The 57,671-nt window shown below is 61.3% G+C and carries 30 protein-coding genes and 2 pseudogenes (2 of these 32 only partly in view); 19 read left to right on the top strand and 13 right to left on the bottom strand.

From position 1 onward, the window contains the following. From AC1TQG_RS25995 to AC1TQG_RS25985, 3 genes and pseudogenes are all read left to right on the top strand, one after another. Positions 1-233, top strand: the 3' portion of a protein-coding gene (locus tag AC1TQG_RS25995; RefSeq protein WP_482141935.1) for a Tc toxin subunit A-related protein. It extends 10,471 nt beyond the left edge of the window; only the last 233 of its 10,704 coding nucleotides appear in the window; its start codon lies beyond the left edge, outside the window; it ends in the stop codon at positions 231-233. A gap of 480 nt (positions 234-713) precedes the next feature. Continuing rightward, complete coding sequence (locus tag AC1TQG_RS25990) at positions 714-8,651, top strand: SpvB/TcaC N-terminal domain-containing protein (protein ID WP_482141757.1); 7,938 nt, start codon at positions 714-716, stop codon at positions 8,649-8,651. Between the two features lie 119 nt (positions 8,652-8,770). After that, a pseudogene (locus AC1TQG_RS25985) lies at positions 8,771-9,933 on the top strand (IS3 family transposase). 414 nt (positions 9,934-10,347) lie between these two features. On the opposite strand, the gene AC1TQG_RS25980 reads toward AC1TQG_RS25985, so the two are convergent. From AC1TQG_RS25980 to AC1TQG_RS25955, 6 genes are all read right to left on the bottom strand, one after another. Next, positions 10,348-19,656 (bottom strand): hypothetical protein, encoded by a 9,309-nt coding sequence (locus tag AC1TQG_RS25980; protein WP_482141755.1) that lies wholly within the window; start codon positions 19,654-19,656, stop codon positions 10,348-10,350. Beyond that, positions 19,653-21,743, bottom strand: coding sequence for a S1 family peptidase (locus AC1TQG_RS25975; RefSeq protein ID WP_482141934.1), 2,091 nt, complete (start codon positions 21,741-21,743; stop codon positions 19,653-19,655). Before AC1TQG_RS25975 ends, AC1TQG_RS25980 begins: the two co-directional genes overlap by 4 nt. Positions 21,744-21,810: 67 nt before the next feature. Continuing rightward, positions 21,811-22,128 (bottom strand): trypco2 family protein, encoded by a 318-nt coding sequence (locus tag AC1TQG_RS25970; RefSeq protein ID WP_482141753.1) that lies wholly within the window; start codon positions 22,126-22,128, stop codon positions 21,811-21,813. A 1,225-nt stretch (positions 22,129-23,353) separates the two neighbouring features. Continuing rightward, positions 23,354-24,793, bottom strand: coding sequence for a sugar porter family MFS transporter (locus tag AC1TQG_RS25965; RefSeq protein WP_482141751.1), 1,440 nt, complete (start codon positions 24,791-24,793; stop codon positions 23,354-23,356). Position 24,794: 1 nt separating this feature from the next. Further along, on the bottom strand, positions 24,795-25,175 hold the full coding sequence (locus tag AC1TQG_RS25960) for a hypothetical protein (RefSeq protein WP_482141749.1): 381 nt from the start codon (positions 25,173-25,175) through the stop codon (positions 24,795-24,797). A gap of 599 nt (positions 25,176-25,774) precedes the next feature. Then, positions 25,775-25,924 carry a hypothetical protein gene (locus AC1TQG_RS25955; RefSeq protein ID WP_482141747.1) on the bottom strand — a complete coding sequence of 50 codons (150 nt, stop codon included), beginning with the start codon at positions 25,922-25,924 and terminating at the stop codon, positions 25,775-25,777. 357 nt (positions 25,925-26,281) lie between these two features. On the opposite strand from AC1TQG_RS25955, the gene AC1TQG_RS25950 reads away from it, so the two are divergent. From AC1TQG_RS25950 to AC1TQG_RS25935, 4 genes are all read left to right on the top strand, one after another. Continuing rightward, the gene (locus tag AC1TQG_RS25950; RefSeq protein ID WP_482141745.1) at positions 26,282-27,301 is read left to right on the top strand and encodes an alpha/beta hydrolase; all 1,020 of its coding nucleotides are present in this window, start codon (positions 26,282-26,284) and stop codon (positions 27,299-27,301) included. Between the two features lie 262 nt (positions 27,302-27,563). Further along, positions 27,564-28,334 carry an amino acid hydroxylase gene (locus AC1TQG_RS25945; protein WP_482141743.1) on the top strand — a complete coding sequence of 257 codons (771 nt, stop codon included), beginning with the start codon at positions 27,564-27,566 and terminating at the stop codon, positions 28,332-28,334. A 63-nt stretch (positions 28,335-28,397) separates the two neighbouring features. Continuing rightward, entirely contained in the window at positions 28,398-32,348 is a 3,951-nt protein-coding gene (locus AC1TQG_RS25940; protein ID WP_482141742.1) for an amino acid adenylation domain-containing protein, read from the top strand. A 233-nt stretch (positions 32,349-32,581) separates the two neighbouring features. Next, positions 32,582-33,331 (top strand): O-methyltransferase, encoded by a 750-nt coding sequence (locus AC1TQG_RS25935; RefSeq protein ID WP_482141933.1) that lies wholly within the window; start codon positions 32,582-32,584, stop codon positions 33,329-33,331. Between the two features lie 332 nt (positions 33,332-33,663). On the opposite strand, the gene AC1TQG_RS25930 is transcribed toward AC1TQG_RS25935, so the two are convergent. Continuing rightward, on the bottom strand, positions 33,664-35,079 hold the full coding sequence (locus AC1TQG_RS25930; protein ID WP_482141740.1) for a pyridine nucleotide-disulfide oxidoreductase: 1,416 nt from the start codon (positions 35,077-35,079) through the stop codon (positions 33,664-33,666). A 172-nt stretch (positions 35,080-35,251) separates the two neighbouring features. Between AC1TQG_RS25930 and AC1TQG_RS25925 the strand changes: the two genes are divergently transcribed. Beyond that, positions 35,252-35,764, top strand: coding sequence for a hypothetical protein (locus AC1TQG_RS25925; protein WP_482141738.1), 513 nt, complete (start codon positions 35,252-35,254; stop codon positions 35,762-35,764). Positions 35,765-36,063: 299 nt separating this feature from the next. Here the strand turns inward: AC1TQG_RS25925 and AC1TQG_RS25920 are convergent, their stop codons facing one another. Both AC1TQG_RS25920 and AC1TQG_RS25915 read right to left on the bottom strand, forming a co-directional pair. Then, entirely contained in the window at positions 36,064-37,056 is a 993-nt protein-coding gene (locus AC1TQG_RS25920) for a helix-turn-helix domain-containing protein (protein WP_482141736.1), read from the bottom strand. A 1,072-nt stretch (positions 37,057-38,128) separates the two neighbouring features. Next, the gene (locus tag AC1TQG_RS25915) at positions 38,129-38,545 is read right to left on the bottom strand and encodes a hypothetical protein (RefSeq protein ID WP_482141734.1); all 417 of its coding nucleotides are present in this window, start codon (positions 38,543-38,545) and stop codon (positions 38,129-38,131) included. 309 nt (positions 38,546-38,854) lie between these two features. Between AC1TQG_RS25915 and AC1TQG_RS25910 the strand changes: the two genes are divergently transcribed. Together AC1TQG_RS25910 and AC1TQG_RS25905 are read left to right on the top strand one after the other, a co-directional pair. Then, positions 38,855-39,445, top strand: coding sequence for a hypothetical protein (locus AC1TQG_RS25910; protein WP_482141732.1), 591 nt, complete (start codon positions 38,855-38,857; stop codon positions 39,443-39,445). 183 nt (positions 39,446-39,628) lie between these two features. Next, on the top strand, positions 39,629-39,835 hold the full coding sequence (locus AC1TQG_RS25905; RefSeq protein ID WP_482141730.1) for a hypothetical protein: 207 nt from the start codon (positions 39,629-39,631) through the stop codon (positions 39,833-39,835). 371 nt (positions 39,836-40,206) lie between these two features. On the opposite strand, the gene AC1TQG_RS25900 is transcribed toward AC1TQG_RS25905, so the two are convergent. Together AC1TQG_RS25900 and AC1TQG_RS25895 are read right to left on the bottom strand one after the other, a co-directional pair. Continuing rightward, on the bottom strand, positions 40,207-40,611 hold the full coding sequence (locus AC1TQG_RS25900; RefSeq protein ID WP_482141728.1) for an ABC transporter permease: 405 nt from the start codon (positions 40,609-40,611) through the stop codon (positions 40,207-40,209). Between the two features lie 477 nt (positions 40,612-41,088). Next, the gene (locus AC1TQG_RS25895; protein WP_482141726.1) at positions 41,089-41,469 is read right to left on the bottom strand and encodes an ACT domain-containing protein; all 381 of its coding nucleotides are present in this window, start codon (positions 41,467-41,469) and stop codon (positions 41,089-41,091) included. 279 nt (positions 41,470-41,748) lie between these two features. Between AC1TQG_RS25895 and AC1TQG_RS25890 the strand changes: the two are divergent. Continuing rightward, positions 41,749-41,879 (top strand): annotated as a pseudogene (locus AC1TQG_RS25890) (IS256 family transposase); the annotation flags it as partial. Positions 41,880-42,023: 144 nt separating this feature from the next. Here AC1TQG_RS25890 and AC1TQG_RS25885 read toward each other — a convergent pair. Continuing rightward, positions 42,024-42,626 (bottom strand): TetR/AcrR family transcriptional regulator, encoded by a 603-nt coding sequence (locus tag AC1TQG_RS25885; protein ID WP_482141724.1) that lies wholly within the window; start codon positions 42,624-42,626, stop codon positions 42,024-42,026. A gap of 109 nt (positions 42,627-42,735) precedes the next feature. Here AC1TQG_RS25885 and AC1TQG_RS25880 point away from each other — a divergent pair, with 109 nt between their 5' ends. Next, the gene (locus tag AC1TQG_RS25880; RefSeq protein WP_482141722.1) at positions 42,736-43,449 is read left to right on the top strand and encodes an SDR family NAD(P)-dependent oxidoreductase; all 714 of its coding nucleotides are present in this window, start codon (positions 42,736-42,738) and stop codon (positions 43,447-43,449) included. A gap of 504 nt (positions 43,450-43,953) precedes the next feature. Beyond that, positions 43,954-44,637: a hypothetical protein gene (locus AC1TQG_RS25875; protein WP_482141720.1), complete on the top strand. Its 684-nt coding sequence runs from the start codon at positions 43,954-43,956 to the stop codon at positions 44,635-44,637. Positions 44,638-44,817: 180 nt separating this feature from the next. On the opposite strand, the gene AC1TQG_RS25870 is transcribed toward AC1TQG_RS25875, so the two are convergent. Next, entirely contained in the window at positions 44,818-45,270 is a 453-nt protein-coding gene (locus AC1TQG_RS25870; protein WP_482141718.1) for a MarR family winged helix-turn-helix transcriptional regulator, read from the bottom strand. Positions 45,271-45,333: 63 nt separating this feature from the next. On the opposite strand from AC1TQG_RS25870, the gene AC1TQG_RS25865 reads away from it, so the two are divergent. From AC1TQG_RS25865 to AC1TQG_RS25840, 6 genes are all read left to right on the top strand, one after another. After that, on the top strand, positions 45,334-45,702 hold the full coding sequence (locus AC1TQG_RS25865; RefSeq protein WP_482141716.1) for a VOC family protein: 369 nt from the start codon (positions 45,334-45,336) through the stop codon (positions 45,700-45,702). 606 nt (positions 45,703-46,308) lie between these two features. Beyond that, positions 46,309-46,854, top strand: coding sequence for a hypothetical protein (locus tag AC1TQG_RS25860; protein ID WP_482141714.1), 546 nt, complete (start codon positions 46,309-46,311; stop codon positions 46,852-46,854). A 158-nt stretch (positions 46,855-47,012) separates the two neighbouring features. Then, positions 47,013-48,227, top strand: coding sequence for a M14 family zinc carboxypeptidase (locus tag AC1TQG_RS25855; protein ID WP_482141712.1), 1,215 nt, complete (start codon positions 47,013-47,015; stop codon positions 48,225-48,227). A gap of 10 nt (positions 48,228-48,237) precedes the next feature. After that, positions 48,238-51,318, top strand: a complete 3,081-nt coding sequence (locus AC1TQG_RS25850; RefSeq protein WP_482141710.1) for a DUF6603 domain-containing protein — start codon at positions 48,238-48,240, stop codon at positions 51,316-51,318. Beyond that, positions 51,318-54,533: a hypothetical protein gene (locus AC1TQG_RS25845; RefSeq protein WP_482141708.1), complete on the top strand. Its 3,216-nt coding sequence runs from the start codon at positions 51,318-51,320 to the stop codon at positions 54,531-54,533. Before AC1TQG_RS25850 ends, AC1TQG_RS25845 begins: the two co-directional genes overlap by 1 nt. Further along, a protein-coding gene (locus AC1TQG_RS25840; protein WP_482141706.1) for a hypothetical protein crosses the window boundary here: on the top strand, positions 54,533-57,671 show its 5' portion. Its footprint extends 1,298 nt past the window's final position; 3,139 of the gene's 4,437 nt are visible here — the first part of the coding sequence; the start codon lies at positions 54,533-54,535; its stop codon lies off the right edge, out of view. The genes AC1TQG_RS25845 and AC1TQG_RS25840 overlap by 1 nt, the downstream gene beginning before the upstream one ends.

Below are 57,671 nucleotides of genomic sequence, written 5' to 3'. Positions count from 1 at the left end.
AGAAGTCGCTCGATCTGACCATCCAACCGCCGAACTCGCCGTCGAAGACGCTGAACTTCGCCTATTCACCAAAGCAGCCATACGCGCAGCGAGCGGAAGCAGTCCCCGCTGGTATCGGTGTTTCCTCGAACCCTGCCGAGGCCGGCTGGGTCATCAACGCCAGACCCGCTGCCGACGTCGCAAATGTCAAAGACATCCTCATCGTGACCGGTTACACATATGCCAACCCGTAACCTCGGCGGGTCGGAGGTCAATGTGCAGCTGCGACGCCAGCCATACCGCAACCCTTCGGCCTCACCTCATGACGTGAGGCCGGGCGTCTCCGGCGTGAACCAAAGTGCGCGAGCCCTGGGACATTCCCTACTCGGTCTGTTGGTAGGTGAAGTCGTGCCAAGACCAGCGGAGCCAAACGCAGACAAAGCTGAGGAGAAGCCGTTCGCTGTCGCCGCACGTCAGTTCCACGATTCCGGCGCCGGCAGCGGACCCATCGCGGTCGGCTGCAGAGGCACCTACCCTCGATATGCCACAAGACAGACAAGGGCTGACCCCAATACCCCGACTACACCGAAGCTTTCATCCTGTCCGGTAGTGAAGACATGGCGTGAGAAGTCGACCGTGCGGACCCCGAGTGGAGACAAATCGGATCCAGGCTACGCGAGTGGCGATACCAGACCCACGTTGAAGTGCCCATTGCTTGCCGAAAGTGTTGAATAATGACCAGCCCCGCGACGCCAACGCCAGCGGCTAAGCCCGCTGGAAAATCGTTCACCGTTGTCGCGCCGCAGGTTACGCTGCCCAAAGGCGGTGGGGCGATCCGTGGCATCGGTGAGAAGTTTGCGGCGAATCCTGTAACCGGAACAGGATCCGCTACGGTTCCGATCGCTACAAGCCCGGGCCGGTCGGGCTTCGGCCCTACGTTGAGTCTGTCCTACGACTCGGGATCAGGAAACGGTCCTTTTGGGTTGGGCTGGTCGTTGAATTTGCCGCTGATCACCCGTAAGACCGACAGAGGGCTACCGAGCTACCACGACGATATCGAGTCCGATGTGTTCATCTTGTCCGGTTCGGAGGATCTTGTGCGCGAACTTGGATCCGACGCCAAACCGTCGGAGGACAAGAACACTGCGCCGGGCTACACGATCTATCGGTACCGGCCGCGGGTGGAAGGACTGTTCGCTCGGATCGAACGCTGGACTCGCGACAGCGACGGCGACACGCATTGGCGGTCCTTCTCTCGTGACAATGTCCTGACTATCTACGGCAAAGACACGAAGTCTCGAATTGTCGCGCCGCATAACGACGGTGCGGGCGCGCCGCGGGTGTTCAGCTGGCTGATCAGCGAATCACGGGATGACCGCGGAAATGCGATCGTCTACGAATACAAACAGGAAGACGGCGTGGGCGCAGACCTGAGTGCTGCGCATCAAGGCAACCGCGGCGAGTTGGGGGATCCGCGGCGGCAAACAAACCGCTACCTTAAGCACATCCGCTACGGCAATCGGATACCGCTGCTGGACGAGGTCACTGGATCGCGGCCCCCGCAACTGACGACCGATCAGCTTGGTGACGTAGCGTGGATGTTCGAGCTGATCCTCGACTACGGCGAGCACGAAACCGTAGCGCCAACACCGAAGGAGACGCGTCAATGGGAGCATCGCGGGGACGCGTTCTCGTCGTACCGATCGGGATTCGAAGTCCGGACCGCACGGTTGTGCCAGCGTTTCTTGATGTTCCACCACATTCCCGATCTGCCGCTCGGGGATACGGGATATGACGGTCTTGTCCGTTCAACCGACCTGAAATACACTCTGTCCGACACCGGGTATGCGTTCGTGCAACACGTCACCCAATGCGGATACTCGCGCCGAGTCGACGGCGGCTACGTCCAGCGGGGTATGCCCCCCGTCGAGTACGAGTACAGCCGACCCAGCGTCGATGGCACCGTCCGAGAAGTAGACGGGGAGAGTCTGCAGAATCTGCCGATCGGGTTGGACGGGATAACCTATCAGTTTGTCGATCTGCATGGCGAAGGCATACCCGGAATTCTCACCGCGCAGGCGGGCGCCTGGTTTTACAAACGAAACATCAGCCCGATCAGTACCCGAGCGATCGAGTTCGCACCCCTGGAACGCGTTGGTGTGACACCGAACGCGGCTCAGAGCGCACGGTTTCTGGATTTGGCCGGGGACGGGCGACTCGACCTGGTTGACTTCGACGGACCGGCGCCAGGTATCTACGAACATGACGCCGATGAGGGCTGGGAGCCATTTCGGCCCTTCAGATCCCGACTGAATCGCAATGTGCACGAGGCCAACACGCGGTTCATCGACCTCAACGGTAACGGACACGCCGACGTCCTGGTCGCCGAAGACACAGCAAAGTTCATCTGGTACCCGTCGATGGGTGAAGAAGGGTTCGCCGCGGCTGAGGCCACCGCGCAGGCCCTCGACGAAGAAGACGGCCCCCGGCTGGTCTTCGCAGATGGCACCGACACCATCCATTTGGCGGACATGTCCGGCGACGGACTTGTCGATCTGGTTCGGATACGCAACGGCGAGATCTGTTACTGGCCCAACCAAGGCTACGGGCGGTTCGGCGCGAAAATCACCATGGATTGCAGCGCCGCACCCGAGGATCCGCGATGTTTCGATCACCCAGACCTGTTCGACCCCAAACGGATACGTCTTGCCGACATCGATGGCAGCGGCACGACCGACATCATCTACCTGGGGCACGATGGCGCTAGTGTCTATTTCAACCGGTCCGGCAACAGCTGGAGTGCACCGCTGGTGTTGACGGCGTTCCCGCGCGTCGACAACTTGTCGGCGGTGAGCACTGTGGATCTGCGTGGCAACGGAACCGAGTGCCTGGTCTGGTCCTCACCGCTACCCGGCGACACCGGCTGGCAGATGCGCTATATCGACCTGATGGGGAAGGTAAAACCACACCTGCTGACCCGAATCGTCAACAACCTCGGCGCCGAAACCACCCTGAATTACGCGTCGTCGGTTAAGTTTTACCTCGCCGACAAACAAGCTGGCCGACCGTGGTCCACCAAGCTTCCCTTCCCTGTACACGTCGTTGAACGTGTCGAAACCCATGATGTGATCAGCGGCAACTCGTTTACCACCCGCTACGTCTACCACAGCGGATATTTCGATCCCGACGAGCGGGAGTTCCGTGGCTTCGGGATGGTCGAACAATGGGACACCGAACGATTCGCCGCGTTGAGTTCCGCCGGTGAGGTCCCCAAGAGTGACACCAACCGCGGCGCCACCAATATCGACGCTTCATCGCATGTTCCACCGGTACACACGAAAACCTGGTTTCACACCGGCGCAGACCTCAGCGAAGATGACTCCAGTCGCCTCACAAGTCGCTTTTGGCGTCCACAGAGCCTGGGGCCGCCTGTCCTTCCGGCGGAGCCAATGAGCCCACGGGAGCGGCGGGAGGCGGTGCGCGCCCTCAATGGCGCAATGCTACGCCAAGAAGTGTGGGGCACAGCCGAGATCCCCTACACCGTCGTTGAGCAGACCCACACAGTCGAACGAAGCCAACCCCAGCGCGACAATCGGCACGGCGTCTTCTTCGCCCATCCCCGCGAAGTCCTCACCTTCTACCACGAACAATCCGCTGGCGACCCACGGATCGGGCACTCACTGACTCTTGAAGTAGACCCGTACGGCCTCGCCCTGAAATCTGTTGACATCGGCTACGGCCGACCGACGAATCGCACACTCGCCGGGACCGAAGAAACACACAACTATAAACTGACCGAGTCCGACCGAGCGCGGCAAACCGAGACCCTGCTCACCTACACCGAAATTGCCACAACGAATCCGATCGACAACCTGCCTGGCAGCCGTGCTCCGAAGTACCCGCACGACTATCGCACACCCATTCCGGCGGAAACACGAACATTCGAACTCACCGGTTTTACCCAAGCGGGCCCGCGCTTCACCATCGACCAATTCGAAGGCACCAAAGTTTCAAGGTTTGCGCCGCTAACCGACGCAACCGAACTGCAATATCACCAGACGCCTAGCGTGACACCGCAAAAACGGCTGATCGAGCACGTCCGCACTCTGTACCGAGCAGATAATCTCGCAGCCGGACCATTGGCGCTGACAACGATCGAGCCGCGGGCGATGGTGTTTGAGGCTTACAAGCTTGCGATGACACCCAAACTAGTGCTGAGCGTCTATGGCGGCAGAGTCACCGACGAAATGCTCCACACCCAAGGTGGCTATGTTCACCTCGGCGACACCAACTGGTGGATTCCCTCGGGCCGAATATTCCTCTCACCGAACCGCGCCGACGCTACCCGCGCCGAATTTGACTATGCGCGTAAACATTTCTTCTTGCCATGTCGCTACCGCGACCCGTTCGACAGTCCAGTTGTCCCCACCGAGGGGGTCGTTACCTACGACCAGTACGACCTGCTAGTCCGCGAAACAAGCGACCCCCTAGACAATCGCATCAGTATCGGCGAACGAAAAGCGAATGGCGAACTTGATCCGTTGACAGGGGGCAACGACTATCGAGTCCTGCAACCCGCGCTGGTCACCGACGCCAATGGCAACCGCGCCGCCGTTGCGTTCGACGCGCTCGGTCTGGTTGCCGGTACCGCCGTAATGGGCAAACCGTACCCAAAACCAGCGCTTCTCGAAGGTGACCTACTCGACGGTTTCGAGCCCGACATCGATGACAGCGTCATAATCGATCTTCTCGCCGACCCACTGGCCGATCCAGCTGCGAACCCAAAGGCTAGCCCGGCCGCCCTGTTGAAACAGGCCACCACGCGCCTGGTGTACGACACGCACGCGTACCAACGATCCGGGCAGCCTGCCACGGTGTACACCGTTGTGCGCGAAACCCATGATGCCGACCCGATCACCGACGGCGGGGTAAAACTTCAACACACCCTCAGTTACTCCGACGGATTCGGACGCGAAATACAACGCAAAATCCAGGCCGAACCCGGAACCGTTCCAACACGCGACACGACCGGCAACGTGGCCGTAGACGCCGACGGCCAACCCGTCGTGACCGCTCACGACGTGACTCGACGGTGGGTGGGCAGCGGGTGGGCCGTGTTCAACAACAAGGGCAAACCCGTTCGCCAATACGAGCCGTTCTTCACCGACACACACCGCTTCGAGTTCGACACCCGGATCGGCGTCAGCCCCGTGCTGTTTTACGAACCTGCGGGGCGGGTTGTCGCCATACTGCGCCCCGACCACACATGGGAGAAAGTGACTTTCGACCCTTGGAGGCAGGAAACCTGGGATGCGAGCGACACCGTCGCGACTCCAAATCCGGCCGCCGACCCGGACGTAGGCGAATTTTTTAGCCGGCTATCCAGCGTGGACTATCTGCCCACCTGGCACGGCGCTAGAATCGGTGGAGCGCTCGGCGTTGATGAAAAGACGGCTGCGGAAAAGTCGGCCGTCCACGCGCAAACACCCACGCTCGCTTACGCCGACGCGCTCGGCCGCACCTTCCTGACCGTCGCGCACAACACCTTCCAGTACACGTGGCCGCCGGCAGCGCCCTTTTTTGAAGAGTTCCATGTGGCCCGCGTCGAGATCGACATCGAAGGAAACCAACGGGTCGTCCGCGACGCCCTCGAACAGGGTGGCGCCACACCCGGACGGATGGTGATGCGCTACGACTACGACATGATCGGCAACCGTATCCATCAGGCCAGTATGGAAACCGGTGAACGCTGGGCACTCGCCGACGTAGGCGGAAAACCGCTGTACGCGTGGGACAGCCGCGGCAACCGGATACGCACATCCTACGACCCGCTCCGCAGACCTACCGGCACTCATCTTTTGGAATCTGATGCAGTGCCGGAGTTATTGGTTGGCCTCACTGTCTATGGAGAGTCTCGGCCGGATGCAGTCGTCCACAACCTGCGCGGCAAGCCTGTCGAAGTGTGCGATCAGGCAGGCAAGATCACCAACGATGTGTACGACTTCAAGAGCAACCCCCTCAGGAGCTCGCGGCAACTTGCTACGTCGTACAAGACAATCCTGGACTGGTCGACCCCCGTTCCGCCTGCCCTCGATCCGCTAACCTATACATCGAGCACTCGGTACGACGCGCTGAACCGGCCCACCACGCTAACGCATCCCGACAACAGCGTCGTGCGACCCGGCTACAACGCAGCCAATCTCCTCGAACGCGTGGACGTCAACCTACACAGCAACGTCAACGAACGTGGGGAACGGATATGGACACCGTTCGTCACCAACGTCGATTACGACGCCAAGCGCCAGCGCACACTCATCGACTACGGCAACAACATGAGGTCGACCTACGAATACCACCCGAAAACCCTGCGTCTCAAACACATCCTGACCACACGCAATCCAGCGGCCTTCCCCGCCGACTACGACCCGAAACCACTCTCGGCGCCGGACTGGCCAGGAAAAGCAGTCCAGAACCTCACCTACACCTACGACGCCGTCGGCAATGTCACCCACATCACCGACCTCGCACAACAGAGCCGATTCTTCAACAACAAACGTGTGGAACCCAGCAACCACTACACTTATGATGCCGTCAATCGACTAATCGAAGCCACGGGCCGCGAACATCTCGGCCAAGCCAGCGCTCGATCGACATCGCACTCCTACAACGACCGGCCACGGACTGCCATCCATCCGTCACCCACCGATGGGAATGCAATGGGGCTATACCGTGAACGGTACGAATACGACCCAGTTGGCAACTTCCAACGGATGATACACCGCGGCGCCGACCCCATACAGCCAGACTGGACGCGTGCCTACGCCTACAACGAAACCAACGCCATCACCAATGTCGGAGTAAGCAATCGCCTCACCAGCACCACAATCGCCACCGCAACTAGCGGCACCACCACCGAGCCCTATAGCGAGTACGGGGACGGTTACGACCCGCACGGCAACATGCTAAGTATGCCCCACCTTCAAATCATGCAATGGGACTACCGCAACCAACTACAAATGACACAGCGCCAGGCAATAAACATCGCCGACGAAGACGGCGCAGCGCACCAGGGCGAGCGCACTTGGTATGTGTACGACTCTGCCGGCACGCGAGTCCGGAAAGTCACGGAATTTGCATCACAGCTTGGCGCGGCGATCCGAATTAAGGAGGAGCGACTCTACCTCGGTGGATTCGAGATCCACCGAGGCAACGGCGTGAAGCCTCATGTCCGCGAGACGCTTCACGTCATGGACGACCAGCAGCGCATCGCACTGATCGAAACCAGAACCCAGGGTATTGACCGGGGACCCGAGCAGCTCACCCGGTACCAATTCGGGAACCATCTCGGCTCAGTGAGCCTCGAATTCGACGACAAGGCACAGGTTGTCACGTATGAGGAATACAATCCGTACGGATGTTCTGTTTATCAAGCCGTGCGCAGTCAAACGGAGACACCAAAGAGATTTCGCTACACCGGCAAAGAGCGAGATGACGAAAGCGGATTGAGCTATCATGGCGCCCGCTATTACTCGCCATGGCTAGGCCGCTGGACTAGCACCGACCCTCTAGGCCTGGCCGATGGGATGAATACCTACCGTTTCTGTCAGAGCAATCCGGTCGCTCACACTGACCCTACCGGCACGACAACCAAGGCCAGCGAGCCGTCGGTACTACAGGTCATCGATGAAACGCTGGAGAGGAAGAGCATTCCTTATAACACAGAAACCAAGGTGCGCGTGGAGCTTCCGGACAAGAGCATGGTCGTCAGGAGATACGACCGAATGTACCGCGATCCGACTTCCGGAAACTTTGCGGTTATCGAGGCAAAAGGAGCGCGACCCAATCAGCTCACCCCCGCGGAGCGCCTCGCGGACAAGCTCATACAGGAGCATGGGGGCCGATTCGAGGTACTCGAGAGTGCTGGCAAACCCCCAACTTCACCCAGAGTGGAACGGATCCCGTTCACCAAGGGATACAAAGGTGAGTTCAAACCCGGTCACGTTCATTATGCGCACGGATCGCCAGGGCACGTCGCCAGAGCGGAAGCACCACACGCAATGGACGTTGGGGCCTGGCGTGCGTGGATGAATGAGACGCATGCAGACGCCAAACCACCAACTGGAATGGCGCGGATCACCAGGCCAAATCAATTACCCACCTATATCACACAAGAGAAGGCGCTGCAGAATGCCAGCCCTAAGAAACAAATGCAGTATGTCAGTCCCAAAGAACGAGATCTGGTACGCCAGCAAATGATTGCTCGATCACAGGCAAGGAGCTCCTCGGGCGGAATGATAGGCCTCCAGGGAGGAGGTGGTGGCCTCAGGGCGGCTGTAAGGCCAGCTATCAGGGCGCTGCCGCAAGGAGTGCAATGGCTAGGCCAGGTCTCCACGGCTTTCGGAGCCGCAAGCGAGGCTGATGAGACGGATCGGTTGTTGGCGAACCATGGTGAGGGAACATTCACCCGAGCCACGAACACTGCCGCGGTGGTCATACTCGGTGTTGTGGCAGGCGTCGCCGATGACGGTCTTGCAGGGGTGCAAACTTTTTTGTTCGGTGCACCTGTCGTCACCGCGCAATCTTGGGATGACCACCAATCCGGTCCGATCCAGCACGCGGCCGGGGAGGCCTATCGAGGAATTATCCAGTGGGGTTACCGCCACGGGTACTAGCCACATGAGTCGAGCAAGGTGCCAATGCGCGTACGGCTAGTTCCAGAACTGAGGGACTGCTGCACCAATAGGTGACATCTGATCTGCCTTGCCTGCGGGCGGTCGGGAAGGATGTAGTTGTGCCCAAGCCTTGCCCTCAAGAGTTCCGTGACGACGCTGTACGGGTCGCCCGTGATCGCGGCGATGGAGTGACAATCGAGCAGGTCGCCAAGGATTTCGGCGTGCACCCGATGAGCTTGGCCAAGTGGATGCGACGCGCCGACATCGATGCCGGTCATCGACCGGGTGTCACCTCGACAGAGTCCGCCGAATTGCGCGAGGCCAACAAGCGGATCCTGTTGCTCGAGCCGGAGAACGAAGTCCTACGCCGGGCCACGGCCTACCTGTCACAGGCGAACCTGCCGGGAAAAGGCTCTACCCGCTCGTGAAAGAGCTCGCCGCCTACGGGTTCCCGTGGCGGTGTCGCGGGAGGGTCCTCAAGCTCCCCCGCCAGCCCAACTATCGATGGCTGGCCGATCCAGTCACCATTGCCGAGCTGACCTGGGCCTACCGGGCGAACGTACTGTTCGATGCCCATCGCGGGCGATCCTGAGTTCGGATACCGGTTCCTCGCCGGCGAAGCAGAGCAGGTCGAAGAATCAATGTGTGAGCGGACCGCCTGGCGGATCTGCCGAGACAACCGTTGGTGGTCAGTGTTCGGTAAGAAGCGAGGCCGCAACGGCCGCCGATCAGGCACACCAGTTCACGACGATCTGGCCCAACGAAACTTCACCGCAGATACTCCAAACCAGTTGTGGCTCACGGATATCACTGAGCACCCTACCGCTGAAGGAAAGCTCTATCTGTGCGCGATCAGAGACGTCTATTCGGGGAGGATCGTCGGCTACAGCATCGATTCCCGCATGAAGTCCCGACTAGCAGTGGCAGCACTCAACAGTGCTGTTGCCCGCCGCGGCGAGGTCGCCGGCTGCATCGTCCATAGCGATCGAGGATCGCAGTTCCGATCACGAAAGTTTGTGCACGCCTGAAACATGCACGGCCTGGTCGGCTCGATGGGGAAGGTCGGGGCCTGTGGTGACAATGCGGCGATGGAGAGCTTCTTCGCTCTGGTGCAACGTATGTTCTCGACCGTCGTCGTTGGGACACCCGGGAACAACTGCGGATCGCGATCGTGACGTGGATTGAACGGACCTACCACCGTCGCCGTCGCCAGGCCCGCCTTGGTCAGTTGACGCCGATCGAATACGAAGCCATCATCAACAATGCCGCAGCCGCGGCATGACACCGTGACTGTCACCTATCCGTGCAGCAGTCGCGAGTACGAGTCCAGTTACTACGCTGGACTCATACTCGAGCAAGACTCCACATTGGAGGCGGCACAAAACCTGCGGTGATTCACTCGTCGAATCGAAGACGAATGTCTGCTGATCTGAACGTCAATGGCACGTAGCGATGACCCCACCGACAGCCGCCTCCACCAACGCCAGCCTGCCCACCACACACCGCCATTAGTGCTCAAATCTAAAACCCCGAGGCACCATCACTCCACGTCGCAGCGGCCAATACCGAGCCATCTACGACTCGATGATAGAAGTCCGGATGCAGCTAAAGCTTCTGAACTCCGTGAGACGTTCGCGTGTCAGCCAATGGTAGAACCGTCGAAATTTCGCCGCGCACCAGTCGCGTCCGTAGGCAACTACTTCACATGGTCAAGAACGCGCTTTAACAGCAAGCTTTCATCGCTACTTCCGCCTTGATCTGTTGTGAGCAACGAGACAGGCAGTGCATCCCCCGCAATCCGATCAAGTTGCGATCGAAGCAGTCGCCGTTGGGCTTCCAGCAAGCGACTTTGCGCGAGCGCACTGCCATCAGGGACTGTCAAGACCCGTCCCCAATTCGCCAATGCCGACAAATGCTCTGAATCACTGAGTAAGTCGACAGCACTGTCAAGTTCGCCGATCGAGGCAAGGAGCGATCTCGCCAATCCTGACAGCTCAGACTCGCCAGTCCGTAATGATGGCTTCATGAGCATCGAAAGCGCGAAGGCTCGCAATTGGCGAACCTGCCGCTGCGTCATTTCGCCAGATAGAGATAGCGACCTTAAGCGAGACCATGATCCCCCTAGTACATGACGTTCCGGACGGTCAATCCAAGCCGAGACGAATTGCTCGGTGTGGACACTGGCTATCGCCCTTCTACCAACATTATGCAGGATTGCCACGGCGCCCGCCGCAAGCAGACTGTCATCTCTGCCTACGAAGTCGATTGCAACCGTTGCTGCCAGCAACTCAGCAGCGTCAAACACGCGATCCTCGTCCGTACCCTCGAATACTCCTGCTCTCGATCTCAACCAGAACTCCGCCGCGCGTGCAATTCTGCCGGTGCCCGATTCAGTGTTAGCCTCCAAAATTTCGCCAGCCGCCCTGAGAATCGCCTCCACAGGATTGAGTCGTTCTTCTCCGCGCTGGCCGAAACCTTCGCGCAACCACTGTCGATATTGGGAATATCGACGAGTATCGACTAATTCACCCGCGGCAACTGCGGCGTGGGCATCGATGGCCCAGGCTGGCAGATCAAGCCTCACGGAACGCGTCTTGGCTCCGACAACTTTAATCACCAGTTGCCCTTCCGACGTCACGTCGATCACGTCGACCTCGACCAAACTATTGATGCCCGCGGTCAATTCTGGATCACGCGCTTCATATGCCAACAGGATCGCTTGACCCTCTATCCGCGCCACGTATTGCCAGCGCCCGGCGCCGAGATTGACTGGCCTGCCTCGACCAACCGAGACACTTAAAGGCGCACCGGGACGAAGCAACTTCGCCTGCCGATCGACTAATGGGTGGGAAGTGATTGAGATTCCGCTGCCGGTCCGTCTGGTCGAAAATCGGCCGAGCATTCGCAAATTATCTAACAGGTCAGACGACGATATACCCGGGATCCACGATGCGTGCTCCGCAGGTAGCCAGTGGTAACGGCCGGTGACGACATCACGGCATATGACGCCAACGGGCTCATCAAGGTCGTCATTTACCGAATATTCGGCCACGACCACTGGGTCGGCACCGTCTCGGGAATAGATCCCCGCATGCGGTCTTCCAGTACCGTCCACGCGCCACCACAATATCGGGGTTATTCGTTGTTTACCAACACCAAGAGCACCAGCAACACGCTCCCGGTGTTGGGGTGGGACATCTGCAACGACGTCATCCACGGAAACCGCGAACAACACGGCGCCACAACGTACTACCAACCCATATGCGCCAACGCGCGCCGCCACCTGCGTGCGAATCAGACTATTCACAGGCCACCGACCCGAATCCTGCAAGCGCCGCGAAACAGTGACCACACGACGATCCAGCCCGACGACGTCGATCGTCATTGCGATCGACTGTAGCAACTCGGCGATCAGCGCTTTCGACTCATCGGAACGAGCGAGTATCTGTCGGAGCCAACTGTATCCTGGCCATGAGGTCTCCGATCGCGCCGCAAGCCGGACGTCGACGTCCGGAAACCCGGCGATTCGAAGCGCACCAGCGTCGTCAACAACAAGCAACGCTACATCACCAGGTCGTATGGCGCCGTAGTCCACTGGTCCGAGATCGTTGTTTTGGTCGAGCCAGACTGCGCGAACTTTTTTGTAACTCGCGAGTTCAACAAGCGACATCGGATATGTGAGTGACGTTCCAACCCCTAATCTAAGGCTTCCACGCGCTTCATCCAGTCCAGACACAGGTAAAAGCAGACGCGAATTAGCCTCTCCGACTGGAAGTCCCGAACGATCCGTTGAGGTCCAGCTCTTAAACACGAGGTGATCCGGCCCGACTCCCCAGTCCTGACCGGACACTTTCAGCGATAATTCCAATCCCATTCGATCTCCGGGCCTAAAGAATGACCAGTCCAGATCGGACAGCGAAACGTTTTCGTCTGTCGTCACGAGCGCTCCCCGAACTTCGACCACGCGGCCCGGACTCAATTCGAGCCACACTCCGGCGTTGTCCGCGCTTGGACCAGCAACTGTAAACTGCCGTTGACCATGAGACCATACTTCTCTGTCCGAGGTCAGGGTCGACGCCGGCCATCCATACCGTGACAGTCGGTCCCGGCCGTAACGAAGGGTCGCTCCGCCCTCAAAGTCCACGAAAACGCCTTCATTCGTCGCGCTGGCGAGCCCGAGTGGATATTCGCTGACTGTATTGTTGCGCGACACATAACCAGTCGTCTGATCGTGGTGCTTCCACTTGCTTCGCCGGCAATCGTCCAGAATATCTTCCGCCGCCTTGTCCGCGAACGACACTCGCGCCCAGGGCACTTCAATGAAGGCGGGGACTGCGGCGCCCAATGTCCCCCGCCGGCCTCGAGCTTCAAGTTTCGCCATCGATTCGACCGAACGATTCACTACTCTCGCAAACTGCACAAAGACACCGTCTTGCGGCTCCACAATAAATTCCCGACCGTTTCGTTTCCGAAGTCGTCCTACTTTGGGATGAGGAGTCGCCAAGAAAGCCCGGCCCGTTCCCTTTGCCGGGGTTGCCTCCAGGTCAGGAAGACCAGCAACCGTAAACATTCTTTCCATCACCTCGTCGCCTCGTCCATCGCGGCGAGCGGGTCTCAAAACCGATGTCTTTGGTAGGATTACTGCTGGGCGGCCGGTTTTAGGAACATAGGCGCCGTCTGCCGGAATTGCAGCCGTGATCCGGACCGTCTTGTCTGGCTCCAGTTCGAGACGAACCACCGATCCGGACCCAATTTGCTCTTCCATAAGAGTATCCACCGCGCTAAACATAATACCGGGCGCAATTTCCATTCGCCCGGCACCCATAATTGCGTAACACTGCCCTTCCATACTAAGCAAATAGCTCACTAAGGTAGAAGACGCGCGACTCGGCGCACTCAGCACTGAACCGTTTCGAGGACGATTAGCGGACCCTAGATCCGGCTCATTTCCTGCAGGATTCCACGGCGCAAATATCCTTACTAGCATCACAACTTCGGTTCGTTCAATATCCAGGCCGTTGGAAAGTAGCCTTTCGAGAGTGCTCTCCCGTAAGGAAAACTGCCGACGATTCACTTTGACTTCGAGATCACTAGGCGTGACCGTTTCCGGAAGACCGAAAACAATTTTAATGTCGTTGTCTAACTGTTCAATACGGCGAGCCGTCATGAATACAAGGTCGCCATCCATCAGACCGTTTGCAGCGACCACGCCAAGTTGACGCACCTCGCCAGCCGAGCGCATGGCCTCTTCACAGTCAAGCCGCGCAAGCACCTGTTGTTTAATCACTCCGGTGTGTCCAGATGATCGTAGATGCTCCAAGAGGACACTTTGACTTGACGAATCTAGAATGGCAGTTGTCGGAACCCATTGAGGACCGCGAAACGGTTCCACAGGATCGGTCAACGAGCGACTAGCTTGAATACGCAGGACTCGAACTATACCTGCGTCGATGTGGATCTCTAACTCGAGAAAATGTAAATACCGCTGGGCCGCCTCGACAACTAAACGCCTTACATAACTCGGCGAGATGTCACGTCGGTCGATCACGAGGACGAGGCGTTTGCTCACTTTGTCGACTGTAAAACTCACCGCGCGAACCCGGTCACCGTGAAAGAGATCCGAAAGTCGGCTTTCTCGAGAAACGTCCTTCTCGTCCGCGCTCGAGATTCGAAGTGAATCCGCTGACACTAAGAGAACCCATCCTAGACCCCACTCAAAGGCATGGCCGGTTCTCGTGTCCGTCGGCGGGCCGATATAGTGCAATTGCTCATGCTCGGTAAGTTCGATCCGCGAACTGTCCAACGACCAGGCTCGCCGACGGCGATACTCTGCCAACGTTTTTGGCACACTCATCATATAGGACGCCCTATACCCGTCCTCATGCGGAATAAGCCGGGCACGTACGTTGCCCTTCGGGTAAAGGACACCCGCGACCGCTGGTAGCTGGCCAGGAACCAGGCACAGTCGAGCAGAGTGCACCCCGTCTGAGTTGGGCGGCTCTAGGCCGCCGAAAATGTCGATGTGATGGCCGTCTAGAGACAACGACCCGATCACATGCTCTTCTCCTGACTGCTGGAATTGCCTCCATCGACTGCCTGGATCTATCGGATGGCTGTCCGCCCTGATGGATCCACGCCGAAACTGCAAGTTCCTTCGCACGCTAAAGAGGACGCCCCCCCTTCTCACGGCGACCACAGTCTCGCTTAAGGTCAACGTAATCGACGATAGCGTGAGGTTAGAGTTAAGGGATGGCTGCCGTGCTGCGGTTCCAAGAATCATTCTTCGTGTCTTGCGGCTCCTCACGACCACCGTTTGGACTTCTTTGTTAGAATTACGGCGGAGAAGCTGGAAGTCGGCCCTATCCATCGCCAGCTCACGGACGCCGGCAGTACCCGCAAGCCGCTGTTCGGATCGCACCAGCACCGGAGCGTTGACTAACTGCCTGTAATCAAAGTCGTCGTCCGATCCTACGTATTCGCTCAGTTCAAAGTCAGCATCCCGGGAATCGCGTACCTCGAACAGTGCGCGCACGGTCACACTACGGTCCAGGAAGCGCAACGACCACTCATCGCCACTACGAACACCAGCAATGGTCTGTCCAACCAGTTTGGAGTCAGTCTCCCCGAACCATTCCGGCTTCAACTCTAAGTAGTGAACCTCAGAATTGAATCGACACCAGGCACCGTACTGTTGGCCGTCTGCCACCCGCAAAACAATAATTCCGTCCATTGTCGTCGCGCGTGCGATTAGCGCGGCGACCTCATCCACGTTCGCATTTGCCGTATGCAGTGAAGCCACAAGCGTGTCGCACGCGAGTCCAGGACCATAACTATGGGCTCGCCACTTACTGGGGTCACTAACCACCTCGGCTGTACGGCCATGAATCAATCCGCGCGCAGTCGATACATCCTCCGGATTGAGCAAAGTAACCGACTCGGTTTCGATTCGAACAACCATCTTAGAAGTTGTAACAACAAGCATCCATTGAAGATTCTTAGAAAACAGCCAATCTAAAGTAACTGTGTCACCCCGACGAATCTCATACATCTCTTCAAACCGTTCCAAGGTCGGACAGTCGGGACTCTCGACCCCTCGAATCGACACTGCCTGAACAGGGACCACCGCCCGGCGCGCGTCATAGTCAGTCCAAGGTGCCGTAACGACGTGAACCCTATCTCCTTGGTCTTCTACTCCCGTGGCAACTACGTTATCTGGAAATCCGACCGGGCTATCGATGACTATGGAGTGTCGCTCCCGACCCCGTTTTTCTGCCACGACGGATTCATTCTGAAAGTCGCTAAAGTAGCTTAACCAGACGATGTTCCGATCATCAATGACGGGGCGAGATACCGCTTGGTGGGGCAATCTCAATCGAGGGCGATGAGTACCTGCGAGTTCCGCTGTGACAACCAGACCTTGGCGATCGGGCCCAAGCAATTCCTTCATCTCTTCGGGCTCTGCCCACGATCCCACTGGCAGGCAATACAGATTCCCAGGGGACGTAACGAAGTGCCAATCTCCCATCTCCTCGCCTTCTAAAACGGTATAGGTCAGGGACACCGATGCTGACGCAGAGCATTCCGCGACGACCAACTCGCTTAGCTGCCGGATAATTGGTACCCATTGATGCATTCCGGAGTTCCAGCGCACGAGGCACCGTCTCGTCTGTGAACTTTCCCCAGAGAACGACCGAGCTAGATTCGGGTCCCAATACCGGCGAATCTTCTCACCAACTTCCGTGTCCCGACTCGGATAAGAGTATTCGCCAAAGCCATCTATGTGGATAGTTAGCCAGGGAGCGGTGGTGACAACGGTTGCATAGCGTAGTTCACCTGGCCCCGGGTTGCGCCTCTTTAGCCTGTGCACTCCACTGACCACGGGTAATTCGCCGTGCAAGCGCGCTGCGACAATTGACCCGGGAGGAAACTCCGCGTCCACTATCGTCCGAGCTATCTCAATCGGTTCACCAAGCCCGCAATTGATCCAAGCACGCCGAGGCGCGATCGTACTAGCAGGTTCCGCCGTTTGGTCCGATGCCGCTACGATTCCTAGAGTTAACCGACGATTCGTCCTGATCTCATTCCGGAATTTCGCTCGATCCTTTCGGTTAGAGAAGAGATCGAGGATGGCTTCAGTCTGTCCCGCCAATAAAACGCTGCTTAGGTCCTTGTCATAAAGATACCGAACTACACGGCCACGGTATAAATCGGACGTGGTCGCAGCCAAACGTAAATCGTCGGCTCGTCGTATTCGCGCGCTGGCCCAGCTTTGCTCGACCACAGTGAAGTATGTGGGCGGAAGTGAGGGTCGGATTTGATTCGCCTCCCAAGCTTCGAGCACTCGGTCAGCCAACGGAACAGTACCGTCGACACGAACAGATTCCGTGATGGCGACGGACGTAAGAAACTGGACCAGCATCTGAGCCGTGAGATTATCTCCGCGCCGAGTAACTTCCAATTGCATTGGACTTGCCATACCAGATTCGCGGCCACGATAGCGCGAACGGCGATATATAGTTTCGACAGCACGAATACGAAGATTGTCCGCGGTCTCGCTATTTTCCGGAAGCTCTGTCGCGAGATGTTTCAGCAGGAGCTCGATGTGCCGGAGATTGCCGTCACTAAACTCAAGGATTGTATCAATGGTAGCCGTCTGAATTTCGGCAAGCCGTCGAAGCCGGGTCGGGTCGACCGCCTTTCCGTTCTGTTCGAAAGTCCGTATGAATTCGATCATCAAAGTCCGCACAGACAGAGGAATTTGTTCATCTTTGTCTACAGCGTAAATCCGATCCAACCAGTCTTCAATCCACTCCTGGTACGCGTCGTCTAGGAAGTCAGCACCGGCATCGTCGAGTAGGGCAGTTAACCTCAGAACACGCATGGTCAATGGCGCGGCCTTAACGCGCGCCCAATTGTCCAAATCTCGCGAACTCTCCCGCCAGATACTTAAAGGGTATCGGGGTGATAGCAATAGGCGCTGCGGTTTCGCCGCATTGGTCATGACAGCAGCAGGATCTCCCTCAGCCTTTTTCAACAGACCGCTGTACTGGTTGTTCAGGCCGGCACGTTGCGCGTACCAATCAATTTTCAGCTTTGGCCAACGTTTCTCAACCGACGTCGGCCAGGAGTGCGGATAAATTTCGAAAAGAACACTCGCCGGCTTAAGTAATTCGGGTACACGTAGGCCCTTCCCGCGAGGTTTTGGCTCCTTGTCGACAGCACTGAGTCTGTCAAGGACCGCAAATAGGATCGTCAGCGCGAGTGGCGGGTCACCTACGAACCAGCGCCCTGGTCCTAGCCCCCCGTCAAAGGTGGTGGACTCGACCCATGCCTTGTCGATCCAGCTTGTGCATACTGCGCCGATTGATTGGCGCGCTAGACGGGAACGCTGTTCATTTTCCTCTGCATCATGTGCCGCATTATCTCGCAAGACGCGCAAAGCAAACTCTGCCAGGACGCTGGGGTCGATGTGACCCGCCCGACCTACTCCTGAGTCCTGGGTGAGTTGCTCGATGTGCCATAATAAAGAGACCAATGCCTGGCCGAGTGGATTGTCGGCAGCATACTCGCCATGTTCCAACAAGCCCAGTAACGTCGAGTGATCCCTTAAGAAGTCGCTTCCGTGGAACACGATAGAAATAAGGTGGTCGTTATTGAGGTCTGCGCTATTTCGATCTTCAAGCAACTCCAACGCCAACGCTACCCCATGCATGGTCCGCAATAGCTCGATAGGCGTAACTTGAGGGAATGCGGGTCCATCATCTCTGAAATGGAACCATCCGTCATGGTTCCGGAACAACCATGGGCAGAAGACCCATGAGCCGTCAACTGGATCAGTTTCCGCAGCATTTCCACCAATAACAATCGGCGTTGGACCACGTCGCAATGAAGCGATCGCGCCGATGTAACTCCGAGCCTCAACCGGATCGATACCAGCCTGGATGACGCGGCCTCGGCGTAGACGGGTGCCGGGTATTTGCCACCACCGGGAGAGGCGAGTCGTGGTCGCAACGGGGTCGACCTCAGCAGCCAATGACCAAGTCGTGGCGTGCCATAGGGTTGCTCCCAGCGAAGCCGCGTCACCGTCGACAAGACCCGTCAAAGATCGATATATTTCCCTAACTGTTCGATCGTCACTGGCACGCTGCGAGCTCCAACGCGAAAACACAACTCCCGTGATTGCTTCCGTTTCGATAGCCTCCACAGACGGGGCATTGGTGGAATCCTCGTACCCGAACGTCGTTCGGGCCAATGCGTAGAGTAGATCCGGTTGAAGATGGGCGGCACCATGACCACCACGCCACAGTGCTCGCGACACCAAATCACGCGCTTGGCGGTCGGTTCGAACGGCGCCTTCGGCCGCACAGAGTAGCGCCAGTCGGCCGTAGTCCCCACGGAGCGCTGCGTCTGCAAGCGGAACTGATTGGTCCCCCAGCCAGCCAATATCAGCGCCAGTTGGATTTCTGCGGGTCAGTTCGCCGAGCGCGATTAATGTCACTGTGGGCATAATCTGATGACCAAGGTCCATATAGGGACCGCTCGGTATCCGACCACGCGATAGCTCATGCTCAGCGGCCAGGGGACCAGCTACTGAGGTGATCAGGTCCGATGCGGCCTGCTTTTCGCCCCGGCCAACCCGCGACACGACCGAAGAAAGCGTCTGCGCCAATGAATGATCGGTCAACGATAGAGCCGATATAATGGCTTCGTCTACTGCGCGAGCCAATTCTGGATCGATAGATTCTGGATCGAACGACACTTCGTAGTCGGTCCCATCAGCGGGCTCAACGACGCGAGCGGAATCGTAGGTGGCGGCAAGCAGATCCTTGAGTCCGTATGCCTGCACCCAGGGTGTTGCCATGCCAAGAGTGGTAGCGGCATCGCGGAGTTCTTGCAGGGTGGAACTTCGCCTGCGAAGGACCTTCAGTGCGGACACGAAGGCGTGCACATCGCCTGGGCCAAGGCGCATAGTCATCGCAAAGTACCAGTCTCGAAGAAGACTCATTGCTTCACCTTCCAAAGGGGTAGGGGCGGCCGCATCGCCGAACGCAGATAGTCCTCTGTGTCGGCCCGGTCAATGTCGTTCAGGGACTCAATGTCGTTCAGTGACTTTCGGTGACCGTAACCGACGGCACGATGCACGCTAGCCGGACAGGATTCGAGCCAGACGACCGTTGAGTGCGCGACTGGAATACGCCCGAGGATCGTCCACCACGCGCCGGAACCAACACCACTGTGGGGCGCTGAAATAGACAGTCTCATTCGCGTTGCCGCGATGCCAAAATCCGCAGACATCGAATCGACCAGATCTCCCCGCTCGATCGATCCGTCGCCGATTCGCTCCGCCAGCACGGCAGCAGGTGTTCGCCTCTCTGCTAGATAGGACTGCCACGGTTGAAGAATCGACGAATCCGCTCCCATTCGAATAAGACCTAGGAATATGGCATCGATCAGCGCTGTATCCCTAATTACGGACGGCACCTCCATAGGGCTACCAATGTCATGTCGCGCCCCCAGCCAGAGATCCAGAACGTAATCGAGCGTCGCGCCCGCATAAAGTGATGCCCAATGATTCGGCGCCGTTCGATGCGTTGCATGGCGACGGATGATTGCTGGGAAGTACTCTGGATAATAGTCTCGTATCAAAAGGATAGCGATCGATTCTTGCATCAAATTGGACCACATTCGCTGCGCGTTAAGCCCAGACACGAACGCGTCCGCAATGCGCTCCTGATCCAACCCCGGCGGAAGCGATGACACATTGGATTTGGGTCCGGCGACAGGCGATCCGTAGGTTGTGAGATTATCTAAAATCCTTGCAGTCAACCCTTGCACATACCGATCGAAGCCGTGTTCGGCAGGCTGACTTTTTGAAGAATCGTCGGCGAACCACGGCAATACAAACACCTCAGTCGGTTCCGCCCCTTGTCCAGTACTTGTCTGACGCGCGAGTGACGAAGCGATCGCCGCAGCTTCGATTCGAAGGGCATGACTGACGCTAAAGACAACGGCAGAACCTGGAAGAACTGACCGAATCCTGTTGCGACACAACCGTGCATCAAAAGCATCAGCGCTCGAATCTGGGACGATCACGAGTCCAACATCCGAGCCTGCAGCCACGATGTCACTCATAGCCGATAGTTGCTGTTGCCGTTCCGGACTAGCGATATCGGGAGTTTCAGTCCGCCAACGGCGGCGGGTCACACTTGTGCTCGCGTCGTCGATTGGCCCGCGCTCGACGCCAGAGAGCTCAAGGGCGAGATCTGCACCGGGTGGGACCGCGACTACATGGGTCGCCGGCATCCTATCAAGAACGATCCACGCACCGAGGTCTCCCACATACGAATCGTCGAATGGACATGGGGCCCCGTCCGGAAACCAATCACGCGGAATTCGATGCGCACTGAGACCAATTCGCCTCGGTCGAGGCTGATCGGTCGCGAGGTCAGTCCCCTCCTCGACGCAGTGAATCTCAACTACACAACCCAATTCGATATCGACCAGTGCCCGGAACACCGTGTCGGCAACAAGATGGCGTACAGGTACTGCATTCAATGCTGAATTTCTATACCTGCTGTTGTCCGCCCTTACTACGCCCAGCAACTGCCAGTCTCTTGTCAGTACTGGCGCTCCCGACGAACCGCCCCACGGCGATTCACGCTCCTCCGCAACCGTACCCTGGGCGTTCGGTCGATCCTTAGGTGCCGAGTAACCTAGGTGAAGGCGATAGGCCGAATCATGCTCGGATATCGAGTGTGTAATCCACGTGTCTGGTATTGGCTTTCGCACACCCCCTTCCATGCCGGCCCAGTAATAGCCAAGGGTTACAACTTTAGTTTCGGCGAGTCCGGTGCTCAGTTGCGCCCAAATAACCGCGGGAAGACCTGACCAGGGTTTACCCTCCTCAACTCTAACCAGCATGGCATCAGTACCTACATCTTTGGCCCGCCAAACAACTGAGGCAGAGTACACTTCACCAACAACTGAAGTCACCGTACAAGTGTCGCTATCCTCCGCAACGAGATGCCGCGAAGTCAACACAACATTGCTCGTCACCGCAAAACCTGTGCCGACGCGTGCGCCCGTGACCATCACCACCCGCTGCCTGTTCGCCTCAGACCGGCCATCACCCAACGATGAGCTCACGTATCACACACAGTTAGTCAGGGACATCACCGATCAGCGTCTCTTCATCGGCCGAAACTGCCATATCTCGCGGCTTCAGTACCAATTTCAGGCGATGCTTAGCTGCCTTGCCAGAGTCGACACTCCCGCCAGCGGACAGAACCTTCCAAAGCGTCAGTTTGCCATCCGCTCGGTAGCTGGCATTCGCTGCGACCTCGAGTTCGATTTCGATGGTTTGTGGAACAAACCGAATCCTCTTTCCCGCACCGGATGCAAGGGCGGCGTCAATTTCAGCGCGAAGCTGTTCGATAGCGACCGACAGCGAGACGCCATCCTTGTCAATTCCATTCATGTCTGCATCCGATTCCCGCTCTCGCGACTCGTCAACTCACGCACCAATTCACACCGAATCTGTGAATACTAGACCTGCAATCACAATAGCGCCCACAGATCGACAAACGGAGGCCAGCGACCGCTCGGTAGATGCTTCTGGACTACACGTCGGACTGTAGTACCAGTCGGCCGGACGTCACAGCCGAGAATGGAATTTCGGCTGACCAGACGACGCTCGGCCGAGCCCAACAGGAAGAAAAGTGAATGGGACTTACACAGTGGACGGGTGACTCCGGCGCACGGTAGTGTTCAGCCGTTCCTACCTTGCTCGATTCTTCGACTCAGAAGCAGTCGGTGCATGCACTTCAGCATGTTGTCCGACGACCTACGATCGCGATCTCCGCCGCCGCGAACCGCCAATTTGTCCACTCACGCGGACGCTAGCCCCACTTCAGCAGACGGCCGTTCACGAGTCTTTGAGGCGAGTCGGCATTGTTGGACCGGGTCTACAACCCGAAGACGGAGGATTCGTCGACGCCGCACAAAGCGTGCAGAAGACCGAGTTGGCGGGATCGCTCGATGGCTGCGGGTACGCACAGGGTACGCAGCAGCACCGAAACTGTCATCACTCACCCAACGCCACAAACGCGAATACTGCTCCCCCACTGCATCATTCATAAACCGTCCACAATGCCAACGATCTGCAAACATCCACGACCGCAGGTTCAAAACCCGTCCAGTTGTCAGCTCCGGTCCAACCGGTGGCACAAAGACGCAGGTCACAGCAGTGCATGAAAGTGCATAACGCACCGTATGCATTAGGTATGCAGGAGACCTGGCGAACAGCCGTTTCGACGGGGATACGCCCAGAAGTGGAGCCAACCCCAACTAGAGCCGCCGGGCACAAGGCGAGTCGCAGACACTTCGAATTCGCAACGCGCACAACAGCTCCAACGCATCTGAGCCACTTCTTCCAACTTTCGCCCGCTGCACACCCAGTTCTGAACCGCGATCCAAGCAGTGACTGGACGGATTTCGCAAAACCAACCGTTGGACGAGACGGTTGGGCCATGCGACCAGCGGCGGGTCGTGCGCGCCGTTTCGCATATCCGGTCTAGCCGATACGACTCGAGCACCGCCCGCCTGCCCGACCTCGTACTCGCGCACGCCGCCACCGACCTCCACGATCGTCGCACGCTGGTCGCCGAGGCTGATCTCGAATTGCTGACCCGATGGAGGAGTGGTCATGCCTCTGCCTTCTTTCCATGCGCGCGGGCCTGGAGGTCGGAGTCGATCTGCTTGAAGTTCCGGTCTTTGGTCTCGGGCACGTAGCGGTAGACGAACGCCAAGCCGAGCAAGCACACGACCGCGAAGATCAAGAACACAGGGCCCGTGCCGATCGCCCCAACCAGCGGCAGAAAGGCCGTGGACAGGGCAAAGTTCGAGAGCCAGCTCGCTGCCGAGCCGGCCCCTGAACCCTCGGCCTGGTTCTCGGACGGGAAGATCTCCCCGAGGATCACCCAGAACACCGGGCCCATCCCCACGGCGAAGGAAGACACGAAGACCAGCATGGCCACGAGCAGGATCACCGAGCTGAGCTCGGCGACGAACGCGAGGCCAAGCAGGGCGACCGAAATCCCCATCCCGATCAACGAGACCAGCAGCAGCGGCCGACGCCCGATCCGATCGACCAATCTGAGCGAGACGATCGTCATCGCGAGGTTGACGGCCCCAATGATGATCGAGTAAACGATCGAGTTCGAGGCGCTCAGCCCGGTCTGGGCAATGATGGTCGGCGCGTAGTACAGGACGGTGTTGATGCCGACGAACTGCTGGAAGATGGCCAACCCGACTGCCACGATCAGCGCCGGGCGGACCCGGGGCGAGAACAGTGCGCGCAACCCCGTGCGCTCGGGGCGCTGATCCTGCTCCCGCTGGTGTTTCTGCTCGTCCTCGTCGCGGCGGTAGGCTTCGATCACGCGATCGGCGCCCTCCGGACCGGCGACCGATTCGATCACCTCACGCGCCGCGTCGGCACGTCCCGTGCGAACCAGCCAGACCGGCGAGTCGGGCAGCCGTACCGCGATCACCGCCAGCACGACCGCCGGGACCGCGCCTACCCAGAACATCGCTTGCCAGTTGCCGCTGGAGCTGAAGGCGAAGTTCACGATGTAGGCGACGAGCATCCCGACTGTCTGCAGTAACTGATTGAGGGTGAGCATCCGGCCCCGGATCTGCGGCGGCGAGATCTCGCCGAGGTAGGTGGGCACGAGCGCCGACGCGATGCCGACCGCGAGGCCCACAACCAGGCGGCCAAGAATCAGCACCACGAAGCCCGTCGCCAGCGCCGAGACCGCGAAGCCCACCGCGAAGAGCACCCCCGCGATCCCGAGCATGGCCTTCCGTCCGAAGCGGTCCGCGAGCCGGCCGGTGAACACCGCGGCGACCATAGCGCTCAGCAGCACGATGCTCGTCGCGAGGCCCTGCTGAGCGCTGTTGATTCCGAAATCGTCCGCGATGTAGAGCAGCGCCCCGGCGATGACGGCAGTGGCGTACCCGATCAGGAAGGTTGCGAGGTTGATCCACAGCCCCCAGCGCCGCGTCCGGGCCAGGCCCTCATCGGAGATATCGACCTGCGGCCGCGTCCCGGATGCCTTGTCCTTCGGCGTTTCGTCTTTCGCCATGTCACTGTCTCCATGGGGGAAGCCCGGTGAGCGGCCAGCCGCCGGTGTCGGCGCTGCCCGCCTTCTCGGTCACGTCGGACTCGACATAGCGCGCGCTCTCGACGACCGCGTCTACCTGCGCTCCGCTGGCGTCGGCCTCCGCGAAGGACTCCGTGATCTGCGCGCGCCACCGATCGTCGTCCCAGTCGTCGAGCCCGCTGCCGACAAGCGTAAGGCTCTCCAGGGCGTCGGCGGCCACCAACCCGCCCAGCCCTGGCAGTAGTAACCGTGCAGTCAGGTCGCCGCTCGCGCCCAGAATAAGAAGGGCCTGATCGCGGGAACTGTCCGCCGCGGATTTTCCACCGGGCAATGCCTTCGCGGTGTGTGTCGGGTCGGGGGCCATGAGTGTCCCTTCCAGTCATTCGACAGGGTATTACGCGCGACGCGCCACAGTAGCGTTATCGCGTCGTGAAGCACCCCAGGTCCGTTCCAATGTGGTTGCGAGTGCATGGATTCGCAACCGATGCAGCAAAACGGTCTTTACGTCGCCTACCCGGAGGTTGGCGATGGCGCGCACATTCGAAGCCCGCGAAACAGTTGCCGACCACGAGGCGCGGCAGAGCAGACCGCACATTGTGGTTGCCTCAGACTGACGTCATCGAGTCTCAATCTGGCTGCCAACGTCTCACTTGCAGTGTCACCCGAAAATGCCAAAGTAGAACACGAATAGTCTTGTCTACCAGCATCTTCAAGATGCTATCTTACAAAGTATCCACTATTTGCGTGATACGTTGTGCCGCAGGGTAATTTGTGTCACCGGTGACGTAAATACAACTCACCGGTGACGTAATGCGACTAGAGCCAACACAACCGCACCGACTAGGCCGACCAACGTACGCCCACCGTCGCGAAGAAGTTTGGGGCACAATCGATCACGGTAACCTGCCACGGAACTCGACCGAAGCCGCAGAAGAAGTCGAGCTAGAGGCTCCGACTGTCCGGTTACGCGGGCATCCCGGCGAACTCGGTCAGCCGGCTCATCCCCAGCGCCGCGTACTTCTTCAATCGCTCGACCGCAGCGGCGAGTTCATCGGACTCCATCAGGTTCGGTGGCATACGCGAAGGGTTCAGCGCGACCTTGCGAACATCCACGACCGCAGTTTCAAACTCGTCCAGTGTCGGTTCGAGTCTGACCGAGGCACCACAAACCGGCAATCGGATGCGCACCGATCGGCCGGCGATCGCGGTCTCTGCCAACGCCCGTTCATAGCGGCCGTGCCATTCGCGAGATCCCATCGATCACGACAGCAGTCAAATGCGGCAACAACACCCATGACAATCGAACTCACATGTCCAATATCAGCCGCCCACACCACTCGCCCCAACGGCAACCCGCGCAATACCGGCATCACTCGATTCGCGCCAGGACCGTTCCCGCAGCGGCTACGATTTCGGAATGTATGAACACCACGCTCGGCGGCGTTCACCGGCTAGCAGCGAACCAGTCCGATGACGGTGCGCCGGCGGGGACCACTGTGGATGGCCGTCGGTGCGTGGATGGTGGTCTGCGCGATGGCCGCGTCTTCCACGGTTGCATTCGCGGCCCCCAACCCTGCTGGACCTGTTGCGTCGAATGGATCCGCTGTGGTGGCCGTTGCGCCTCTGGGCGGACGCCAGTTCGCCGTGACGGTGTATTCGGCGGCGATGAATAGGCAGATACCGCTGTGGCTCTCGCACCCGAACGCCTCGGCACCGGCGCTGTATCTCCTCAACGCCGTCGATGGCGGCGACGGCGGAGGCGCGTGGACCGGGCGGACCGACGTGGCCTCGTTTTTCGCCGACAAGAACGTCAACGTGGTGATCCCGATGGGAGGCCGCGCGAGCTACTACACCGATTGGAAACACGACGATCCGGGCTTGGGTTCCAACAAGTGGGAGACGTTCCTGACCCGCGAGCTGCCGCCATTGCTCAACGCCAGGTTCTCCATGACAGGCCGAAATGCGGTCGCCGGATTGTCGATGTCGGCGACCTCAGCCTTGGACCTGGCGGGTCATGCACGCGGGCTTTATCAGGCGGTGGGTTCCTATAGCGGCTGCACGCGCATGAGCGACCCGCTGGTGCAGGGAACTGTGTATTCGGAGTTGGCGAGCTTCGGCGCCAATGCAGCCAACATGTGGGGTCCACCCGGGGATCCTGCGTGGGCTGACCACGATCCGACGCTGCACGCGGATCGACTGCGTGGCACCCACGTGTATCTATCGGTCGGCACCGGTCTTCCGGGTCCGCACGAAACACTGAATGCGCCGGGAATCGGCGGCAATGTCGGCGCGCTGGTCGATCGAGGTGTTGTCGGCGGAGCGTTGGAGGCGGTTGTCAATCAGTGCACGCGGCCATTGGTGGACCGCCTGCATGCCCTCGGCATCCCGGTGACCGTGAACATGCCTGCGACCGGCACACACTCATGGCCGTATTGGCAAGACGAGCTGCACAATTCCTGGCCCACGCTGGCTGCCGCGATCGGCGCATGAGCTGCGACCCCAGAATGTGTCGGGGTTGGTGACATCCGAAGTGTTCATTTCGCACATTTCGGGCGGGATCGCTGGTTTCGCAGGATATTTCGCCGGGTATCGCTTGCGAAGGTAAGTTCAGATGTTGCCGGTGTGTGGTCTATCCGGAGAACGGGTGGCAAAATTACCGTTGATAATCGGAGAGCCCGGAACACATATGAGCTGAGCGTCAACAGGGGGTAGCTGAGACTGGCAGGAGAATTCCAGCGACCAGAAAGTACCGATGGTGATGACAGAATCTCTCGATGTCCGAGCCGAGCGTGAGCGGCTTACCGGCGCGTTCCGTCCGGGGCAACTATTGCCCGATTTTGGCTACAGCAGCGAAGAGGACGCTTTGTGGTCGCATGTGCTCGCAACGCTTCGCGGCATGCACAAGAATTTTAGTTGCGCGCGATATCAGTTGGCCGCACAACGCGTGACGCTGCCCACCGGCCGGGTGCCGCAACTCCGTGAGGTCTCACGCACGCTTCGGTCCTTGACCGGATTCGAGCTTGCACCGGCGATGGGAGCAGTACCAGGCCCCCTGTTCTACGGCCCACTTGCCGAGGGGATCCTCACGTCAACCCCGGATTTGCGCCCGGTCACGGAGCAATCTTTTTCGCCGGATCCCGATGTCATTCATGAACTGGTCGGCCATGGGGTGATGCTTGCCGATCCGGAGTTCGCGCAGCTGTATCGCTGGTTCGGACGAGCCGCCGTGCATGCCGCCTCTGACGAGGTGCGGACGGCGATCTCGCGGTTGTTCTGGTTCACCATGGAGGTCGGCCTGGTCATCGAGAAGGGTCGCCCGCGAGCGTGTGGTGCCGCCATCTTGTCCTCGGTTGCGGAGATGGAGTCTTTCGAGGATGCGGAGTTGAGAGACTTCCGGATCGAGGATGTCATTGCCTGCGACATCGACGACAGCATGTGTCAGCCAGTGCTGTTTGTCGCCGATTCGGTCAGCCAGATGATGGATGACGTAAAACGTTTCCTCGCGACAAGTGCCGACTTATGACAGTGCACTTCGGCATGGTTGCCGTCGCTGAGACCCTCGCCGTCGAGCGTTAAGGACTTTGCGGTGCTGGACCTGCCTGGCAATGTGCGCCGAAATGGCAGCACAATGCCGCAGGCGGGCACCTTCGAATTGTCGGTCGCGCAGTCCGAACTGTGGATGGCGCAACAACTTCACCCGAGCGTGCCGTTTTCCATTTCTCAGTATGCCGATCTGCACGGACCCGTCGATCTCGAACTGCTACAGGATTGCGGGCGACGGGCCGGTCGCGAATTGCAGTCGCCACATGTGAGATTTGCAGTCGTCGGTGGCCGGCCGCGCCAATACGTCGACCATGACCTGCTGACGGGGTTCGACTGCGTCGATGTGAGCGATCACCCCGATCCAGACCATGCCGCTCGTGTGTGGATGAGCCAAGACCGTGAGGCCGCCATCGACTTGTCGGGTCCCGATGTCACCAGGACGGTGATGTTCACCCTCGGCCCCGACCGATACCGCTGGTACGCGCGCAGCCACCATATCGCGGTCGATGGCTTCGGCGCCGCGCAACTATCGCAGCGAACGGCCGAATTGTATTCCGCCGCAACCGAAGGCCGGGCCGCTCCATCGTGTCGGGCGATGCTCCTGACCGAGATTGTGGCGACCGAGCAGCGGTATCGCTCCTCGCCGCGATTCGACGCCGACCGCGAGTACTGGGCTGAGCAACTCACCGGTCTGAATCACATCACAAAGCTGACCGATCGGTATGCTGCACCGTCAGCACGGCCGCATACCGCGCACGCATCGGTCGATGCAGCAGCAACGGCGCGGCTCGATGCCGTGGCCGGCCGGTATGGCACCGGAATGGCGGAGGTGTTGGTCGCGGCAGTCGCCGGATTCCTGGCGCATATGACCGGTGATCGCGATGTCACACTGTCACTGCCGGTGGCCGCCCGCACCACCGGGGCGCTGCGGCGATCGGCGGGCATGGTCTCGAATGTGGTGCCTCTACGCGTGCGGGGCGTTGCCGAGAGCACGGTCGCTGATCTGGTGCAACAGGTGCGCCTGAACATCATCGGGGCGTTGCGCCACCAACTGTATCGCCACGAAGACCTGCTCCGCGACCACGGTGTGGGTCTGGCTGGTCGCAGTGGCTACGGTCCGCTGATCAACGTCCTCACCCTTCCCGAGAGCATCGGCTTCGGTGTCGCCCGCGGACGGGCGCACCTGCTCTCGGCCGGGCCGGTGGAGGATATGTCGGTCAGCTGCTACCGAGTCGGTACCGGACCCCTCAGCATTGATTTTCATGCCAACCCCGACCTGTACACCGCAGATGAGCTGGAACGGTATCGGCAGCAGTTCATGGACTGGTTGTCCCGATTCCTGCGGGCTTCGGCCGAGGAGAAGGTGTTCGCACTCAGCGCCGGCACACGGAGCGTCGCGGCCCCGCGGCCCCGGCGCCGGTCGCGGTTGCTGCCCGAGTTGCTGGCGGCCGGGATCGGAGCCGGTGAACGGATTGCACTGAGCGGGCCGGACCGGTCGGTGTCGTATCGCGAACTCGACGAGGTGACCGCGCAGTGGGCACGTGAGCTGATCGCACGTGGAGCTGGTCCGGAAGTCGTTGTCGCGGTGGCCTTGTCCCGGTCGGTGGAATCGGTTATGGCGTTGTGGGCGGTGGCCCGAGCGGGCGCGGTGTTCTTCCCGGTAAATCCCACCGATCCGCCGGCGCGGGTGGCGAAGCTGATTGCAGATTCAGGGGCGATGCTGGGAATCACCCTCACCAGATGGTGCACACTGCTGGACGCCACGGCGGTGGACTGGTTGCTGCTCGACAGCGACGAGTTCACCACCGCCGCCGCATCACACCCGGTAGTGGCGGTGACCGATGCGGAGCGGACACAACCACTGCGTGCCGCTCACCCCGCTTATCTGATCTACACCTCCGGTTCCACCGGAGAGCCGAAGGGTGTGCTCAGCACTCACGAGGGTCTGCCCGCACTGAGCGACGAACTACTCGCTCGTGGTCAAATTTGCCCGGAATCGGTCGTGCTGCTGGCGCATTCACCCTACTGCGACGCGTCGATGCTCGAATACCTCTCCGCATTCGCGTCCGGGGCGAAGCTGGTCGTGTTGGCGCCGGACATCGTGGCCGGCGAACAACTTTCCCAGGTGATCGAGCATGATGCGATCACCCATTTGAACGTCACGCCGACCATTTTGGCGACACTCGACCCGCATCGACTTACGTCGCTGCAGAGCGTCACCGTGGGCGGCGACAAATGCCCACCGGCACTCGCCGGCCGCTGGGCCACCCGGGTGCCCATGTTCAACTCCTACGGCCCGACCGAAGCCACTGTGATCGTGACCCACACCGGCGCGCTCGACCCGAACGCGGCGATGACGATCGGCGGGGCACTTCCCGGAGTGCAGATTCTCGTGCTGGATGCCAGACTCGGCCTGGCGTCGCCCGGGGCCCGCGGCGAACTCTATCTCGCCGGTGACGCGTTGGCGCGTGGGTATCTGGGACGGCCCGCGACCACGGCGCATTGTTACGTGGCAAACCCGCACGGGCCCAAGGGAACCCGAATGTATCGCACCGGCGATGTAGTACGCGAGCAGCCGGACGGCACACTGGAGTACCTCGGACGAGGCGATGTCCAGATCTCGCTACGCGGGCAGCGCATCGAACCGTCCGAAGTCGAGCGCGCTCTGACCGCGGACGAGGCAGTCGATCAGGCCGTGGTGCGGATCTGGACGTCCGAGACACTCGGCGACCGATTGATCGGCTATGTCGTCGCCGCAGATGGCGACAGCTTTGACCGCACCGCCGTGTTGGCGCGGTTACGGACGGTATTGCCGCCTGCCATGATTCCGGCAGCGTTGGTTCCGCTGACCGCGATACCGATCAACCCCAGCAGCGGTAAGACCGACCGATCCGCACTGCCCGATCCACAGGTGCTGGCGCGTCCCGCATTTCGCCCGCCGCAGACACAGATCGAGCACACGGTGGCAGATGCGATTGCCGAAGTGACCGGACAGTCGCGCATCGGCCTGGACGACAACTTCTTCGAACTCGGCGGCAACTCGTTGCTGGGAGTGCAGCTGTGTCAGCGGTTGTCGGAGCAGAGCGGTATTGCGGTGGCGATGTCGTGGTTATTCACCCCGACGGTGCACACCTTGGCAGCTGTCATCGAATCCTCAGCAGCGGTCGGCGCGAACAGTGATGTGACGGTGGGTGTATCGGCGCTGGAGACGATTCTTCCGTTGCGTCGCAACGGTTCAGGGACGCCGTTGATCTGCCTACATTCCGCCGTGCCACTGTCGTGGTGTTACACCGGTTTGCTGCAATACGTCACCGACCGGCCGATCTACGGGCTGCAGTCCCCATCGATCGCCGCAGGAGGGCGCCGGTACCGGACCGTCGAGGAGTTGGCGCAGGTATATCTGGACGAACTCACCCGCGTGCAACCACAGGGGCCGTACTACCTGCTGGGCTGGTCGCTGGGCGGGCAACTCGCGCACGCGCTTGCCATTGGGCTACGCGCTCGTGGGCATGACGTGGATTTGCTCATCATGATCGACAGCGTGGCATTCGCCGACGGTGCACCCCAACCGCCACCGCCGACCCTGCGCGATCTGGTCACCCACCTACAGGGCAATGAGACAGACACTCCAGACAGCCGGCCGCTGAACATCGACGACGCTGTCGATGTACTCGCCCACACCACCGGGCCGGGCCGGGGGTTGACCCGTCAGCAGCTCGAACGCCTGCACCAGGGATATGTCGACTGCGTTGGCATGTCGGCGCGCCACCGGCCGGAATCCTACGACGGGGACTTGCTGTACTTCTCGGCACGCGAAGGAATCACCAGCGAACTCACCGGGGAGATGTGGCGACCGTATGTTTCCGGACAGATCACCGAACACCCCGTCGACGTCGCGCACGCCCAAATGGCGAACCCCGAGGCCATCGCGGTCATCGGACCGATCCTGGAGGCCGAATTGAATCGGCGACAACGCATCGGCAGGCGACAGTGAAGTCACACAGCACGCAGAGGGTCTCGCCTGACGTTGGCAGCACGTTAAGGGACAGACATGTGAGCAAACATTTCGCTGCGATCCTGGCAGTCACGGTGTCGGTCGCTTCATCGGTTCTGCTGACCACACGTCGGCCAAGACTCCTTGGGAGCCGTCTCCCGCAGGTTGTGCTGGCAGCCATCGCGGCACTCGGTCTGGCTATCGGCGCCAACGAGTGCACCGGTAGGCCGGTGATGTTTCTGCGATGGTCGTATGTGCGGTTCCTGTTCGGTCTACGGCACATGGGCGCCACCTGGCAGGTCGGTGACGGCCGCGAACAAGCCTTGGCCGACTATGTGTGCACGCATGCGCGCAGAGACGACATCGACGACGTCATCCGGGCGATCGACGAGTTCTGTTACACCAAGAGCTATCTGATCAACATCGGTGACGAGAAAGGCAAGCTTCTCGACCGCGCCGTCGTTGCAGCGCAACCGCACCGGCTGCTGGAACTCGGTACCTACTGCGGCTACAGCGCACTGCGCATTGCGCGTGTCATGCCCACCGATGCCGTTTTGTACTCGATCGAATTCAATCCGGCGAACGCCGTCGTTGCCCGACGGATCTGGGATCACGCGGGCATCGGCGAGCGCATCGTCGTGATCGTCGGAACGTTGGGCGATGACGGCAGGACCCTGGGCACACTGGGCGACAAACACCAGTTCGCCCCCGGAACCCTCGATTTCGTCTTCATCGACCACGAAAAAGACGAATATCTTCCCGATCTCCACCGGATCCTGGACCGCGAATGGCTGCACCCAGGCGCGGTTGTTGTGGCAGACAACGTCAAATACCCAGGCGCCCCACAGTACCGAGCATTCATGCGCAGCCAAGAGGGCCTCGACTGGCATACCCGAGAACACCCGTCCCACGCCGAATACCAAAAGATCATCAAAGACGTCGTGCTCGAATCGACCTACCTCGGCCGACCAGAAAACGCGTAATCAGGTCAGCGGCCCAACCCACCTCGCTCGGGATAAGCAGCCGCACCCTTGAAAGGCAGATCTCGGTCGACACCGATCGCGACAAAGCATGTCACAATGCGACAAGCCATCACCTGACCGAATACCGCTCCCCCACTGCATCATTCATAAATCGCAATTCCGCCAACGATCTACAAGCTTGAGGCTCGCTCCGATCTGCCTGCGAAGCCATACGTCGATCGGCTGCAGCGCAATTCGTGCCATCGAGGTCTCGTGCCCCGTGAGCGCGCGCGGCGATGCGGATAGCGGCGCAAGTCAGCTCGTCTGCCGTCATCAGCCGAGCGACTGTCCGGTTACGCGGGCATCCCGGCGAACTCGGTCAGCCGGCTCATCCCCAGCGCCGCATACTTCGTCAATCGCTCGACCGCAGCGGCGAGTTCATCGGACTCCATCAGGTCCGGTGGCATACGCGAAGGGTTCAGCGCGACCTGATCAGCCCACGCCTTGATGTCAGGGTTCGCACTGAATGCCGCAGCGGCGCGGCCACCGGTGACCTGCATCCACGCCCATTCGGCAAGACCGTTGGGATAGGTCGACGACGGGCAGACCGCGTTCTTCGCAGCATTTGCGGCGTCGGCGTCCAATCCGACAGCCACGGTCGCCTCGACATGGCCCGATAGCGCCGCGCCGAACAACGGGAAGCCGGCACGTACCGGTTGCAGCGTCATCGTCCGGTTCCCCCAGATAGGCACCTGCGGCTGAGTACGAAGTCCCCGCGCAGCACAGTGCACGATCACCGCATCGGGATCGACGGCCACCACATCATCAGCAGCCTCTTCCTTGTCGAACGTGAGATGCCCGGGCGCGACTGCGCGCAGGTGACCCCGGCGTACGACATTCTCGATCATCCGCAATCGATCGAGCTCCCACTGCGCGATCGTCGGAGTCCTTGCCATCGTGGGCGTCACCGAACGGTCGATCCGCAGCATGACGCCGGCGTCCTCGAGGCGGCAGAACATCTCATCGGCCGAGGCGGACTCGGATGCGGCCTGCATGGTGTCGGCCGCAGCACCGATGAACATCACCGGCTCGGGCTGGATGACGGCACGGTTTAACATCCACGGATCGCGCGGCCGCACCCAGCAGATCGCGTCGGGGTCGACCCCGTTGTCGATCAGCCACACGCAGGCGTCAGTCGCGGTCTTGCCCGAACCGACAATCACGTACTGCGATGTGGCACGACCGAGGCCGACCAGATCATTGATGGGTATGACGTGCGCGCCGTCGGCCACCTCGAACGGTGGCGGCATCAACGAGGGGATGTCCGGGGCGAGATAGCGGGCATCGACCACGCTACGACGTACCCGCACCTCGTGCTGACGCCCGGAGATCAGGGACACAAACCGGCCTCCGCCGAGGTAGTCGCAGTTCGAATAGAACGACACCTTGCCGGAAGCGAGCAGGCGGTCACGCAGGATGCGTTCGTAGTAGGCGCAGATCTCCGGCGCGGTTGCCCGCTCGTGCAGACCAGCCTCGGGCCCGCGCTCCTGGATCCGTCCACCTCCCAACGGCGTCGAGGCCACACCGTAGAGGGCAGAGGCCTGGTGGAGCCGGACGAACGGATAGGCATCGAGCCAGTGACCGCCGACTCCGTGCCGCCGATCGACCATGACCACGGAGACATCGGCGCTGTCGATGAGGGCGTCGACAAAGGCCATACCCATCGCACCCGCACCGACCACCAGGTAGTCGGCCTCTAGCATCGCCATCTCCTCAGACTGACTCTGGCCACGGGGAACGTCAATGACCTCTTGGGTGGCGCCACAGCACCGTTCAAGATTCCGCACGCTTAGACGAAGCGGGCCCCGTCCAATCTTCGGCATGGTTTCTGCCGGGTTGGGGTACTGGAGCAGAAGCACAGGGTGAGGAACTGGGAGATGCATGGGTGTGGATCGAGATGACCTCGGGTGTTGGATCGTCAAAGGCAATGGCGCGACCAACCCCGGCTACGTCGGCATCGATATCGGTGCGGCACGCAGCATGCCAGCCTCCGTCATCGAGGCCACGTGGTGCCTGAGTGCCCGGACCCGACGCCCGGCACTCGTTCGTCGCGGTGATCTCATCGCGCTGTGGATCACCGGGATAAAGAATCCGGGCATCTATGAGTTCGGATACGTGACGAGCGACGGTCTCGCCGACGAACCGACAGACCCGGGATCTGCTCTGCACGTTGAGTTTCAGGCGATTCGACTCGATCGAGACTCATATGTGCCGAGGGCGGTGATGGCGGCATCGCCGACGCTGAGGGATTGCGAACAGTTCCGCGCGCCGATCGTGGCGAATCCGTCGTATTTGACCCGTCCGGAGGCGGTTGTCCTGGCCGGATTGATCGCTCGGCGGGTGCCGCGAGAATCGATGGAGATCTCCGGATGGGCAACCGCGCTCACATGGTGAACGAAGGAGGGCCCGCTCCGCAGCAGCACCCACTGAACGGATTTCTCGCGGGCAAAGGTGCTCGTGTGCTGAAAACCGAGGTTCACGCACATGAGGGACACTGGTCACCCGCCCCTGCCTCCAATCAGCCTTCGACAGGTCCGTGAAACCGAGAAAGCAACCAAGTGCACCCAACACCAGCCGCCGAACTCCCACTCGAACTCGTAGCTGGCGTTCGCAAATAACGCGCTCGCGTCGCCAGCGACGATCGCAGCCTCCGCTGGATGTGGGGCAGTCAGAACTGCCTTTGATTGTCGATGTCAGGCCACCGCGAATGTACTTCGATATTCGCTTGGGGAGGTGGCCATTATTCGAGTGAAGTGATAGCGAAACGTCACCACAGAGGCGAATCCGACCATCCCCGCAATACGGTCAACCGGCACATCTGAGGTCTCGAGCAACTCCAAACTGGCGTCGATACGCCTGGCGATGAGCCATTTTATCGGCGTTGTTCCCGTCGCCTTCGCGAACTGCCGCAGATAGCTGCGTCGAGACAGCATGGCTTGCTCAGCGAGATTGTCCAAGGAGATTGGTAGGTCGATCCGGGCCAGTGCCCAGTTCATGCTGTCAGTGATGGTGGTGTCACCGGCCACAGTCGGCAGTGGGCTCTCGATATATTGCGCTTGGCCGCCGGAACGATGGGGCGATGCAACGAGGCTCCGTGCGACGTCATTGGCGACCTGCGAACCGTAGTCGCGACGCACGAGATGCAGCGACAGGTCAAGTCCAGCAGAGCATCCGGCGCTCGTCAACACCGAACCCTCATCGATGTACAGCGGGCGTGGGTCGACTTCAACTGCAGGATAAAGCTCTTGCAGTGTCTTCGTGTAACGCCAATGGGTTGTCGCGCGCCGCCCATCCAACACGCCCGCCGCCGCGAGGACGAACGCACCCGAACAGAAAGAGACCACCCGAGAACCCTGGTCGGCGGCATGGCTTATTGCCTCGAGCAACCGCGGCGACACCGGTTCCCGAACATCGGCGACACTAGGAATGATCACTGTGTGCGCGGCAGCGAGATCATCAAGTCCATACGACGTTCGCAGTCTTGCACCCCCCACCAACCTCACGGGATCGCGCGTGACAGTGCACAGACGCAGCTCGTACCAGGGTTTTGCGATACCCGGCCAAAACATCTCAGACAACTCCGACAGACCGAAAACTTCTGCCGCTATTCCCATCTCGAAGCCCGTCATACCGTCGTACGCGAGCACGGCCACCCGATGTCTTTCCGTACCCTCTCTCACACTCATGGCACCATCTTAGCGATAGTGGGCATCAGTGCCACTGGCCAACAGCCCCGAAGAGGCCGACCATTCGTCTATGCAGAAAAAGAACCGGCCGGCGATACAGACGTTTCGGACCGTGATCCGCCAGGTTGTTGCCGGCGTCAGCGCGGGCAACGCACTGCGCCACAACATCTCGCCCTCAGACCAATCGTGGGCACTCTCGATACAAGAACCCTCCGCCGGCCAACGACCCGGTAGTCGAGTCGCGCAAAGGCGCGACAACAAGACCCGCCGTCCACGCCGCTGAACAACGATTCGTCGACTAGGGCTTACCAGCACTAGGACTCATCAGTTCTGATTTGCCAACACGTGCGTCAATTCAGTGACCGTAGACCCCCACTACTCATCCTCGCCGAGCCGACTTGCCTTGGCGGGCTGCGAGAGACCATATAGATGGTGCTGGGGCCGAGGTTGTAAACACCATTCCTAACGCGGTAACAGCGACAACGACAGCGACAGCGACAGCGACAGCGTGGCGGCATCCACAAACAGCACGCGGCAGTGGGATGCCACTATGCGCCGCCGGAGGCGCTTCGAAGTGGCTGACTGCCGGTTTGCGTATCGGACGGGTCTACGGTGCGGCAGGCACGATCCGGATGTCGCGCTCGGCGCCATCGCCGAGCACCGCGAGAGCGCCGCTCCCCTACCCGACGTAAGCTGTCAGCTCCGACAGAAGCGTCCTATCGGCGTATCACATCGGGCGACAACATGTTTCGTCGCCTAGGACGACAGCTGGCTAGACCTACCGTCGGATCAGGCAGCATTCACTCTCACCGAAATCCTCACAGGCATCCCTGTGTCACTCGACTTGATTCGCCAATCGACCTACTCAGCCTCGACATACCCATCCCCGACCGGCAATAGCCACACCGGGCGGCACGACCCGCCAAGCTGACGTTATATCTGTTGTCGGCGAGAGTAGGACGAGCCCAAACAGATGAAAGTACCGACCTCACTGAACCTTTGGTGGGTTAGCGTGCTGGCCATAAAGGCCCCACACATTTGGCGGGCTACCCTACACGCCTTGTGATCGAGGTCAGTCGGGCGCGAAGCCGCCGACCTCAATCGACATCGCTATGGGCACGAGGAATAGAACTACGCCGCTAAGGCCGGCTATGACGGTTCCGGTAAGTAACCGCCCACGACGCCACCTCCACAAAAGGAGCGCATCAATGCTGTAGACCGTCACAAGCGGAATCACCCACGACAACCAATAGCCCAGCGTCGGGCCCGGCACCCCGGGAGCTCGGTCGTGTAGCGGTACCGGCGAGAGTTCTGCGACGTCGAACGCGACTCGAAACGTATGGACCATCCAAGTAGACGTGTAACAGCCCAGCACGCCGCCGATGAACAAGCCCACTGCTGGCACGAAGGCTGTGAGCACTTCCAGCCAAAAACTCTTACCTGATTGCCTATTGCCAGAAGAACTCGCGACCGTCCCCTCTTCAACCACCCACCGACCATAGCTTCCCGTCGAACTCAGTCGTCCGGTCACAACACGCAGCCTGTAGCCGCCGGAATTCCACGACACGCGTTTGTTCGAAGCTCTTGGTGCCGTACATGGAGAGCTGATCCACCAATCGGAGCGCTCGTCAGTGGCTCGATCTGAGCGACTCGACTGGCGCACTCTGGAAGAGTCCTAGACATGCAGAGGCCACCAGACAACGAGATACCCGTGCGCGCACCGATCGCCGGCATCGTCAACCGCACCTCGGAAATAGTTTTCGCACTGACATCAGTTGAGGTGTACTCGGTCGGCGTAATGTGGACCATCGACATCTTCAAACGAGTACCTACCCACTCGCTCGGCTCCTACGGGTTCGGCCGACCCGAAACCTTGAGGTCCTCAAGTGCCCCATACCTGCTGGGCTTTCAATGGGCCGACGGCACCATCTCGTCGAACATGCCCTTGGACAACCGCGGCGGACTGCACCCCGGCTACGGCGGTAGCGGAAGCCGCCACCACACCCGCGCCAACTTCTACCTCGATCACCTACCACCGCCCGGGCCCTTCTCCATCGTCACCGCTTGGCCCTTCTTCGACATTCCCGAACGCCAAGTCAGCTTCGACGGATCCGTCATTGCCGCCGCCGCCGAACGGGTAGAGCGGCTATGGGAGCCAGTCGAGGCGACGCCGGACAATCACGACATCCCGCGAGCCGACAACGCCATCCTCGTTATGCCCAGAACAGGTTGGTTCGGTGAGCATTTCGACCAAACACCTCCACCACCGAAACTCGATGAACACGGCAACGTTATGCATTTTCGAGCGATCGGCATCGACGGCGAGGGCAACCACATTCCCCTCACGCCAGCACCTCGAGGATGGCGGCAAGCCGACGCCGACGAGTAGCGATGCCCGTATGTTGACGGTATGGCACTGAGTAACGACGGCCCAGCCACAGCGCATACTGCACGTAGCCGATGGATCACAGCGTTAATAGCTGCCACTCAGGTGGTCACTGGGCTAGTGGGTGGTTGGTTCGTAGGCGCGGCGGTCTTGTTCGCGGCGCTGGCCGGGGCTCAAGTCGCGGGCGTGCGTTCTACGACCGGCGACTTCACGGGGATGGCCGGAATGGCCCTGTGGGCGTTGGTGGCGATCGTGGGTGCAGTTCAAGCCTTCCGGCGCCGCCGGTTCTGGCTTCCCCTTGCCGCCGGATTCGCTTTCAGCACAACAGCTTTTGCGCTGTTTGCGATACTCGTCGCAATCCCGTTTGGTGCAAGCATGCGAGAGTTCGACTGATAATCCAGGTCAGTAATTTGTCCTACGTGATCATGTCTCGTACCAGTCCTTGTTGCAGCAACGACGCTGGCCACCCTCCTCATCGCTACTGCCTGCGCCAGCTCACCGGATTACCCTGGCGAAGGTCTGAACGAATTGCCGCCACAAGCTGTCGGCGCCGTTGTGGTCGGACCGCTCGGATTGGAATCCAGCAGCGGAGCGACAAGTCGACACTGATCGCATTCGATGCGACCGGCAAGGCGCTCGGCCGGGTCGAGGGCGGTGTTGGGAATCGCCGAACACTAGATGTGCGGCGGGATAGCTCGCCGGCACTGCCGCATCCCCAGGAATACCGAACACTTGCAATAGCGAACGTCCCAATCCAGCAAATTCTATTGTGCCAAAACCAATTTCGAGTGTCTTCCGGGTGAGACAACCTGCTGCACCGTGGCGACGACCACACCAACGAGCGCCATCGGGACGGCGAACCAGAGAGACACCCAAAATGACGCCCAGTTCGCTATAGCCACGAACGTCAATACGAAGAATGTTGCGACCACGAGCCACGAAACCCAGCATCGCATCGCAAGAGCCGCCACAACCGCCGGCACCGCCAGCAACAGCCCAAGCTGGACCAGCGGCCACACGCCCAGCACGTGGACGATCGAATCATCACATTGCAACGACGCTTGGTCGCCGTCGAGTCCCAGGTCGCCGGTCTTTGAACACGACAGCGACACTTCAGATATCGGCGACATCGAAGACGAGACAGCAAACACCACCGCTGCCAGCGCCAAACCCCACCACACTGCTCTCAGCACCGACACGCCTGCAGCGTATACCCACGTCTATCGTCGACGCTCCAACCACGACGGTAGGCGCGCGCGATGGTGGGGGTCGCGGTAGTCAAAGGGTTTAGTCATGGCTCGATGCAGCGTGGGGTAGCTAAACAGTGCCAGGCCTGACCGGCCGACTCTATCGGCATGAAGCCCTCCGTTTGCCGACTGTGCTCGATTGAACGCGCGAGAGTTCCACAGATTGCGTAACCACCGATCTGCGATTGTGACCACGGGCCGATCGATAGATCCTCAGGCCGCAATGAGCCGCCGTCGACCGCTGAAAAGAACGCCACCATAATCGAACCCCCGAGATCGCCGACGTCCCATACTAGAACATGCGGTGCAACCTACGATGCACTCAGCGCGACACACCCACGCCGTATCGAGTAGCAGCCGTCAGGTCGACCGCTCGTTCGCCGCGATGTTACTTCCATCCTAGGCAGCGACGCGGTGACCAGATTCACGCAAGACCGCGATCGCGGCGTCGACGTGATCAGTTGGGACGTACACCAGATCTGCAGAGAGCGTGGACAGGACGAATACCGAGATCTTTGCGCTTGCCAACGGGGCAAGTACCGAGACCGCCATCCCGGGGATGTCCAGTTCATGTGCCGACTCGTCACCGTAGAAACACCGCCACGTATTGCCGTCCCCGCCTGAATCCTGCACCTCTACGACTGTGGTGCAGTCCGGCGCGACGACGGTGGCCACTGCAGGCCCGGGTACCTTGCCAGATGGCGAGTCCGCGATGCGGTATTCGCCCGGCAGGAGTCGAAGGCGTTGCTGTGCAACGGTGATTCGAATTGTAGTGCTCATCTAGAGGATGCTACGGAAGTTGTGTAGCCAGTTCCATCGGCACCAAGATGCGCACGAAGACGTTCCGACGAATTACTTGGTGCGGCCCTTGTCGCGTTGGGCCTGATCGCGGATCCCACGCTCGGGCTTCGGTTCCACAAAGTCGTACGCAGAGGGTACGCAGCAGCACCGAAACCGCCCACACTGGTCCAACACCAGAAGCACGAATACTGCTCCCCCACTGCACAATTTGAAACTATCAACGGCGCCTTCGTCATTGCTCGATTTAATCCCGGTACGGTCCCACGGACCCGAGGGCAACTCGATACTGGGATCGCACGCTTTCGTGAACGCGCCCTGACCCACAACACCTTTCCCTACATTTTCCTCGATGCCGCCTTCTGCAAGGCCGCATCGGCGCCCACGTCGTCGAGGACACCGCGGCGGCTATTTCTTTCGTCGACGCGAGGATCGAGTTGGCCCGAAATACGTTTTAAGGAACAAAGATAGGGATCCCGACCGCGCCGGATATCAGGATCGCTGACCCTCACACGAGTCCGTTCGCGGTGACCGCGTCAGGGCAGATTCGGTGCGGGTTGCGGGAGAGGACTGGCGCCTTCCGTGCGGAGGCCATCGAAGATGATCGCGAGGTATCGCTTCCATAGCTCGGGATCGGGATGGGAGAGATTGCTGACGACATGTACCGGTGCGCACATCAGCAGAAAAATATCTGCCCCAGTCACATCGGGGCGGATGGTGCCGGCCTGGCGGGCACGGTCGACAAGGGAATCGATGGCCAGGTGCAGACGGTTCCGTAGCTGCGTCACCCTGATATCGCCATCGCTGACCGCCCACAGAAAGTCGACGTCATGTTGTTGCCGTTCGTCGGCCGCTACGGTCAAGAATTCCAGTAGCGCAGCTCCCGGGTCAGCAGCCCCTGCCAGTTGTTGGGCGTGGGCGATGAGAATGTCGAGATGACCGGTCACGATCGCAACCATGAGATCTTCTTTACTGGCGAAATGCCGGAAAACGGTGCCTTTACCCACGCCCGCCCGACGAGCGATTTGGGCAACCGAGGCCGACAATCCGCGCTCGGTGAATTCCTCCTCGGCTGCTGCCAGCAGCAATTGCCGATTTCGCGCAGCATCCACGCGCAAGGGTCGGTCAGATGGCGGCATCTCCCAATAGTAGCAAGGTGACCGCACGGTCCGATTCCATGCTAGCGTCGCAGACGTAAGCGGACCGGTGGGTCACCTTATTGGTCCGGAGCTAGCACCAGGAGGACAGATGAAACTATCGAACGCAACGGCCCTTGTCACCGGCACCAACCGAGGCCTTGGCCACGCCTTGGCCAGTGAATTGGTGCGCCGAGGCGCGAAGGTCTACGCGACAGCACGGCGGCCAGAACTGATCGACATTTCCGGCGTCGAGGTTCTCCGCCTGGATATCACCGATCAAGCGTCGGTCGACGCGGCTGCAGCGGTCGCCGGAGACGTCGATGTGCTGATCAACAATGCTGCTTTCACCGGTGGCGGAAACCTGGTCACCGGTGAACTTGACGCCATCCGCGCCGTGATGGATTCCAATTACTATGGCACCCTTGCTGTTATCCGCGCGTTTGCCCCGATCCTCGCCCGCAACGGTGGTGGCGCGATCCTTAACGTCCTGTCCGCCGCAGCATGGAACACTGTCGACGGCAACACCGCCTACGCCGCCGCCAAGTCCGCAGCATGGGGCCTGACCAACGGAGTGCGAGTCGAACTCGCTGGACAGGGAACACAGGTCACTGCCCTGGTGCCCGGCCTGATCGCCACCCAGACCCTGCTCGATTACGCGGCGCAAGCAGGCATGAACTTGCCTGAAGAACTACTCAACCAACCGGCCGATCTGGCACATGTAGCTCTTGATGGATTGGAGGCAGGAGATTTGGAGATTCTCGACGATTTCGGCAGGCAAGCCAAGGCCAGCCTTGCAGGACCCCCGCAAGCTTTTGCACTGTAGTTGAACGCCGCAGCCACAGCCCGCACTCAAGGCAACGCCCACCCCGCCGTCCGGGGCGTCCGAGTCGCACACCTCGCACACCCACCAAGTTAGAGACTTGATGTCGCGGTAGCGGTGGGGATTTGGGTTGTTTCCTTTGCTGGTGACCACGGGGAGCGGAGTGATTTTGGTGGTCGCGGTGGTAGGCCCGTTCGATCCACGTCACCATCGCCGGTCACAGTTGCCCGCAGGTGGATCAGCGTTTCCGATCGAGCACTTTAAACCGCTGCGGCACAACTGATTTACGAACTTTCTGTGCCGATACTGGCTGCCACAAACCGAGGGGACGATCGTGGCGACTGGGTCGCGTTGATCGACAGCGCTCCATAGTGTGGGGCACCTCCCTGCACTATGGGGGCCCGATAGTCTTCTCGCGCAGCTTCTTTTCGGTGCCGGACTATCGATGGGATCGGCTTTTTACGAACTGCGGACCGACGCGGCTTATGGCGGGTACCGTCACGCATCGTGACTTCTTCGAAGGTGATCGTGGCGATCCGAAGTGGCGGATTGTCGCGGGCGAACACCGCTGACCTCGTCGATCGGTGTGCCGCGTCGGGTGCGACTCGTGTTCAGGTCAACATCAGCGACGAGCCGGTGTCACCGGCCATGCGAATCGACGAGCTCAATCCCCCGATCCAAGCTGTGGTGACATTCTGGGCCCCAGACCCCGACAAGTTGCTCGCCGTCCTCGCGGAGGACATCGACGGGGCCATCGCGGCCTGGGAGGTCGAGGCCCGCACGCCGCTTGACCCGCTGCTGCCCGCCGACGGATCGCGGATCGACGCGTTGTCCAACATCGCGTTCCTCCGGCGCCCGGCCGAGCTCGGTCACGACGAGTGGCTCGAGCGGTGGCTCGGACACCACACGCAGGTGGCGATCGACACCCAGGCCACCTTCGGTTACGTCCAGAACGTCGTCACTCGGGCGCTCCTCGAGGACACTCCCCGCGTGGACGGGATCGTCGAAGAGCTCTTCCCGATGGCGGCTGTCAGCGACATCCACGCGTTCTACGGCAGCGGTGGTGACAAGGACGACCTTGGTCGTCGAATGACCCTGATGCTCAACAGCGTTGCGCGTTTTGGTGCCGACCGGAACCTTGACGTGGTGCCGACGTCGCGCTACGACTTCGATCTCACGCGCGGCGCCTGACGGGGCGTTCTTCTTCGCCGCCGTCGCGTACTTGTGCAGCTCAGATCAGCGAGTTGCGGCCTCGACACACCGATCCCCGACCAGCAGTAGGTCACGCAAAGAACTGCCCATCTCGACAGCCCAGCTCACGTAATCGCTACTGTCGGCGTTGAACTGGGTTGGATAGAAGGCCCGGGAACGCTATGCACCGTCGTTGCTATCGCGCAGGGAATCGATCATGCCCCGCAGGATCCGGAACGCACCTGACCGCTCGGTCTCGGTCATGCCGGCCAACATTCTGACCTCGACGGACCGGACCGCCACGGTCGCCTTCTCAAGGCTTCGTCGGCCGCGAGGCGTGAGCCGAGTGGGAAGAGTCTTCCCGACGGGTGCCTCTGCAGGCCTGGTCACGTAGCCGTCTCGTTCCAGGGCCTGAAGCAGCACGTTCATCGACTGCCGTGTCACGAACGCGCCCCGCGCAAGCTCGGAGTTCGACAAACCCGGTCGCTGAGCCAGCAGCTCGAGGCACGAGTAGTGCGTCACACTCATCCCCAACGGGCGCAACACTTCCTCCATGGCTGCGCGGAGGGCGCTCGACGCCTCTTTCAGCAGATAGCCCAGCGACGTCTCCAGCTCGACACCATCTTGACTCATGTCAGTATCCTGACATATCGTGCTCTGTGTCAGCTAACTGACACGTAATTAAGGAGCATCATCATGCCCGCCACCGGCCCCGACTTCCTCTCGCTCCAAGCGCGTGACCTCAACGCTTCGCAGGCTTTCTACGAGCAGTACCTCGGCCTCGTCCGCTCCCAGGCCGGACCTCCGCACGCCGTCGTCTTCGAGACGAAACCGATCGCATTTGCACTGCGCGACGTCATTCCCGGCACCGATCTCACATCCGTTGCCCAGCCCGGCATCGGTGCCGCGATCTGGCTTCACGCCACAGACGTCCAGGCCATCCATGATGCTCTCGTCGCCGACGGTCACACCATCGTTTCCGCACCGATCGACGGACCCTTCGGTCGGACATTCACCTTCGCCGACCCCGACGGCTACCAGATCACCCTCCACGACCGCGCCTGATCGCCAAACGCCGCCGCCGTGTCGAGCATCTTCCTCCGCAACGACCGGCGCTAGCGTCGATGCCGTCACCCTGATCGCGTTGCACATCGACCACACCAACCCCGCCCGGTAGTCCCCGGGGACAACCCTGTCGAGGTTTCGTCTCGCAACATCAACACGCCCACCTAGAAGGACTCTGTTGTGGCACAATCGATTTCGTAACCAGTGACGTAGCGCAGCCCGTATGCGAACCTCCCAGGCAGTCGCGGTTCGACATGCCCGCCGATGGACCATTCGCTCTCATAACGGACTCGAAGGGATTGAGCAGCACGCCTAATCGACGTCAGTAGGTGACACTGGGGCTATGCCGTCCACGCGTACTGTCGAAAGGAACGATCGCTACCAGGTTGACCGCGTTCGACAGAGCGACGCCGAGCCACGTCCCACAACGCAGCGTCTACGCTCGTGAGGTGGCTCGGCATTGCGTTTCCAGTGACGGCAGCGGCATCGCTGCTGGTGGGATGTGCACAGTACGTGGAATCTCCACCAGCAACTCCAGTGCAGTTGCAACATCCAAACTGCTTGGGAGATACACCGCCGGAGCCGTCGCGGTTACCCCCTGACTTCGTGCCGATTGAGGCCTTGGTGTGCGGGGCGAAGGCCGAAGGCAATCCCCGCAACAATCCCGGCGCTCCCTACCTTGCATCGCGATATCGCGGAGACTTCACCGACGCAGTCAGCGCTTTGAATGGCAGGGACCGCAAGAAGGAAAGCTGCGACTACTCGCTGATCGCATTGCCCGAGCTATGGCTGATCGACGCCAGCGGCCAAGGTCTGATCCCTCGCTATCCGCTCGATGAATGCGGAGGTCCAAATATCGGCGCTCTCAACGCCATACTCGCCTTCCCCGTCGCAATGCAGGAACAACTCGTGTCACCACCGACGTCGACGTCGACCTCGCCTACGCTCACGTTCCCAATCCCGACCCCAGGTGAAGAAAACCCGCCCCACCCTCACCACCACAACCGCGCTGAGGCCGCTGGTGACCTTCTGACTGGTATGAACGCTGAGGAATATCGGATGGCCATTCAATACCGTGTCCAACAATGCAATAGGCGGCGGGGGGATCCGTCCCACGAATTCCCAGCGATTTCCTCAATCGAGTGTGCTTAGCGACATCACCTCAGATAGCCGACTACCTGCCGCGGCCACGAAGTCGACGTCTTTTACACGAGTAGTCGACTACTCAGGTAGAACGCCCCGCGACGGTATAGCGTACATAGCATCTCGAATAGTCGTCCGGTATTTCACGCCAACGATCGAGGAACCCGATGGGATACTTGACCGCATTCCAGGTCACCGAGGCGCTCACTGGTCTCGCCACCACGTTCCCTACGCTCTGCACCATGAGTCAGCTGACCGCGACGGTCGGCGGCAATCCGGTTAACGTTGTCGTACTTCATGATCCAGCCGTTCAGGACCGGATTCCGGTCCTCGTGATCGGCGGCGCACACGCCCGCGAATGGGCACCGCCGGACGCTCTGATCGGACTGGCTACGCGGCTACTCAACAGTCGGGCTTTGAATACCGACATCGTCTATCCCGAGTTCGTCAGCGGCGGTGTCCCCTACAGCGACCCCAACTACACGATCGCGTCCGCCGACGTCGCCAGAATGTTCGACAAGCTCGAGTTGATCTTCGTGCCGCTGATCAATCCCGATGGCCGCGACTTCAGCCTCCAGGCGAGCACCCCTGCCAACCAGCTGTGGCGGAAGAACCGCCGGGTATCACCGACGAACGCAGCGTGCGTCGGGGTCGACCTCAACCGGAACTTCCCCATCGCCTGGTTCCATCGCGATTTCTACAATCCGGCAGCAGCAGCAAAAGCCGCGGTCTCGGAGAACCCGTGCGAGGTCCAGATATACAAGGGTCCGAGCCCCGGATCAGAGATCGAGACGCAGAACATCGTCACCCTCGCCACCGACCGCAAAGTGCAGGCATTTGTCGATGTGCACATGAGCGGGCGCAGCATCACCTACCCATGGGGGCTCGACCGCAACCAGGAGGCAGATGCAACCCAGCGGTTCGACGAGGCCGCACTGAACCACTTCCCGAATCAGCCGACGAGCGGTCGCGACGGGCTACTCGGCTCCGTCTACGGCGAGTTCATCCCGACCCAACTGCATCAGCGACTCCGCACCTTGGCGGGCATCATGTCTGCCGAGATCCTGGCGTCGGCGGGAAGTTCGCCGATCGCAAAGAATCGGTCGAAGTATGCGGTGTCGCAGACAGTGGACACCGGGATCCTGCCGAAGGAGACCTTTGTCGGCTGCGCAGACGACTTTGTGTTCAGCCGACAATTCGTCGATCAAGACATGCCCGAGTGTGTCGCGTTCACGATCGAATGCGGTCTCGATGCCGGCCAGAATGAAAACAATCCGGACGAATCCGACGGTGGATTCTTTCCGCATTTCACCAAACAGTTTCCGAAAATCGAGCGGGAGATCCACGCCGGCTTGTTCGGGCTGTTCCGAGCCCTCCTCTGAGGAGCACGCCATGGAGAAAGTGATCGTTCGCGGCACCGACGGCCAGCTCGCGACGCTGCGTGGGCGATCCGGGGTGAACCTCATCGGCGGTGAATCCGGTGACTCGGGCACATGGTTTGTGGTCGCATATCTCGACGACAACGTCCGCGCGGCGCTCACCGCCGAAGGGATGCAGGTGACCCTGCTCGCTGATGCCGCAACCACCGGAACGAAACTCGAGGCCGCTCGAGGTCAGGTCGGCACCGGACCGATACCGGCCGATGTCCGGATCCGAGGCGAGTTCTCTGCCGAGTTACTTCGATCGGCCCTTATTTTCGTTCGAGAGCGGCTGAATGCCTTCGCGATCGACGCACTCGCCTCGGTAGACAGCTTGGCCGCAAAGCTCGGTGCTGCCGGTGGCGGCGCAACCATCGCCGGGGACCATTCCGATGCACTCCTCTCGATCGACAAGTTCTCCGCAGTCCTCGAAGACGGCCTACTCCACCCGAATCCCAATTTCATCCGCGCCGCGATCGCACCTTTGGCCTCGGCGATCGGTGCACTCGACACCGCTGCCATCAAACTGGGAGGAAATCTCGCGGCCCTCCTGACCGAGACCTTCGCCGTCGCCCTCCCCGGCGTCGGCATTCTCAGCCAACTCGGCCTGCCTGCCGGCCCCGGCGCGCTCACCGCAAGCAGCGGCACGCTCGGGTATTCGGTGCGCGTCAACAGCCCCGACATCGTCGGAATCGGCGCCGACTCGGTGGAACTCGCTGCCGGACTCCGGTTTCGGGGCGCCCCACCGGCGCTTGGTGTGACTGTCACAGTGACCGGGGCGCGTATCTCGATTCCGGGGGCAGGTGAACTGCTGTCGGCCATCGGCCTGGCCGGAAGTGGCGTGGCCGCCGATATCGCGGTCACGGTCGACAGCACATCCGGCGTCACGATCGGCGGCGCGACGCAGGGACGAATCGCCCTGCCCGCGCGTCCGCAAGCCGGGCCGATCAAAGTCAAAGGGCTCGCACTGGATTTCGGGCGTGACGGGGAACGGCTGGTGTTCGACCTGGTCGCAATGATCCAGGGCAATCTCGGACCACCGCTCCAGCTCACGGTGGATGGGGCCGGATTGCGGTTTGTCATCGACCCCGCGAACCCGCATCCGCTGCAGGATGCGACGGCCAAGCTGCCGACCGGATTCGGTGTTGTGCTCGATGCCGGTCCGGTGCGAGGCGGCGGATACCTCGACATACGCAGCGTCCCCGGACATCCCGACTGGACTCGCTACGGCGGTGCGTTGCAGTTGCGGATAGGTCCGGTGGACGTCAAGGCATTCGGCGTGATCACCGACAAACCCGGCGGATTCTCCATCGTCGTGGTGATGTCGGTGGAAATCAACCCACCCGTCGAACTGGGACTGTTGTTCACGCTCAACGGGGTCGGCGGCATCGTCGGTATCGAGGTGGCTGCCAATACCGAGGCCTTGCGTGCCGGCCTGCGAACCGGCGCGCTGGCCAATCTGCTGTTCCCGAGTGATCCGGTCGGCGCCGCACCGACAATCCTGGACACCTTGTCCTCGGTGTTCCCGCCCACCAAGGACGGATTCGTGATCGGTCCGATGGTGAAACTCGGTTGGGGCCGTCCGATTTCCTTTGTCACCGCCGAATTGGCGCTGATCCTCTCGCTTCCCGACACGAAGGTCCTGCTCCTTGGTCGTTTGCGGATGGCGATTCCGCTGCCCGAACTGGCGCTGATCGACCTGCGGGCGGAAGTGTACGGCGAGTTCTCGGCAGACCGAATCCTGGTGATCGCCAGCCTGTCCGGATCGCGGATCGGGTTCTTCGGCATCGGCGGTGATGTCGGCCTGCTGCTCCGGTTCGGAGACGACGCAACATTCGCTCTGTCGGCGGGTGGCTTCCACCCACGCTATGACCCGCCCAGCGAGCTGGCATCACTCCAACGTCTCAATGCCGAGCTCTCCCCTCCCGGGCTGCAATTGCGGCTCGAAGCCTATGTGGCGATCACCAGCAATTCGGTGCAGTTCGGCGGGCATCTGCAGGTGGCCATCGCGATCGGCGACACCGGCGTGTTCGGATATGTCGGACTCGACGCGCTGATCCGGTTCGCTCCCCGATTCGGGTTCCTGGTCGATGTGGAAGCCGGAGTGTGCGTTCGGGTCTTCGGGCTCACCCTGGCGTCGATCGACCTGCACCTGCACCTCGAAGGACCCGGTCCGTGGAAGGCCTGGGGCACCGGAGAGGTGTGTCTGCCGTGGCCGCTGCCCGACGTGAGCCTCGATGTCGGCCCGATCACCTGGGGTGACGACCCGGCCACCGAACCGGCGAAGGTATCGCCGCGCAAGCTCGTTCGCGACGCACTGGCGAAGGAAGCGGCGTGGCGGGCCGCCCCGGCACCCGGTCGGGAGCAACCGGTCCACCTGCACGAATTACCGGCCGGCCCCTCCGACGGTCTTCCGGTCGAACCGTGGTCGCTGCTTCAAGGACTGCAGTCGGCGGTGCCGTTGGATACGGACATCGCCCGCGTCGGTGCCAGCCCGGTTGTTGACGGCGAACATCGAATCAGTTTGGGCGAGCCAGTTTTCGAAGATGTCAGTGGAGGTGGCGCACTCACCGGGGCGGCCCGGTCACCGGTCGCCGATCGGTTCGCCGCAGGCCAGTATCTCGATCTGTCCGACGACCAGCAGCTGCGCCGGCCCTCGTTCGAGCAGTTCCCGGCGGGGCTCAGGATCGATCCGCAGGGTGTGGCCGATCCGGCGGCGGGAGCAGTCGAGGCGGATCTGCGATACGAGACCTCGTATCCGCATCGGCCACGCAAGCGGTTCACGACCGAGCTGTACACCTTGACTGGCGCCGACGCCGTGCTCGCGGCGTACGCAACCGCGGCCGGACACAGCAATCTGCGGGCCGGCGACCGCTACGCCACCCTGTCGCCCGGTCTGCCCATGGCAGGGTCCGACCAGGCCGTTGTTCGCAGTCGCAGCGACCTCACTGTGGTGGCGGGGGTTTCGAGTGCGGTCATGACCTGGACCCATGCCGAAGCGGCGGCGGCCGCCGCCCCCGCAGCCCTGCAAGTTGTCGCACTCGGAGGCGCCTGATGGCCGGAAAAATCGTGGCGGACGCCTTTCGCGTACACCTGCCGATCGAACCCGAAAAGCTCGTCTTCGACTCCTACACGCTGCTGCCGCACTACCGCACCGGTATCGCCGCCGCATTGCGCCATCCGTTCAGTCCCACCGCACCCGCCACGGCAAAGGTGGCCCTGCGGGTGCCGGTGGTCGCCGCGGCCGGGACCGACAACGCCGAAGTGACGCTGCGCCTGCGTGGTCCGGGCGCGGTGGCGTCGCTGATCGGAAAGCAGGTGATCCGGAGGTACCCAGAACCCGGCACCGCCAATGCCGAACCGAGCGACATCGCACACATCGAATTCGATGCGCCCGACCTGCCATGGCAATTCACGCCGGCTGGGCCGGATACGAACGGGCACCTGCCGCCGTGGCTGCGTCTGGTGGTCGTCGATGCGGCAGTCTCCAAGGTCGTCACCACCACGTCGGGTGGGCTTCCGGTGTTGACGACTCCACGTTCCGAACTTCCGCCGACCGGCGAGGCCTGGGCGTGGGCGCACGCGCAGGTGATCGGCAAAATCGCTGCGGCACAAACCATTGCGCAACGCCTCGCGCCCGCCACACCGTTGGCAAATCTGTCCCGTCTTGTCGCCCCGCGTCAGTTACCGGCATTCCGGAACTGGATCGCCTGTGTGGTGCCGACTTTCAAGGTCGGCGCGCAGGCGGGGCTCGGCAATGAACCCACTGAACAAACGCTGGCGTACGCCTGGGGCGACGGCGCGGGTGGTGTGGTCACACTGCCGGTCTACGACCATTGGACCTTCTCGACGGGCCCGAACGGTGACTTCGAAACCCTCGCCGAACGATTGTGGCCGGTGATGGCGACAGGCTCGGTCGGCGAGCGCCGCGTCGATGCCACTCACCCCGGAAACGGCATTCCTGTTGTCCCCGCCGATGCGGAAGGCGGCGACCGGCGGGTCCGGGGCGCGCTCACCCGGCCCAACGCGCCCAACTCCGACGGCAAGCACTGGCCGACCGGCACCACCGACCACCTGCGCCACCAACTCGAAGCCGCCGCCGAGCACAAGTTCGGCGCCCCCGCCGCTGACGACCCAGCTGTTGGTCCCCCGATCTACGCGGGCGCGCACACCGCACGCTCGCGGGTCCCGGACGCACCGGCGTCCTGGTTTCGCGATCTCAACCTCGACCCGGCCGACCGCATCGTGGCGGGCCTGGGCACCCGTGTCGTTCAGATGGATCAGGAATCCCTGATGGCCAGTGCGTGGGCGCAGGTGGCCGGGGTCGAGGACGCGAACCGCGCGCTGCGGTTGGCCCAATTCGCCCGCTACACAGCCCAATCGCTGCACCGTCGCCACCTCGGCGGCTTCGACGCGGCAAACCTGCTCGCCGTGACGCAGCGGGTGTCGAGCCGGATTCTGGCTGAACCGGGCACAACGCTGAGCGCGCACATCGGGGCGAGTGTGCTGCCCAGCGGCGCGGTGGCCGGGATCTTGCGGCGACTCGCGGCACCACGCGGCAAGATCACCCGGTTCGTGCGGTCGCCCGACGGCGAATTGCCCGCGGTATCCCGTGCGCGGGCAGTGCGCCGCCTGGTCACCGACGATGAAGGCAACGCCCGCAATTGGGTCCGCACCTATGCCGATCCCGACGGAGTGACTGACCTGCACCCCGCCGGTCTGGAACTCCTCCCTCCCGGTCTCGGCGACCTGGTCGCCGCCGGGTTGGCCGAACCCGCCCTCCCCGACGCGCTGACCGCCGCCGCCGACGACGGATCACTGTCGGACCTGCTCGAAGGCGACCCACCCGACATCGCCCGAGATGTTGTGGCCACCATGCTCGATGCCCTGCTCGCCGCACTCCCGACCCGCGACGAGATGGAGCGGAACCGTGATGCGGCCGCCGGTGTCGGCGACATCCTGCGTCAACTGTTCGCAGTTCTCGACGTCGGACAACGATTCGGCCAGACCGACTGGATCGTGCAGGCATCGACTGCTGCCCGCACCGGCATCGGACGTTCGGTGGGTGACGGTTTGGCCCTGGTCACTGTCAACGAGGTGGAGTCCTACGCCCGCGCGGTGGCGGAATGGGCCCGCGAGGCCGGTTTCCCGGTTGAAGTCGCCGCCGACCCCGAGGTGATCGATGTGCTGCTCGTCGCCATCCGCCACAGTGAGCCGCGTGGCCTCGCCGACGACTACCGGTTGTTGTCCGACGGCCTGACCCGTCCCGGCGGATTGCGCGACATCGACCGCAGCAACTTCGCCGTGGGCAGCCTCGACCTGCTGGGCAAGCTCGACCCGAAGGAAACACTCACGCGACGCGTACTCGCCCGGCTACCTGCGCCCAACCTCTGGCCGCCGTGGCTACCGCGAGACTGGTTCGGGGACAAAAGAATCGAACAGGTGCTGGCCGCACCACGCTTCGCCCACCCGATGTATGAGGCGCTCGACCGGTATGACCGGGAATGGTTGATGCCAGGTGTTGGCGCGATGAAACCGCACGAGATGGTGACACTGCTACAGACCAACGCCCGCTTTGCCGAGGCATTCTTGATCGGCGCCAACACCGAATTCGCTCGCGAACTGGTGTGGCGGGGGTACCCGACCGACGGGCGCGCGACGTCCTTCTACTCGTTCTGGACGCCGGCAGCCGAACTTCTGGCTCCCGTCCACGCCCTGGACGACCAGTCGCTCGGCGAGCACATCGACGAAAAGTTCGCCGGCGCACTCGTTCTGCTCGTGCGCGGCGAACTGATCCGGCGGTATCCGAATGTCCTCGCGCATGCCGTCAAGCAGACAGCTGATGCCGATCCGCCCACGGTGTTCGCCAAGGATCCGGCGAAGACGCTGTTCCGCCTCCACCTCGACCCCGACCTGCTGCTCATCGGTTTCGATCTCAAAGCAGCCGATGTGGCCGCGCCGCCACCCGGGATGGCCGGCGCCTACTGGTTCACTCTCAGCGAGCACATCGGTGAGCCACGATTCGGGCTCGACGAAGTGGACGAACCGGCCGCCAAACATCCCGACGGGGCCTTGGTGAAACGCGACGACCTGCAATGGGGTGATCTCATGCAAGACGCCAACGGGTTCCTGCTAACCACCACACCTCGGGTGAAGATCGATGTGACTGGCGGCTATCGGCCCGATGCGGCGTTCCTGGCATGGTTGCTGTTCCAGCAACCATCGCGGGCGGCGTTCGCGGCCACCGACATCATGGACAAGGTGCGGTGATGGACAACTGGGAAGCCGTGGATCCGGCCGTACCAATGCTGTTGCTGCCAGTGCGAATCGAAACCCGTTCAACGCCGGATCGCACCGCGCTGCGCGTACGGATCTATCCCGACGACGTCCATGTCGACATGCTCGATACCGCAGTGAATCCCGACGAACGCGTGGCAGGCGTCCGTTACTGGCAAGAACGTTGGCCTGTCGATCGACCGGTCAATGCCTCCGACCCGTGGACCGGACTGGTCGGTGCAATCGGTGCGCGGCGGGCGGCCTGGGTCGCGGCGGCCCTGACGCCGGTGAATCTCGCTGCCCGGCCGGACGATCCGCCGGAGTTCCCGGATGTCCCCGATGCGCCGGACGTCAACGGTGTGTGGGCGCGGTTGCTGCCGGACTGTTTTCGCGTCGTGGTTGATCAAGCCGGTGTCCGGACGTCGACTCCCGGCGCACCGATCGCACGCGAAGGCCTCGCGCTGGGCCCCGGATTGGATCTGCGAAAGCCCGGCGCGACAGAGAAGCTCGGTGCGATGGTCGACAGCCTGCGGGGGCAACCGGGCATCGAGCCGGATCCCGACATCGCTTGGCTCACCGACTACGACGCCGCCGAAGCCGCAGGTATGGCCGTGACGGTGCCGCTGACCGATCCGTTCGCGCGCATCGACCGGCTGTACGTGATCGGTGTACGTGCTGCAGAATCACCCGAGTCGACGGCCGACGAGCTCGCACATCTGTTGCGTGCACACGCATTCGGCGACGGACTCGCGTTTGTCGCACCGGGGACGGTCACCAACAACACCGCCTCCTCGAAGTCGGCATGGAGTCGTGCTGCCCGGACGCCGGGTGAACCACCGATCGGCGTCGCGTCGCCGGATCCGGCGGCCAACGCCCAGGTGCTGGCCACCGCGTTCGGCATCAGTCCCACCGACCTGATCGGACTCGATGACGCGAACCGCACCGACCAGGCGACGGCGGCGGCGTTTGCCACCGCGCTGTGGCAGATCACGTGGGGAACATTCCTCGACAAATCCCTGACCCCGAATGCGGCAAGCGGCGCGGTACCCGCGGCAGCTCGCGAAACCGTGCGTGAGCATGCAGCCGCACATGTGCGGGGGCTCGGTCCGCTGCCGACGATGCGAATCGGCAAGCAACCCTATGGAATTCTTCCCGCCACCACACACGGGGCGTGGTGGAAGCCCCGAGCAGGCGACTACATCGACCAGTCGCTGGCTGCGCTGCTGTCACGAATCCGGCCGCTGTGGACGCAGGCCGCTCACTCGGTGCCGACGGTGACCTCGGGCGATCTCGAGAAGGACCTACCGCACATCCTCGGTCACACGCCGCTCTCGCGCGGCCTACGAGTGCGTAGCGCCGTCGACGCGCAGACGGCCAAACCGATCACGCCCAACCTCGGGACCGCAGCCAACTCGGCGGCGCAACATGCGGTCACCGTGGCCATCGAGACTCTTATCGGCACCACCCCCGGTGTTTTTGTGCCGCCCGACCTACTCGGGAAATCCACCCGCAACCTGGCGTTGCCGATGGCACATGACAGCGACGCCGACTTCTGTTCAGCGATCCTGCGGATCGAACAGCTCCCCGAGGTACACAGTGTCCTGCAGGCACTACTCGGACTCGCCGAGGCAAAATCCCGTCACGAGGTAGAAGAGTTTTTCGTGCGGGAACGGCTGCAGCAGTTACAGATCCGGCTGGGTGCCGCCCAAGATTTTGTCAGCCAAGACGCGATCGACCTGGGACTTGCTGCTCTACAACGCCTCTCGGATCGGTCCTGGGATGAGCGTGAGCTCTACCGGGATGCTGCGTCTGCCCTGGAAAGTTACGTCGGCCCGTTCGAGCCGACACGGTTCGCGGCCCGCTTCCCGATCGTCTCGCTGCGCCCGCACCTCACGGAGGCCATCGGCGATGTCATCGAAGGTGTGCGTGCAGCGGCCGCAGCACTTCGGGCTGCCCAGCGGTTCAGTGAAATTCGCGCTGCCATCACGACCATTGCCGGGATCGAGAGCATCACTGACCGTACGCTGTTCCTGTCCGGCACCCTTGACTGCACCTCGCACCGACTCGACGCCTGGCTGACTTCCCTGGCCGCTCGTCGGCTCACTGCCGCCCGCACGAGTGGGGTCCGGGGAATCGTCGTCGGCGCCTACGGCTGGGCCGACGGATTCGACTTGGCGCCGCCGGTTACTGTCGACGTGCCCGGCCTGGAGGGACCGGTGTTCCAGGCATCGCGCGACGGCGGCCACATCCTTGCCCCGAGCCCTGCCCACGCGGCGACGGCTGCCGTACTGCGCGGCGCGCATCTCACCCACGATCCCGGCGACACGGGCCGTTCGGCGTTGAACATCGACCTGTCCAGTACCCGAACGCGCGCAGCGATGTCGGTGCTCGACGGAATTCGGTCCGGTCAACCGATGGGGGCACTGCTCGGGTATCGGTTGGAGCAGTGGCTACACATCCGGACGCCGGAGGGTCACGCACTGGATCGGTTCATCTATTGCCTGCGATCGCTTGCACCGATTGTCGCCGCGAAGGCGACCGACCGGGCTCCCGCGGGTACCCCGGTCCCGGAATCGCTGGAGTCGATCGCCGCCTCCGAGGTGACCGATGGGCTCCGCCTGCTGGAACTGTTTCGGGCCGACCCGGATTCGGTACTCGCCCGGCTCAACACACCTCCCGCCGCTTACAAGAACTACATCGTGAACTGGGCACTCCCGACTCCCGACGAGATCGCGGCGGTGAGCGCCGCGATCGAGCGGCTCGACCGGTTGCACGACGCGATCGCCGACCTGCTGCTCGCCGAGTCGGTGCATCAACTCGTGCTCGGGTCTGCGCCGCGGGCGGCCGCCGCGATGGATGCACTCTCCGGCGATGGCATGCCCCCGATCCCCGATGTCGTGAAGACACCGCGCTCGGGTGTCGGCCTGACACATCGAATCCTTGTGGGGGTGCCCGATGGTGCTGTTGGCGTTGTCGATGGCTGGGCGGTCGCGGCCCGCGCAAAAGCCCACCCCGCCTGGGAGATGTGGGCCCGCGAGGGGTTCGGGCGAGCCGATCTGATCGTGCTCGGGCCCGGAATCACCCTCGCGGACGCACACCTCTGTGCCCTCGACTTCCTTGTCGCAGCAGGCA

The sequence above is a fragment of the Williamsia sp. Y844 genome, assembly GCF_056786475.1.
The sequence above is the reverse complement of the archived record's forward strand: the minus strand, read 5'-3'. Positions and strand labels throughout refer to the sequence as shown.

Bases quoted from the DNA above. Each gene is read 5' to 3' on its own strand.
- AC1TQG_RS25990 (WP_482141757.1), top strand. From the start codon at position 714: ATGACCAGCCCCGCGACGCCAACGCCAGCGGCTAAGCCCGCTGGAAAA.
- AC1TQG_RS25980 (WP_482141755.1), bottom strand. From the start codon at position 19,656: ATGAGTCTTCTTCGAGACTGGTACTTTGCGATGACTATGCGCCTTGGC.
- AC1TQG_RS25975 (WP_482141934.1), bottom strand. From the start codon at position 21,743: ATGGTCACGGGCGCACGCGTCGGCACAGGTTTTGCGGTGACGAGCAAT.
- AC1TQG_RS25970 (WP_482141753.1), bottom strand. From the start codon at position 22,128: ATGAATGGAATTGACAAGGATGGCGTCTCGCTGTCGGTCGCTATCGAA.
- AC1TQG_RS25965 (WP_482141751.1), bottom strand. From the start codon at position 24,793: ATGGCGAAAGACGAAACGCCGAAGGACAAGGCATCCGGGACGCGGCCG.
- AC1TQG_RS25960 (WP_482141749.1), bottom strand. From the start codon at position 25,175: ATGGCCCCCGACCCGACACACACCGCGAAGGCATTGCCCGGTGGAAAA.
- AC1TQG_RS25950 (WP_482141745.1), top strand. From the start codon at position 26,282: ATGACGGTGCGCCGGCGGGGACCACTGTGGATGGCCGTCGGTGCGTGG.
- AC1TQG_RS25945 (WP_482141743.1), top strand. From the start codon at position 27,564: ATGGTGATGACAGAATCTCTCGATGTCCGAGCCGAGCGTGAGCGGCTT.
- AC1TQG_RS25935 (WP_482141933.1), top strand. From the start codon at position 32,582: ATGTTTCTGCGATGGTCGTATGTGCGGTTCCTGTTCGGTCTACGGCAC.
- AC1TQG_RS25930 (WP_482141740.1), bottom strand. From the start codon at position 35,079: ATGGCGATGCTAGAGGCCGACTACCTGGTGGTCGGTGCGGGTGCGATG.
- AC1TQG_RS25925 (WP_482141738.1), top strand. From the start codon at position 35,252: ATGGGTGTGGATCGAGATGACCTCGGGTGTTGGATCGTCAAAGGCAAT.
- AC1TQG_RS25920 (WP_482141736.1), bottom strand. From the start codon at position 37,056: ATGAGTGTGAGAGAGGGTACGGAAAGACATCGGGTGGCCGTGCTCGCG.
- AC1TQG_RS25910 (WP_482141732.1), top strand. From the start codon at position 38,855: ATGTGGACCATCGACATCTTCAAACGAGTACCTACCCACTCGCTCGGC.
- AC1TQG_RS25895 (WP_482141726.1), bottom strand. From the start codon at position 41,469: ATGAGCACTACAATTCGAATCACCGTTGCACAGCAACGCCTTCGACTC.
- AC1TQG_RS25885 (WP_482141724.1), bottom strand. From the start codon at position 42,626: ATGCCGCCATCTGACCGACCCTTGCGCGTGGATGCTGCGCGAAATCGG.
- AC1TQG_RS25880 (WP_482141722.1), top strand. From the start codon at position 42,736: ATGAAACTATCGAACGCAACGGCCCTTGTCACCGGCACCAACCGAGGC.
- AC1TQG_RS25870 (WP_482141718.1), bottom strand. From the start codon at position 45,270: ATGAGTCAAGATGGTGTCGAGCTGGAGACGTCGCTGGGCTATCTGCTG.
- AC1TQG_RS25865 (WP_482141716.1), top strand. From the start codon at position 45,334: ATGCCCGCCACCGGCCCCGACTTCCTCTCGCTCCAAGCGCGTGACCTC.
- AC1TQG_RS25855 (WP_482141712.1), top strand. From the start codon at position 47,013: ATGGGATACTTGACCGCATTCCAGGTCACCGAGGCGCTCACTGGTCTC.
- AC1TQG_RS25850 (WP_482141710.1), top strand. From the start codon at position 48,238: ATGGAGAAAGTGATCGTTCGCGGCACCGACGGCCAGCTCGCGACGCTG.
- AC1TQG_RS25845 (WP_482141708.1), top strand. From the start codon at position 51,318: ATGGCCGGAAAAATCGTGGCGGACGCCTTTCGCGTACACCTGCCGATC.